Genomic DNA, 57,671 nt, shown 5'->3' on the forward strand with positions numbered 1-57,671 from the left:
GCAAAACGGATTTCGCGGATGCGCCCCGGCACGATTGTCAGCACCAGAATTCCGCTGTTGAGGTCCTGCGCTTCGGCAAGCACGCGGGTGGTGACAAATCCCGCCTGGATGATCGCATTCTGCATGCGCTTCATCGTCATGTTGATGCCCGCGCCACCCAGACAGCGCCCCACGGCGGGGTCGTCCTCGGGGTTGGCGGCCTTCAGCGCCCATTGAAACTTTTCGGATGCATCGCCAATCAGGCGGATGTCTTTGATGGCGAAGCAGGGCGCTTCTTTAGCCGGAAGACGGGAGCCGCCTTCGTCGAGCGCAGGTGCCTGAAGACGCACATCGGGCCGCGATTCCAATTGATCACGCAGCGCGCGTTCACGCTCCTGCTGACGCAGTAATTCCTCTTCAGGCCCGGCAGCCTGAGCGGTGGCGGTCGTAAAGAGTGTCCACACTGCCAGCGCCGTCAGCGCGAGGTGTCTTGCATTCATCGACGACAAGCGGGCCAGCCCCACGACATATCGGGAGGGGCCTGGCTTGTGCAGTGGGCAGCGTGAGTCCGCGAGCATTTCACATCCTTGTGATCAGAATCAGAGGCGCAACAAGTGCACAGCCTGGAACGGCGGTGGCACTGAACGGAAATAGAATAAGGTCGATGTATCTACACTTAGAAAAAGAAATTTCCCACGTGGCTTTGGATAGCTCAGATAGAGGCATGCGCCATAAGTTTCATGGCGGGTAAGCGGTTTGATACAAAAATCAGGAAATGTGACGCCTTCCACATGGCCTGCGGATGTTGAGCCAAACGGGTCAGAGAAGTGTGCCCGGCGTAGACGTCCACACGAACTCATCCACAACCCCAGCACCTGCTGAGCCGGATGGCCCGCCAGGAAGGTGTGTCAGAGCGAACATGCGCGGCAGGTGCCCTGCCATCGCGGGCCACCGCGCTCCCACACCGGTTTTGCGTGAGGCCTCAGCGCCGCGCAATGTCAGAAAAGTAAAACTTGTCCAGCGTATGCCGCGACTCGGTGTACTCGAACTGCCGCCCATCCTGCAAAAACGTCTGGTTGCTCACCACGATCACATGGCTCTGACCTTCGAGGTCCAGGTGGGTCTGATCGTCCTTGCTGCGCGGCAGGGCTTCGATGGTGCGTTGCGCGTAGCTGATCTGCAGCTGCAGAGTCTGCTCGATGAACGCGTAGATGGACTGTTCGGCGATGTCACGGTCCAGACCGGGGATCAGTTCGGCAACGAAGTGGTTGATGTCGAGGATCACCCGTTTGCCGCCGATGCGCCGTACCCGTTTGATCCGCGTGATCAGAGTGCCGGGTTCGGCCTCGATGTGTTGCAGCAGTGAACCTTCCAACGGGACTTGGCTGAACTCGACGACTTCGGTACGCACGTCATCGCCCAGGTCAGCGTGGGTTTCGTGGAAGCTGACGATGCCGCCCAGTTGAAACTCGATCGGGTTGGGCGACAGCACGAACGTGCCCTTGCCGTGAATTTTTTGCGCGAAACCGCGCTCCTGAAGCTGCTCGATTGCACGACGCACGGTGCCACGGCTGGCCTGGTAGGCGTCCATCAGTTCGGTTTCGGAGGGAAGGCGCGTGCCGCGTTGCAGGCGTTCGGTGGTGATGTTGGCAAGCAGATCCGTATAGATCTGGTTGTATTTGCTCATGGGGATGGCTCTATGCCCGACTTGATGAGGGTGAACTGCGCGTTCAAGGCAGGAACCTTAGTGGCAGAGGTGGGCTTTGTCCATTGGGCACCTGTGGAATAGAGGAAAAGTCTGACTCCACATTCAGAAAATTAAACTATTTGTAACTCGTACAGACGAGTTGTTGCTTTAACTCGTACAGACGAGTACTTTTGCCCTCGGCGTGCTGCCAATGACTGCCCCCAAATAAAAAAATCAAAGTGGAAACCAAGCATGAGCCACGACTATTCGAATATTGCCCGCGAGATTCTCGAGAACCTTGGGGGCAGCGACAACCTTGAGCAGGCTGCCCACTGCGTGACCCGCCTGCGCCTGGCGCTCAAGGACCCGAGCCTGGTCAACAGCGGTGCGTTGAACCAGGTCGATCTGGTCAAGGGGTCGTTCTTCACCGGCGGCCTGTTCCAGGTGGTGATCGGCCCCGGTGAAGTGGAGCGGGTTTACGCCGCCCTGCGCGAGCAGACCGGTCTTGCCGCCTCCACCATCGCCGACGTGAAAAAGAAAAGCGCTGACAAGATCAACCCTGTGCAGCGCCTGGTGCGGGTGTTCTCCGATGTGTTCATGCCGATCCTGCCGGCGCTGATCATTGCCGGCTTGCTCATGGGTGTGAACAACCTGATGGGCGCAAAGGGCATGTTCATCGCGGACAAGACCTTGCTGGAGGCCTACCCGAACCTGGACGGGGTGTGGAGCCTGATCAACCTGATGGCCAACACTTCGTTTGTGTTCCTGCCCGCGCTGGTGGGCTGGTCGGCGGCCAAGCGGTTTGGCGGCAGTGAAATCCTCGGCATCGTGCTCGGCCTGATGCTGGTGCACCCGGACCTGCTCAATGCCTGGAACTACGGTAAGGCGGTCAGCGGGCTTGATGGCCAGAGCATGCCGTACTTCGATATTTTCGGCTGGTTCAAAATCGAGAAGGTGGGCTATCAGGGGCAAATACTGCCGATCCTGATGGCCGCCTATGTCATGAGCGTCATCGAGAAATGGCTGAAGGCGCGTGTACCCAATGCCATTCAATTGCTGGTGATTCCAATCACCACCATTGTCGTCACGGGCGTGCTGGCGCTGGCGATTATCGGCCCTGTGACCCGTCACCTGGGCATCCTGATCACCCAAGGCCTGGTCACGCTGTTCGACCTGGCGCCAATGTTGGGCGGGGCGATATTCGGTCTGCTGTTTGCACCGCTGGTGATCACCGGCATGCACCACATGTTCCTTGCCGTGGACCTGCAATTGATCGCCATTCAGGGGGGCACCTTTATCTGGCCAATGATCGTCATGTCTAACCTGGCCCAGGGCAGTGCGGCGCTTGGGGTGTTCTACATGACGCGCAATGCACGAGACAAAAGCATGGCGTCCACCTCCGCAATCTCCGCTTACTTCGGCATCACTGAACCGGCGATGTTCGGCATCAACCTGCGCTTCAAGTTTCCGTTCTATTCAGCGTTGCTCGGCTCGGCCATGGCCAGTGTTTTCCTGGCGATGAACCAGGTCCAGGCCTCTGCCATTGGGGTGGGCGGCTTGCCTGGCTTTATCTCGATTATTCCGCAGTTCATCCCGGTTTTTTTGATTGGGATGTCGATCGCGATTGTCGTGCCGTTTGTTTTGACCTGTGTGTTGAGCATGAAGATTGTTCAGCCTGGATACAGGGTCGCCTGACCTACCGCTATCGCAGGCAAGCCAGCTCCCACAGTTGATCGCATTTCAAATTGAAGGAACCCACCATGCAAAACTGGCAGCACTCGGTGATCTACCAGATCTACCCAAAAAGCTTCCACAGCCACGCGGGTAACGCCACCGGTGACCTGCTGGGCATCGTGGACAAGCTCGATTACCTGAAATGGCTGGGCGTGGATTGCCTGTGGATCACCCCATTCCTGCGCTCGCCGCAGCGCGACAACGGCTATGACATCAGCGACTACTACGCCATCGACCCGAGCTACGGGACCATGGCCGACTGCGACCTGCTGATCAGCGAAGCGGCCAAGCGCGGCATCACGCTGATGCTCGACATTGTGGTCAACCACACCTCCATCGAGCACGAGTGGTTCCAGCAGGCGCGCAGCAGCCTCGATAACCCGTACCGCGACTTCTATATCTGGCGCGACCAGCCAAACAACTGGGAGTCCAAGTTCGGCGGCTCCGCCTGGGAATACGAAGCGCAAACCGGCCAGTACTTCCTGCACCTGTTCGACCACACCCAGGCCGACCTGAATTGGGACAACCCCCAGGTGCGCGCCGAAGTGTTCAAGTTGATGCGCTTCTGGCGCGACAAGGGCGTGGGCGGTTTCCGCCTGGACGTGATCAACCTGATCTCCAAGCCCGCCGATTTCCCCGAAGACAACACTGATGGCCGGCGCTTCTACACCGACGGCCCGAACGTGCACCACTACCTGCAGGAAATGCACCGCGAAGTCTTCGAAGGGCATGACCTGATCAATGTCGGCGAGATGTCGTCCACCAGCCTGGAACACTGCATTCGCTACTCCAATCCTGAGTCGAAAGAGCTGTCGATGACCTTCAACTTTCATCACTTGAAGGTCGACTACCCGAACCTGCAAAAGTGGGTGAAGGCCGACTTTGATTTCCTGCAGCTCAAGCAGATTTTCTCTGACTGGCAACTGGGCATGCAGGCCGGTGGTGGCTGGAATGCGCTGTTCTGGTGTAACCACGACCAACCGCGGGTGGTCTCGCGTTTTGGTGACGACGGCGAGCACCGCGTGGTCTCGGCCAAGATGCTCGCCACGGCGCTGCACTTCCTTCAGGGCACGCCGTATGTGTACCAGGGCGAAGAGTTGGGCATGACCAATCCTGGCTTCAACACGATCGAGCAGTACCGCGATGTCGAGACCCTGAACATCTTCCGGCTCAAGCGCGATGCCGGTGAGTCCGAGGCCTCGAGCATGGCGGCGATCATGCAGAAGTCGCGCGACAACGGCCGCACGCCGATGCAGTGGAGCACTGAAGTCAACGCCGGTTTCAGCAGCGGTGAACCCTGGATCGGTATTCCAGCCAACGCGGCGCAGATCAACGTCGAAAGCCAACGGGATGACCCGGATTCGGTGCTGCATCACTACCGTGCGCTGATTGCGTTGCGTCGGCATGAGCCGCTGATTCAGGCGGGGGTTTATCGCCCACTGCTGCAAGACCACCTTCAGGTCTGGGCCTACCTGCGCGAAGGCCATGGCGAGCGCTTGCTGGTGGTGAACAACTTCTATGGCAAACCCTGCGAAATCCGGCTGCCGCAAGGCGTGATCAACGCGTCGAGCGCGCAGCGCCTGCTGATCAGCAACTACCCCGATTGCCCGTTGCGTACGGCCACGGTGGTGTTGCGCCCTTATGAATCTTTCGTGCTGCACCTGACCGACTGAACCACCGCGAGTCACCCGTAGGAGCCCACTTGCCGGCGATAGCGCCCTGAACGCGCCATTGCCAGCGAGCAGGCCCCTGCACGCCGCGCGAAAGACAAAAAGTAAGAAAAAAATAAAAATAAAAGGAGTGCTTCATGAAAACAACAATAAAGCTGGGCCTCATTGCGTCATGCCTCACCGCACCTTTTGCCGCGCAGGCCCTGGAATTTGCCGGTTACTTGCGCAGCGGCGCGGGCACTTCAACGGGCAGTGGCAAGCAGCAGTGCTTCCAGTTGCCAGGGGCGCAATCCAAATACCGTCTGGGTAACGAATGCGAGCAGTACGCCGAGCTTGAGCTGCGCCAGGACCTTCTGACACTCGACGACGGCTCGGTGCTCAGCGTTGATGCCATGGCATCGCTGTACAACAAGTACGACCGTGCCCTGAAGTTCCAGGGCGAAGACAACGGCTCGGCGCGCATGCCGCAGATGTATGCGCAGTGGTCCAATTTGCCCAGCCTCAATGGCGGCTCGGTGTGGGCGGGCCGGCGTTACTACAAACGTAACGACATCCATATCTCCGACTTCTACTACTGGAACCAGAGCGCCACGGGCGGCGGCGTCGAGGACGTGCTGATCGGCGACCTCAAATACAGCTACGCCATTTCCCGCAAGGACAACCTGTACCAGAAGGAATACGCCACCCGTCACGACTTCAACGTCGCGGGGTTCAAGACCAACCCCGGCGGTGAGCTGGAGTTTGGCTTGAGCTACATCGAAAAAGCCGGCGGGCGCGACGCCAACAGCGGTTGGGCGATCACGGCGCAGCATGTGCAAAAACCTTTCCTGGGCGGCAAGAACAAATTCGCCTTGCAGTACGGCGAAGGCCCCGGCACGGGCTTGGGCTACACCGGCAACACGGCGTTGGATAACAGCAGTAAAAGCTACCGCGCCGTGGAGTTTTTCGACTGGCAGGTGACCCCGCGTTTCGGCGGGCAGGTCGAGGCGGTGTATCAAAAAGATATTCGCCCTGGCAGCCAGGACCAAACCTGGATGTCCATCGGCGTGCGCCCGGCGTATGCCATCAGCGAGCAGTTCAAACTGGTCACCGAACTTGGGCATGATCAGGTCGACGCCACCGGTGGCACGCGCAAGCTGAGCAAATTCACCTTCGCCCCGACTTGGTCGCCCAATGGTCCGGATTTCTGGGCGCGGCCGGAAGTGCGTTTGTACTACACCTATGCAACCTGGAACGAAGCGGCCAAGCGCGCGGCGAATGAATTGGCGGCAGGCTCGGCGTTGTCCGACACCGGCGCCTACGGCACAGCGCGGCATGGCTCGAATGTGGGTGTGCAGGTCGAATATTGGTGGAAATAACGCGGATTTAAGTGAATGAGTTTTATGTGGGAGCTGGCTTGCCTGCGATAGCAACACCTCGGTTCTGCTGAGAAACCGAGTCGCCAGCATCGCAGGCAAGCCAGCTCCCACATTGGATCTTCGTTCGCCCTATGATTTTTACAGAACAAAACAGCAGGTGAAGTCATGACCACAACGCAACCCCTGGAACTGCTGGCGCCGCTATCGGGTGTGCTGCTGGCGCTGGATCAGGTGCCCGACCCGGTGTTCGCCAGTCGCATGATCGGCGACGGCCTGTGCATCGATCCCACCTCGCAGACCCTTTGCGCGCCGCTGGCCGGGGTGATCAGCAGTCTTCAGGACAGTGGCCATGCGGTCAGCGTTACCGACGACAACGGCGTTCAGGTGCTGATGCATATCGGCCTGGACACGGTGAACCTGGCAGGCCAGGGCTTCAAGCGGCTGGTGCAGGAAGGTCAGCGAGTGGAAGCTGGGCAACCGCTGATTGAATTTGATGCCGATTACGTAGCGCTCACTGCGCGCAGTTTGTTGACCTTGATGCTGGTGGTCAGCGGCGAGCCGTTTACGCTGTTGGCGCCCGACGGCAATTGCGTGGATGTGGGCCAGCCGCTGCTGCGAGTATCCCCCGGCGAGGCAACTGCAGCAGTCGCGCAGGAGGAGGGTGAGGCCCTGTTCTCCAAGCCGCTGAGCTTGCCCAACGCCAACGGCCTGCACGCCCGCCCTGCGGCGGTGCTTGCCCAGGCGGCCAAGGGTTTTGAGGCGAGCATTTACTTGCACAAGCAAACCCAAAGCGCCAACGCAAAATCCCTGGTGGCGATCATGGCGCTGCAAACCGCACAGGGCGATACCTTGCAGGTCAGTGCGGCGGGTAACGATGCTGACGCGGCGATCAAGGCATTGGTCGCGCTGTTGGCCGAGGGCTGCGGCGAAACGGTTGCGGCACCGGCGCAGGTGATTGAGGCAGTCGCGCCCGTGTCGTCGGCCGCGTTGCTGCGTGGCGTGTGTGCGTCACCGGGTTCGGCATTTGGCCAGGTTGTTCAGGTAGCAGAACCGGAGCTGAACATCATTGAAAACGGCACTGACGAAACCGCCGAGCGCGACGCGTTGACGCGTGGCCTGCTGGCGGCAACCGAGGCGTTGCAAACCCTGCAAACCAAGGCGGCCGGCAGCGCTCAGGCCGAGATTTTCAGGGCCCATCAGGAGTTGCTCGAAGACCCGACCCTACTGGAGCAAGCCCATGGCCTGCTGGCCGAAGGCAAAAGCGCCGCCTTTGCCTGGAACAGCGCCACCGTTGCCACCGCCAAGCTGTTCCAGGGCCTGGGCAATGCGTTGCTCGCCGAGCGCGCGGCGGATTTGGCCGATGTCGGCCAGCGCGTGTTAAAGCTGATTCTCGGTATCCAGGACCGCGCATGGGACTTGCCCGAGCAGGCCATCCTGATCGCCGAGCAACTGACGCCGTCACAAACCGCCAGCCTGGATACGCGCAAGGTGCTGGGGTTTGTCACTGTCGGCGGCGGCGCGACCAGTCATGTGGCGATCCTCGCCCGTGCGCTCGGCCTGCCGGCGATTTGCGGTGTGCCAGGGCAGGTGTTGGCACTGGCTAATGGCAAACAAGTCCTGCTCGACGCCGACAAAGGCGAGCTGCACCTGGAGCCAGACCTGGCTGAAATCGAAACACTGCAGGCGGCCCGTGATCAGCAAGTGCAGCGCCGCCAGCGTGAGGTGGCGCAGGCGGCCTTGCCGGCCACGACCCGCGACGGTCATCACGTTGAGGTCACGGCCAACGTCGCTTCATTGCAGGAAGTGGAGCAATCCCTGGCCTTGGGCGGTGAAGGCGTCGGCCTGCTGCGTTCGGAATTTCTCTACCTGGACCGCAACCGCGCACCCAGCCCCGAGGAGCAAGCGGGCACCTACAGCGCCATCGCCCGCGCCCTGGGCACTGAGCGCAATTTGGTCGTGCGCACCCTGGACGTGGGGGGCGACAAGCCGTTGGCCTATGTACCGATGGAAAGCGAGACCAACCCGTTTTTGGGCTTGCGCGGTATCCGCCTGTGCCTGGAACGCCCGGAGCTCCTGCGCGAACAGTTTCGCGCGATCCTTGCCAGCGCCGGTTTGGCGCGGCTGCACATCATGTTACCGATGGTCAGCCTGCTCTCGGAGCTGCACCTGGCGCGCAGGATTCTTGAAGAGGAAGCGCTGGCGCTGGGGCTCGAAGCGTTGCCGAAGCTGGGCATCATGATCGAGGTGCCGTCTGCGGCGCTGATGGCCGATGTCTTTGCCCCGCATGTGGACTTTTTCTCCATCGGCACCAATGACCTCACCCAATACACCTTGGCCATGGACCGTGATCACCCACGGCTGGCCAGCCAGGCTGACAGCTTTCACCCTGCGGTGTTGCGCCTGATCGCCACCACCGTCAAGGCCGCGCATGCCCATGGCAAGTGGGTGGGCGTGTGTGGCGCGTTGGCGTCCGAAGCGTTGGCGGTACCCATGTTGATCGGGCTTGGCGTGGATGAGTTGTCGGTCAGCGTGCCGCTGATCCCGACCATCAAGGCCACCGTGCGCGAGCTGGACCTGGCTGACTGCCAGATCATTGCCCGCCAGGTGCTGGGCCTGGAAGAAGCCGCGCACGTACGCGAGGCCCTGCGCCAGTACCACGCGGCTACCGTTCAAACCTCACCTGTCGTGGAGCACTGAGCATGTTCGAGAAATTGCAGCGGGCGTTCTGGAAAGCCCTGACTCCGGATTTGATTGCCGAGACGGTCGCGGCGCCGACGCCGAGTCTGTTGTCCGCCAGCGTGCTGAGTGCATTGGGTGGCGCGGATAACCTCAAGTCGCAGCAACGCGTGGCGCTGACGCGGGTGCGTGTACAACTGCAGGATGCGGCGCGGTTGGATGAGCCGGCGTTAAAGGCGGCGGGTGTGCCGGGGGTGATGGTGTTGGGCGGCGGCGTCGTGCATTTGCTTATGGGGCTCTGAAGCCAGGCGCAGCTCAAAAATGTGGGAGCGGGCTTGCTCGCGAAGAGGGAGTGCCAGTCACTGAACGTGTCGACTGACACACCGCTGTCGCGAGCAAGCCCGCTCCCCCACGGGTTTTGGGGTGTTTGGGCGAGTGGCTTACAGCTGCGGGTTATCTTCCGGCGGCTTGGTCTTGTCCACGCCCGGCACATGCAAATTGCCGTCGACCACCTGGTTGCCTTCCAGCTGCGGCTGGGTCACCCAGGTGAGGATGTCGTAGTAACGCCGGATGTTCGCCACAAAATGCACCGGCTCACCGCCGCGCGCATAGCCATAGCGGGTTTTGCTGTACCACTGCTTCTGCGCCAGGCGCGGCAGCATCTTCTTCACGTCCAGCCACTTGTTGGGGTTCAGGCCGTCCTTCTTCGCCAATGTGCGCGCGTCTTCGAGATGGCCGGTGCCGACGTTGTAGGCGGCGAGGGCGAACCAGGTGCGATCCGGCTCGGCGATGCTGTCGTCCAGCTCATCCTTGATTTTCGCCAGGTATTTGGCGCCGCCCATGATGCTTTGCTTGGCATCCAGGCGGTTGGACACGCCCATGGCCTGGGCGGTGTTCTGGGTCAGCATCATCAGGCCGCGCACGCCGGTCTTGGAGGTGACGGCCGGTTGCCACAGTGATTCCTGATAGCCGATGGCCGCCAATAGGCGCCAGTCGACTTTCTCTTCCTTGGCGTAAGTTCGAAAGTGCTTCTCGTATTTGGGCAGGCGTTGCTGCAAGTGCTGGGCAAAGGTGTAGGCGCCGACGTAACCGAGAACATCGACGTGCCCGTAATAGCGGTCTTTAAGACGCTGCAGGGTGCCGTTCTTTTCCACCTTGTCCAGGTAGCTGTTGATCTCGTTGAGCAGGCTGTTGTCATCGCCTGCCGCCACGGCCCAGCTTTGGTGGCTGGCATTGCCGAGGTCGAAGGCCACGCGCACGTTGGGGAAGTACACCTGGTTCATCGCGACTTCGTTGGAGTCGACCAGGGTCAGGTCGATTTGCCCCTCGTCGACCATGCGCAGCAGGTCGACGACTTCAACGGCGTCGGACTCTTCGTATTCAATCGCGGGATTTTGCTTTTTCAGCTCGGCCAATTGCTCGGCGTGGGTGCTGCCCTTGAGCACCATGATCTTCTTGCCCACCAGGTCGGCTGCGGTGGTGGGGCGCGACTGGCCGTTGCGGTAGATGATCTGCGGCGTCACTTCCAGGTAAGGGTGCGAGAAGCGCACCTGTTGCTCGCGCTGTTCGCTGCTGACCAGACCGGCGGCGGCCAGAACCGGGCCGTTGGGTTTGCCCAACTGGCCGAACAGGTCATCGAGGTTGTCGGCGGTCTCGATTTCCAGCTTCACGCCCAGGTCGTCGGCAAACCGCTTGACCAGTTCGTATTCGAAACCGGTTTCACCGTTGCGGTCCTGGAAATACGTGGCCGGGCTGTTTCGGGTGATCACCCGCAATACGCCATCCTCCTTGATTCGCTCGAGCGTGCTGGGTTTATCAACACAGGCGCTGAGCATCAGGAAGAGTCCGGTTGCGATCAGCCATTTGGCGCATCGCGGGCGCAAAGCAGTAGGGGAGAACATCTGCGCAGTATACGCAAACGACCCTCAGCGCCATATCTCGACAGCAGCGGACTTGTCTGCTAGCGCCCGCAGAACCAGGCTGCAGCCCGCAGAAACGCGGGTTGGCGAGGGTTTGTGACGGTTAAAATAACTGCGCGCCCAGCCCCGGAAAATGCCCCGATACTGTGCAAACCGTGCCAACTGACGTTCGGCAGCGGCCAGCCGTGCCGTTTCGGGTGCCGTTGGCGATGGTTTACGCTAGAATGCACGGCCTCAAAGCACACCCCCTTCCCGAGGCTGTCCCGAAGATGTTGATCCTGCGCGGCGCTCCTGCCCTTTCTGCCTTTCGCCACAGCAAACTCCTTGAGCAACTGAGCCAGAAGGTTCCAGCGGTTACAGGCTTGTATGCTGAATTTGCTCACTTCGCCGACGTCACCGGCGTGTTGACCGCCGACGAACAGCAAGTGCTGGCGCGCCTTCTGAAGTACGGCCCAAGCGTTCCCGTTCAAGAGCCTGACGGCCGCTTGTTCCTGGTTCTGCCGCGGTTCGGCACCATCTCGCCCTGGTCGAGCAAGGCCAGTGATATCGCCCGCAACTGTGGCCTGGAAAAAATCCAGCGTCTGGAGCGCGGTATCGCTTTCTATGTTGCCGGCCAGTTCAGCGATGCCGAAGCCGAGCTGATCGCCAGCAGCCTGCACGACCGCATGACCCAGATCATCGTCAGCCAGCTGGAACAGGCTGCCGGCCTGTTCAGCCACGCCGAACCCAAGCCGCTGACTGCGATTGACGTGCTCGGCGGTGGCCGCGCCGCCCTCGAGAAGGCCAACACCGAACTGGGCCTGGCCCTGGCCGAAGACGAGATCGACTACCTGGTCAACGCCTTCAACGGCTTGAAGCGCAACCCGCACGACATCGAGCTGATGATGTTTGCGCAGGCCAACTCCGAGCATTGCCGTCACAAGATCTTCAACGCCAGTTGGGACATCGACGGCCAAAGCCAGGAAAAAAGCCTGTTCGGCATGATCAAGAACACCTACGTGATGCACAGCGAAGGCGTTCTGTCGGCTTATAAGGACAACGCCTCGGTGATCGTCGGCTCGGTGGCCGGCCGTTTCTTCCCGGACCCTGAGACCCGCCAGTACGGCGCGGTGCAGGAGCCGGTGCACATCCTGATGAAGGTTGAGACCCACAACCACCCGACCGCAATTGCCCCGTTCCCGGGCGCAGCTACGGGTTCGGGCGGCGAAATCCGCGACGAAGGCGCCACCGGCCGTGGCGCCAAGCCAAAGGCGGGCCTGACCGGTTTCACCGTGTCCAACCTGCAGATCCCAGGTTTCGAACAGCCGTGGGAAGTGCCGTACGGCAAGCCTGAGCGCATCGTGACCGCGCTGGACATCATGATCGAAGGCCCGCTGGGCGGCGCCGCGTTCAACAACGAATTCGGGCGTCCGGCCCTGACCGGTTACTTCCGTACCTTTGAACAGTCCATCACCACCCCGCGTGGCGATGAAGTGCGCGGCTACCACAAGCCAATCATGTTGGCCGGCGGCATGGGCAACATCCGTGAAGAACACGTCAAGAAAGGCGAGATTCTGGTCGGCTCCAAGCTGATCGTACTCGGCGGCCCGGCCATGTTGATCGGCCTGGGCGGCGGCGCTGCTTCCTCCATGGCCACCGGCACCAGCTCGGCCGACCTGGATTTTGCTTCCGTACAGCGCGAAAACCCAGAGATGGAACGCCGCTGCCAGGAAGTCATCGACCGTTGCTGGCAGCTGGGTGACAAGAACCCGATCAGCTTCATCCACGACGTCGGCGCCGGCGGTTTGTCCAACGCCTTCCCGGAACTGGTCAACGATGGCGAGCGTGGCGGTCGGTTCGAACTGCGCAACATTCCAAACGACGAGCCGGGCATGGCCCCGCACGAAATCTGGAGTAACGAATCCCAGGAACGCTACGTACTGGCCGTCGGCCCTGAAGACTTCGCGCGCTTCCAGGCCATCTGCGAACGTGAGCGTTGCCCGTTTGCCGTGGTCGGCGAAGCCACTGCCGAGCCGCAACTGACGGTCACCGACAGCCACTTCGGCAACAGCCCGGTCGACATGCCGCTGGAAGTGCTGCTGGGCAAAGCCCCGCGCATGCACCGTTCGGCGGTGCGTGAAGCCGAGCTGGGCGACGACTTCGACCCAAGCACTCTCGAACTGGCCGACAGCATCGAACGCGTGCTGCACCACCCGGCCGTGGCGAGCAAAAGCTTCCTGATCACCATCGGCGACCGCACCATCACCGGCCTCGTGGCCCGTGACCAAATGGTTGGCCCATGGCAAGTGCCGGTGGCCGACGTTGCCGTCACCGCCACCAGCTTCGACGTCTACACCGGTGAAGCCATGGCCATGGGCGAGCGCACGCCGTTGGCCCTGCTGGACGGCCCGGCGTCGGGCCGCATGGCCATTGGTGAAACCCTCACCAACATCGCCGCCTCCCGCATCGGCAAGCTGTCCGACATCAAACTGTCGGCCAACTGGATGTCCGCTGCCGGTCACCCAGGTGAAGACGCGCGCCTGTACGACACCGTCAAGGCTGTCGGCATGGAGCTGTGCCCTGAGCTGGGCATCACCATTCCGGTGGGCAAGGACTCGATGTCCATGGCCACCCGTTGGAACGAAGACGGCACCGACAAGAGCGTGACCTCGCCGCTGTCGTTGATCGTTACCGGTTTTGCACCGGTGACCGACATCCGCCAGACCCTGACCCCGCAACTGCGCATGGACAAGGGCACCACCGATCTGATCCTGATCGACCTGGGCCGTGGCCAGAACCGCATGGGCGCCTCGATCCTCGCGCAAACCCACGGCAAGCTCGGCAAGCACGCGCCGGACGTGGATGACGCCGAAGACCTGAAAGCCTTCTTCGCCGTGATCCAGGGCTTGAACGCCGACGGCCACCTGCTGGCTTACCACGACCGTTCCGACGGCGGCTTGCTGACCAGCGTTGTAGAAATGGCGTTTGCCGGTCACTGCGGCCTGAACATCGTGCTCGACAGCGTTGCCGAGGATGCGTCCGAAATCAACGGCATCCTGTTCAACGAAGAGTTGGGCGCCGTGATCCAGGTTCGCCAGGACGCCACGCCAGACGTGCTTGCACAATTCAGCGCCGCCGGCCTGGACGACTGCGTGGCAGTGATCGGTCAGCCGATCAACAACGGTGAGGTCAACATCTCCTTCAATGGCGACACTGTGTTTGCCGGCCAGCGCCGTCTGCTGCAACGCCAGTGGGCCGAGACCAGCTACCAGATCCAACGCCTGCGTGACAACGCCGACTGCGCCGAGCAGGAATTCGACGTGATCCTGGAAGAAGACAACCCGGGCCTGAGCACCAAGCTCAGCTTCGACGTCAACCAGGACATCGCCGCGCCTTACATCAAAAAAGGCATTCGCCCACAAGTTGCGGTACTGCGTGAGCAGGGCGTCAACGGCCAGGTGGAAATGGCGGCTGCGTTCGACCGCGCCGGCTTCAATGCGATCGACGTGCACATGAGCGACATCCTCGCCGGTCGCGTTGACCTCAACGCGTTCAAAGGCCTCGTCGCCTGTGGCGGTTTCTCCTACGGCGACGTGCTGGGTGCCGGTGAAGGCTGGGCCAAGTCGGCCCTGTTCAACAGCCGTGCGCGTGATGCGTTCCAAGGCTTCTTCGAGCGTAACGACAGCTTCACCCTGGGTGTGTGCAACGGTTGCCAGATGATGTCCAACCTCAGCGAACTGATCCCGGGCAGCGAGTTCTGGCCGCACTTTGTGCGTAACCGTTCCGAGCAGTTCGAAGCCCGTGTGGCCATGGTGCAGGTGCAGGAATCCAACTCGATCTTCCTGCAAGGCATGGCCGGTTCGCGCATGCCAATCGCCATCGCCCACGGCGAAGGCCATGCCGAGTTCGAAAGCGAAGAAGCGTTGCTCGAAGCCGACCTGTCCGGCTGCGTGGCGATGCGGTTTGTCGACAACCACGGCAAGGTCACCGAAAGCTACCCGGCCAACCCGAACGGCTCGCCGCGCGGGATCACCGGCCTGACCAGCCGCGACGGTCGCGTGACCATCATGATGCCGCACCCGGAGCGTGTATTCCGCGCCGTGCAGAACTCGTGGCGCCCGGAAGAGTGGAACGAGGACGGCGCCTGGATGCGCATGTTCCGCAACGCCCGCGTGTGGGTGAACTAAGGCGGTGTACAAGCTCGCTTTCTTTGTGCCCGCAAGCCATGTGGAAACGGTGAAAACCGCCGTCTTCGCTGCTGGCGGCGGGCGCATCGGCAACTACGACAGCTGCGCCTGGCAAGTGCTGGGCCAGGGCCAATTCCGCGCATTGGACGGCAGTCAGCCGTTTATCGGGCAAGTGGGCCAGGTTGAAGTGGTTGAAGAATGGAAGGTTGAGCTGGTGGTGGCGGATGAATTGATTGTGGCTGTAGTGGCTGCGCTCAAACTGAGTCACCCGTATGAGACACCGGCGTATGAGGTGTGGCAGTTGGCGGATTTTTGATGCGCTGGCTGTGAAAACAAGAAACCCGCTGGGCCAGTTTGGTCAGCGGGTTTTTTGTTGGCTGTGATGGCCTCTTCGCGAGCAAGCCCGCTCCCACATTTGACCGCATTGCCACGTCGGGCACCGATCAAACTGTGGGAGCGGGCTTGCTCGCGAAGGCGTCGGGACAGGCACCTCAGACCTTTCCCACATGCCTTTCAGGTTGTCCCTCGGAACTGGCCTCACTAATCTTCTCGGGTCGCTGCCAATGTGGCGACCGGGACTGCAAGCCCGCCGAAACCTCACCAGTTACTCATAAGCGCCTTTATAATTGCGGCGTTTTTTCATGGTCGTCATTTATGGCGGCTGTGTGCGGGAGACCTTCGGGTCTACCGAGGTGCTGGTGGGACTCGGTCTTGCAGGCCCGCGCACAGCTGCCACCCATCAACTGCAAGTGATGTTGGTAGTTCCTAAACTCTCACTAGGAAATACACCATGATCAAAGACAGTCCAAATCCTCCATCTGATTCTCAGCCCACCGATCAAATCTTCACCGTACTCCCCAACCTGAACAGCGAAACCCTCCTGGCCAATGCCTCCCAAGACCTGGCATCCGTGCAAGCACTGGCGGGCAATCTGGCGTTTGACATCGACGGCCCGCAGCGTGATGCGGTGCTGGGAATTCATCGGATGCTGGAGGGTATCCAGTTGATGGTGGATCGGGTGTTGGATTTAGCTGAGGTGCCTGAACCGAAGTAATCGGGCGCTTGTCGGGCTCAATCGCGGGCAAGCCCGCTCCCACATTTTGAGCTGTGAATACAGTCAAATGTGGGAGCCGGGCTTGCCCGCGATGAGGCCAGAACAGCTGCTACAGCGCTAAACCCTGGCGCCGACCTCACGGCCACTGACCAACCGCTCCAGCGCCTCACTCAACCCTGAGGCCTTGTCACCAATCAACAAGTGCCAAACACCGCTATCCAACTGGCTCACGCCCTGGCAACCGAGCGCCGTCAGATCAGTCTCGGACAACACCGAATCATCCCCCAATTCCACCCGCAACCGGGTCATCGCCACGGCGTCCAGCTGGCGTACATTTTCGCGGCCACCCAAGGCCTTCAGCCATTTCTCGGCCTCCTGCACATTCACCGCAACCGGCTTATCCACAGGTGCAGCCGCCACGGGCGCATTGGCAACAAACGATGGCATGGCCAAGCGAATCTCGTCAGCGATGCTGTCGGCCATCGGCCCGACCACCACCTGCAAGCTCCCGCCATTGCCTGGGCGAACCACGGCCATGGCGCCAAGTGCTTTCAAATCGGCGTCCACTGCTTTGTTGCGATCCACCATGTCCAACCGCAGGCGGGTGGTGCAGGCGCCGACACTCAGCAAATTCGCTGCACCGCCCAGCGCACGGATGTAGGCGCCGGCCCGTTGGTTATCACTCATCGCTTCGGCCTGCACCACCTGGATATCTTCACGTCCCGGCGTCTTCAGGTTGAAGCGGCGAATGCAGTAGTTGAACACGCTGTAGTAGATCACCGCGTACGCCAGGCCGACCGGGAACACCAGCCAGCCGTTGGTGGACTTGCCCCAGCCCAGCACCATGTCGATAAACCCACCGGAGAAGGTAAAGCCGAGGTGGATATTCAGCATGTTGGTCACGGCCATCGACAGGCCGGTGAGTACCGCGTGAATCAGGTACAAAAACGGCGCGAGGAACATGAACGCGAACTCAATCGGCTCCGTCACGCCGGTCAAGAACGAGGTCAGCGCCATCGACAGGAAAATCCCGCCCATCACCTTGCGGCGTTCCGGCAGGGCGTTGCGGTACATCGCCAGGCACGCGGCGGGCAGGCCGAACAGCATCACCGGGAACATGCCGGTCATGAACTGGCCACCTTTGGGGTCGCCGGCAAAGTAGCGGGTCAGGTCGCCCGTGACGACGGCGCCGGTGGTCGGGTCGGTAAAGGTGCCGAACACGAACCACGCCATGTTGTTGAGGATATGGTGCAGGCCGGTGACGATCAGCAGGCGGTTGAACACGCCGAACACGAAGGCGCCAAAGCTGCCGCTTTCCATCAGGAGTACGCCGAAACTGTTGATGCCGTGCTGGATCGGTGGCCAGATCAGGCCAAAGATCACGCCCAGGGCCACTGCCGAAAAGCCGGTGACAATCGGCACAAAACGTCGCCCGCCAAAGAAGGCCAGGTATTCGGGCAACTTGATGTCCTTGAAGCGGTTGTACAGCCCGCCCGCCATCAAGCCGCTGGCGATACCGGCGAGCATGCCCATGTTGATGGTGGTGTCCATCACCTTGAGCGTGGAAACCATCACCAGGTAACCAATCGCACCGGCCAGGCCCGCCGTGCCGTTATTGTCGCGGGCAAACCCCACAGCGATTCCGATGGCGAAGATCAGTGCGAGGTTGGCGAAGATCGCCTGCCCGGCGTCGTGCATCACGGCGATGTTGAGCAGGTCGGTGTCGCCCAGGCGCAGCAAGAGGCCGGCGATCGGCAGGATCGCGATCGGCAGCATCAGCGCGCGGCCCAGGCGTTGTAAGCCTTCGATAAAATGTTGGTACATGGCGTGTCTCCCTTTTTCTTGTTGTTGTCAGCTCAGCGGCCAGTGGTGTTGGCAGGCTTGGCGAACCGCCTTGGCGCTGCTCAGGTCGAGCAGGCCAAGGCTCAGTTGCCGGCAGTGAGCCGCGTCCAGGTGACGGACGCGGTCCTTGATTTCTCCGATCTGTGGCGGGCTCACCGACAGCTCGCTGACGCCCAGGCCGACCAGCACTGGCGTGGCCAGCGGATCGGACGCGAGGGCACCGCAAACGCCGACCCAACGCCCATGCTTGGCGGCGCCCGCGCAGGTTTGCGCGATCAGGCGCAGCAGCGCCGGGTGCAAGGCATCGACCCGCGCGGCAAGGCCGGCGTGGTCGCGGTCCATGGCCAGGGTGTACTGGGACAGGTCATTGGTGCCGATGGAGAGGAAGTCGGCGTGCTGGGCCAACTGCTCGGCCATCAACGCGGCGGCGGGTACTTCGATCATCACGCCCAGCTCCGGGCGCTGAGTCAGCCCCAACTCGGCACACAACTCGTCCAGGCGCTGGCGGATCTGCAGCAGTTCATCCACTTCGCTGACCATCGGCAGCAGAATGCGGCACCGTGCCAAGGGGCTGACTTGCAGCAGCGCGCGCAGTTGCTGGTCGAGCAGTTCGGGCCGCACCTGGGCCATGCGGATACCGCGCAGGCCCAACACCGGGTTGGCCTCCACGGGCAGCGGCAGGTAGTCGAGCTGCTTGTCGCCGCCCACGTCGATGGTGCGGATGATCACCGACTTGTCGCCCATGGCATCCAGCACGGCTTGGTAGGCTTGGCGCTGCTCTTGTTCATCCGGCGCGGTGCGGCGATCGACGAAGAGGAATTCGGTGCGCAGCAGGCCGACGCCATCGGCGCCGTTTTCAAACGCCACTTGGGCCTCGGCGCTGGAGGCGACGTTGGCGGCCACTTCAATACACACGCCATCGCGGGTGTGCGCCGGTTCTTGTGCTTGTGTCTGTTGCTGCTGGCGGCGCAGTTTTTGCGCGTCGCGAATCTGGTGCACTTCAGCGTGACGCGCCTCGCTGGGCGTCAGTTCCAGGCGCCCATTGACCGCGTCGAGTACCACGCGTTGGCCTTGGGGCACATCAAGCACTGCTGCGCCCAGCGCCACCACGCAGGGCAAGCCTTTGCCGCGAGCCAAAATGGCCACGTGGGACGTAGCACCGCCTTCGGCCATGCAGATGCCGGCCGCGTGTTGCGCACTCAGTTGCAGCAGGTCGGACGGCGTCAGCTCGTGGGCGCTGACAATCGCCCCGGCAGGCAATTCGAAATGCCAGGTTTCGCCCAGTAGTGAACGCAGCACGCGTTGCTGCAAGTCGCGCAGGTCGTTGGCGCGCTCGGCGAACAGCGGTTTGCCCAACGCCAGCAACACCGCGCATTGCGCCTGGATTGCATCGCGCCAGGCGTGGGTGGCGGCGCTGCCCTGTTCGATGGCCGCGGTGGCCGCGTCCAGCAGGGCCGGGTCTTCCAGCAGGGCGAGGTGGGCGGCGAAGATCTCTTCTTCTTCGACGTTTTTGCGTTGGCGGGCGTGGTCCAGGGTCGTGCGGATCTCGCCACGCACTTGCTCAAGGGCCGTGTCCAAACGTTGCAGTTGTTCATCGGCCGAGTGATTGCCGGTGTCGGCCGGCAGTTCTATACCGGTGAGACGCAACAGCGGCCCGCAGACCAGGCCGGGTGCCGCGCACACGCCTTGCAGCACACCGGCTTCGGTGTTCGCCTTGCGTGGGGCGACCGCCACGGGCGCGTGGTGTTCTTCGCTGACCGCCACCGACAGCGCCGCCACCAACGCCTGCAACGCCGCCTCGCAATCCTTGCCGCGGCAAGTGACGCGCACTTCGTCGCCTTCACCGATCCCCAGCCCCATCAAGCCAATCAGGCTGTCGCACGGCGCTGACTTGCCCGCGAAGTGCAAGTGCGCGTGGCTGCTGAAACCCTGTGCGGTTTTGCGGATCAATGCGGCAGGGCGCGCATGCAAACCGCCCCGGTGTGTAATGCGCACGCAGGCGCGGACTTCGGTGACCGAGTTATCCACAACCGCCTGCTGGGTGGTCGCTGAGCGCGTGACGATGTGTAGCAACGGCTCACCGACCTGGGTGATTTTTCCTGCCACCGGCCGCAGCTCAAAACGCTCGCCATTGGTCAGGATAATCAGGCTGACCAGGCTTTTGCACTGGCGCGCAATGCGGTCCAGATCAAACTGCACCAGCGCCTGGCCCTTGTTCACCCGTGCGCCTTCCTTGACCAGCAGCGCAAACCCTTCGCCATTGAGTTCCACCGTGTCGATGCCCACGTGCATCAGCACCTCGGCGCCGTTTTCGGCACGAATCGTCAGGGCATGCCCGGTGCGCGCGACATGGATGATCACCCCGTCACAGGGTGCGTGCAGGCAATCGTTCAGCGGGTCGATGGCGATACCGTCACCCATGGCACCACTGGCGAACACTTCGTCGGGCACCTCGCCCAGGGCGAGCACCGGGCCACTGAGTGGGGCGCTGAGGGTCAATTCATTATTGTTGTTGGACATGGGCACGGTACTCATCAGGAAAACACGACAATCGACTCAGTGAGTGCGGGTAACTTTGCTCAGGTGACGCGGCTGGTCGGGGTCCATGCCCCGGGCTTGCGCCAGGCCGGCGGCCATTACGTAGAAGCTTTGAATCGCCAGGATCGGGTCCAGGCTTGGGTGTTCGGCGCGGCTCAGGGTCAGGTCGCGCTCGGCGATATCGTCTGGCGCAGCCAGCAGCACGCGCGCGCCGCGCTGACGCATGTCGGCGGCCAGGCTCAGCAGCCCGGCTTGCTCGGCGCCACGTGGGGCGAATACCAGCAGTGGGTAGTTTTCGTCGATCAAGGCCATCGGCCCGTGGCGGACTTCGGCGCTGCTGAAGGCTTCGGCCTGGATCGCCGAGGTTTCCTTGAGCTTGAGCGCGGCTTCCTGGGCGATGGCAAAACCGGCGCCACGGCCGATCACCATCAATTGCTGGCAGCCACGCAGGGCCTCGATGGCGCTGCTCCAATCCTGTTTGGCCGCTGCACGCAGTTCATCGGGCAGCGCGCGGCAGGCTTGCAGCAAGGCGGCTTCCTGGTTCCAGTGGCCAATCAACTGTGCGCTGGCGCTGAGGGTGGCGATGAAGCTTTTGGTCGCGGCCACGCTGTGTTCCGGCCCGGCGCACAGCGGCAGGTGGAATTCGCAGGCGGCTTCCAGTGGCGATTCTTCAGCGTTGACCAGCGAAATGCTCAGGGCACCGCGTTTGCGCAGCAGGCGCAGGCTGTTGACCAGGTCCGGGCTTTGCCCCGACTGCGAGAAACCGAATGCCACCTGACCGCTGACTTTCAATGGCGCCTGCAACAGGGTCACCACTGACATCGGCAGCGACGCCACCGGAATGCCCACATGCTGCATGGCCAGGTAGGCGAAGTAGCTCGCGGCGTGGTCCGAGCTGCCACGGGCAATGGTCATCGCCACTTGCGGCGGCTGGCGGCGCAGGCGACCGGCGATTTCCTCCAGCAGCGGGTCCAGGCGTTGCAGTTGCGCGGCCACGGCATCACAGGAGGCCAGGGCCTCTTCAAGCATTTTTGAAGTCAATGGTTTCTCCTTCGACCATTACGTCGGTGAGGTGCAGGGAGCGGTCCAGGCGTACGCAGTCGGCGAAGCTGCCGGGTTGCAGGCGGCCGCGTTCTTCCAGGCCCAGGTAATCCGCAGGAAATTGCGACAGGCGTTGTGAGGCTTCGCTGATGGGCAGGCCGATTTTCACCAGGTTGCGCAGCGCCTGGTCCATGGTCAGCGTGCTGCCGGCCAGGGTGCCGTCGGCCAGGCGCACGCCGCCCAGGCATTTGGTCACGGTGTGGCTGCCCAGCTTGTATTCGCCGTCGGGCATGCCGGCGGCGGCGGTGGAATCGGTGACGCAGTACAGGCACGGGATCGAGCGCAGGGCCACGCGCATGGCGCCGGGGTGTACGTGCAGCAGGTCGGGGATCAACTCGGCGTACTTGGCGTGGGCCAGGGCGGCGCCGACGATGCCCGGCTCGCGGTGGTGCAGCGGGCTCATGGCGTTGTACAAATGCGTGAAGCTGGTAGCGCCGGCGGCGAGGGCGGCGACGCCTTCTTCATAACTGCCCAATGTGTGGCCGATCTGCATGCGCACGCCGCGTTGGCTGAGGGCGCGGATCAGGCCGTCATGCCCGGCGATTTCCGGGGCGATGGTGATCACCCTGATCGGCGCCAGGCGCAGGTAGGCTTCCACTTCGGCCATCAGCGCGGTGTGGGCGAAGTTGGGTTGCGCGCCGAGTTTGCCCGGATTGATATAGGGGCCTTCCAGGTGCACCCCGAGTACGCGGGCGCTGCCGGTCGGGCGCTGCTCGCAGAAGCTGCCAAGCTCGCCGAGCACGCGGGAGATCTCGTTCACCGGCGCCGTCATGGTGGTGGCCAGCAGCGACGTCGTGCCAAAACGCACGTGGGTGCGGGTGATGGTCGCGAAGGCGTCTGCGCCTTCCATGATGTCTTTGCCGCCACCGCCGTGCACATGCAGGTCGATGAAACCCGGCAGCAAGTAGGGCAGGTCGTTGTCAGCCGGGTCGCACGGGGTGCCTTGGACGGCGACCACTTTGCCGTGTTCGTGCACCAGGCGGCCGCGAATCCAGCCGCTGGGCGTGAGGATGTTGTCTTCGGACATGGGCAGTTCTCTAAATGCGCAGTTCAGCGGAATAGTCATGGCGGCGCAGCTCTGCGACGAAGTCGTAGTAGTCGTTGCGGCAGTAGGTGTCGGTGATTTCAATCGGCGTGTTGTCGGCGGTGTAGCCGACCCGCGTCATCAGCAGCATGGCGGTGCCGGGGGCAATGCCCACCAGCTTGGCGAACTCATCCGAGGCGTTGATCGCCTGGATATGCTGCAAGGCGCGCACGATGGGCTTGCCGATGCTTTCCAGGTACTCGTACAGCGAATTGCCGATGGCCTGCGGATGCGGCAGCACCGAGGCGGGCATGGCGGTCATTTCAATTGCCATCACCGTGTCGTCGGCCTTACGCAGGCGTTTGAGGCGCGCGACTTTGTCGGTCGGCGACAGGCCCAGGCGGATCAGTTCTTCGTGGGTCGGCGGGGTGATGTCGCGTTCCAGCCACTGCGAAGTGGGTACAAAACCTTTCAGGCGCAGCATTTCGCTGAAGCCCGACAGGCGTGACAGCGGTTGTTCCAGACGCGGCGTGATAAAGGTGCCGGAGCCCTGGCTGCGACGGATCAGGCCTTGGGCAAACAACACTTCCAAGGCCTTGCGCGCGGTCACCCGCGAGATGCTCAGTTGCTCGCTGAGGGCGCGTTCCGACGGCAAGGCCTGCTCGGATTTCCACTGGCCGGCATGGATCGCCGCTTCAAGGTTACGGGCCAGTTGCAGGTACAGCGGCGTGGATTGTTTCTCGTCGGGGCGCAGCGTCTGGATGGGATTCATCTGTGAAGTTTCCGATGCGGTTATTGGAGTGTTGTCGCCCGGTAATGGCCGGAAATTAATACCACTTAAATACCATGTCAATGCAGTCAAAACGGTGCAGAACCCGGTTTCAGGGCGCTTTAAGGGTGCGTGGTATCAAGTGGTATTAGAGAGGTCTTTATCGCGCGCAGAACTGTGCAGCCCGGCGCGGTGAACTGGTATTCACCGGCAGGCGCTGCCAGGGGCAGGAATTATTTTCAGATTATTTTACGAACGGTACGAAATTACGGCCGAATCTCGATCATGGTGCCGTCTTTGACCAGGTTCCAGACTTCGCGCATGTCGACATTGCGCATGCCGATACAGCCATCGGTCCAGTCGAGGGTGTGGAACCATTGCTCCGGGTATTCTTCGGTGTCGGGCGTGCCGTGGATCATGATCATGCTGCCCGGTCTCACGCCTTCGCGGCGCGCGCGGGCAGAGTCGCTGATGTTCGGGTAGGAGATGTGCAGGGCCAGGTTGTAGCGGTCGCTGGTCTTGCGCCAGTCGATCCAGTAAAAACCTTCCGGCGTGCGGCGGTCACCCTCGAACTGCTTGGTGCCCTTGGGGTTTTTGCCCAGCGAGATACGGTAGGTTTTGAGTGGTTTGCCGTCGTTGATCAGTTGCAACTGGTGCGCGGACTTGAGCACCAGGATTTTCTCGACAGGCTTGCCGCCGAGGATTTCCACCGTGGAGGCCGAGGACAGGGTAGCGAACGACAGGCAGATGAAAGCGAGCAACCAACGCATTGAAACGGTTTCCCTTGTTAGACGGTGCTGCCTGAAGGTGTTATTTGGCCGGCCGCGTCATCGGCGGCACCGACTCGCTGCGTACCGGGAACCGTTGTTGCCGGCGGTCAGCGAAGAAGCATTCTAAGGTACGCCCGACCGTGCGGAAAGCCAGCTCTGACCAAGGGATATCGGCTTCATCGAACAGTTTCACCTCAAGGCTTTCGGGGCCTGCGGCAAAGTCCAGGTCGACCAGTTCGGCGCGATAGAAAATATGCACCTGGCTGATGTGCGGCACGTCGATCAGGGTGTAGATGCTCATGTTGCGCACGCGGGCGCAGGCTTCTTCCAGGGTTTCGCGCATGGCGGCCTGTTCCACGGTCTCGCCGTTTTCCATAAAGCCTGCGGGCAAGGTCCAGTAACCCAGGCGCGGCTCGATGGCGCGGCGGCACAGCAGCACTTGATCGCCCCACACTGGCACGGTGCCGGCGACGATATTGGGGTTCTGGTAGTGAATGGTCGAGCAGTGATCACACACATAGCGCAGGCGTGTGTCGCCTTCGGGAATGCGCTGGGTAACCGGTTTACCGCACTGGCTGCAGAAGTTCATGCTGGGGTTCCTGGAGAGTGGGCCTATCTTGGCTTGGCGGGCAGGGCCCTGCAAGTTGTCGTTTCGCGACATGTGCCGGGTTTTGGGGTTGGGCACCCGCCCGCTTTGGTGCATGATGCAAGGTAGCCAACAGACCGAGATGACTCATGCTGGACGAGCTACTTCGCCGGGTAAGCAATCACACCCCTCACACACTGGAAACTGACGGGCGTTTCCCCGAGGCTGCCGTGTTGGTGCCGATTACCCGCAGTGACGAACCTGAGCTGATCCTGACCCTGCGCGCCAGCGGCCTGTCGACCCACGGCGGCGAAGTGGCGTTTCCGGGCGGGCGGCGTGACCCCGAAGACCCGGACCTGATCTTTACCGCGCTGCGCGAAGCCGAAGAAGAAATCGGCCTGCCGCCCGGCCTGGTGGAAGTCATCGGCCCGTTGAGCCCACTGATTTCCCTGCACGGTATCCGCGTAACGCCGTATGTCGGGGTTATCCCCGATTACGTTGAATACCTGGCCAATGATGCCGAGATCGCCGCCGTATTCAGCGTGCCTCTGGAGTTCTTCCGCCAGGACCCGCGCGAACATACCCACCGTATCGATTACCAGGGCCGCAGTTGGTATGTGCCCAGCTATCGGTTTGGCGAATACAAAATCTGGGGGCTGACGGCAATCATGATTGTCGAGCTGATCAACCTGCTCTATGACGACGCGCAGATCAGCCTGCACCAGCCACCCAAGAGTTTCATCAATACCTGAGCCATCGCTTGAATGGCACCGCCGTGAGGACACACCATGAAATACCGCCTGGGCGACGCCCGCGTCGAGACTCATCCGCAAAGCTGGGTGGCGCCCAATGCCACGCTGGTCGGCAAGGTCAAGCTGGAGGAGGGCGCCAATGTGTGGTTCAACGCGGTGTTGCGTGGCGACAACGAACTGATCCTGATCGGCAAGAACAGCAACGTGCAGGACGGCAGCGTGATGCACACCGACATGGGCTACCCGCTGACCCTGGGCACCGGCGTGACCATCGGCCATAACGCCATGCTGCATGGCTGCACCGTCGGCGATTACAGCCTGATTGGCATCAACGCGGTGATCCTCAACGGCGCCAAAATCGGCAAGCACTGCATCATTGGCGCCAATTCGCTGATCGGCGAAGGCAAGGAAATTCCCGATGGCTCGCTGGTAATGGGCTCGCCGGGCAAAGTGGTGCGCGAGTTGACAGAAGCGCAGAAGCGCATGCTCGAAGCCAGCGCCGCGCACTATGTGCATAACGCGCAGCGCTATGCGCGGGACTTGGTTGAGCAGGAAGAATGAGCCCGATTGAACGCCCTGTTGCCTCACCCTGCGTGAGCATTTGCGCGCTGGATGACGATGATATTTGCACAGGCTGCCAGCGCAACGTGGATGAGATTACGCGCTGGAGCCGCATGGACAATGCCGAACGCCGGGTGGTGTTGGGGTTGTGCCACGAGCGGGCGAAGGCGAGTGGGTTGGTGTGGATGATGCCGGGGAAATCCGGCGCCTGAGCCATCGCTATCGCAGGCAAGCCAGCTCCCACAATTACTATGTGAATACTTTCAAAAATGTGGGAGCTGGCTTGCCTGCGATGAGGCCCTGCCAGACGACATCCCTGTAATTGTGTACCCTGTGCGGCATTACCCACATGTCCCTCTCCATGCTCTTCCTGATCGCCTACATCAGCAGCGTCGTGCTGATCAACTTCGCCTTTTCCACCGCTCCGCACCTGGACGTCATCTGGTCCGCCTGGGGTGGCCTGGTGTTTATCCTGCGTGACATGGTGCAAACCCGCTTCGGCCATGGCGCGATACTCGCCATGCTGGCGGCGCTGGTGCTGTCGTATATCACTTCCGACCCGTCCATCGCCCTGGCCAGCGCCACGGCATTTGCGGTGTCCGAATGCATTGACTGGCTGGTGTTCAGCATCACCAAGCGTCCACTGCACGATCGCCTGTGGATAAGTTCGGCGCTGAGTATTCCCCTCGATACCTTTATCTTCTTCGGCCTGATCGGCGCGCTGACGCCAGCGGTGGCGGGCACGGCGTTGGTGTCGAAATTCGCCGGGGTCACGGTGGTGTGGCTGATCATGGCCTGGCGCCTGCGCAAACGCGCCGTCGCCAACTGAGGCCAATTCTTGCAGTTCATGTAAAATGCCGGCCTTTCTCCCCATGATCCGCTCCCCTGAGGACCTGAGATGACCCGAATCGGAACTCCATTGTCGCCAACCGCGACCCGCGTTTTGCTGTGTGGCTGCGGTGAGCTGGGCAAGGAAGTGGTAATCGAACTGCAACGCCTGGGCGTTGAAGTGATTGCCGTGGATCGTTACGCCAACGCGCCTGCCATGCAGGTTGCGCACCGTAGCCACGTGATCAACATGCTCGACGGCGCCGCCCTGCGTGCCGTGATCGAAGCCGAGAAGCCGCACTTTATCGTGCCGGAAATCGAAGCCATCGCCACCGCCACGCTGGTAGAGCTTGAAGCCGAAGGCTTCACCGTGATTCCGACCGCGCGTGCCACCTCGCTGACCATGAACCGCGAAGGCATCCGTCGCCTGGCCGCCGAAGAGCTGGACCTGCCGACGTCGCCGTACCACTTTGCCGACACGTTCGAGGACTACAGCAAGGCCGTCCAGGACCTGGGCTTCCCGTGTGTGGTCAAGCCGGTGATGAGTTCTTCGGGCAAGGGCCAGAGCCTGCTGCGCAGCGCCGATGACGTGCGCAAAGCCTGGGATTACGCTCAGGAAGGCGGGCGTGCCGGTAAAGGCCGCGTGATCATCGAAGGCTTTATCGACTTCGATTACGAAATCACCCTGCTGACTGTGCGCCACATTGGCGGCACCACCTTCTGCGCGCCGGTCGGCCACCGTCAGGAGAAAGGCGACTACCAGGAATCCTGGCAGCCGCAAGCGATGAGCCCGATTGCCCTGGCAGAATCCGAGCGCGTCGCCAAAGCCGTGACCGAGGCGCTGGGTGGCCGTGGTCTGTTTGGCGTGGAATTGTTCATCAAGGGCGATCAAGTGTGGTTCAGCGAAGTGTCGCCGCGCCCGCATGACACCGGCTTGGTGACCTTGATTTCTCAGGACCTGTCGCAGTTCGCGCTGCACGCGCGCGCGATCCTGGGCCTGCCGATTCCGTTGATCCGCCAGTTCGGGCCTTCGGCCTCGGCGGTGATTCTGGTGGAAGGGCAGTCGACCCAGACCGCGTTCGCCAACCTCGGCGCGGCCTTGAGCGAGCCGGACACGGCGTTGCGTCTGTTTGGCAAGCCAGAAGTCAATGGTCAGCGCCGGATGGGTGTGGCGTTGGCGCGGGATGAGTCGATTGAGGCGGCGCGGGCCAAGGCGACTCGTGCTTCGAAGGCTGTTGTAGTAGAGCTGTAAAACCGCGTCGCGCCCATCGCAGGCAAGCCAGCGCCCACATTTGATTGGGTTCACATATTTTGAATTGTGAATGCCTTCAAATGTGGGAGCGGGCTTGCTCGCGAAAGCGGTCTATCAGACGACCTTGTTCAAATCATTATCCCGCGTCTCTTTCAGGCACAGCACAGCAATCAAGCTGAGCAACGCCGCCGCTGACACATACCCGCCGACATAACTCAGCCCGCCCATCGCCACCAGCTTGGTCGCGAAAAATGGTGCGGCCGACGCCCCGACAATCCCGCCCAGGTTATACGCCGCCGACGCGCCGGTGTAACGCACGCGGGTCGGGAACAGTTCCGGCAGCATCGCGCCCATTGGGGCGAAGGTCACGCCCATCAGAAACAATTCCAGTGCCAGGAACAGAGCGACGGCCCAAGTCGAGCCGTGTGTGAGCAGCGGCTCCATGGTGAAACCCGACAGAATCGCAAGAATGGCGCCGACGATCAGCACCGGCTTGCGCCCGTAACGGTCGCTGGCCAAGGCCGCCAGCGGCGTAGCCAGGCCCATGAACAACACCGCAAAGCACAGCAGGCCCAGGAACGTCTCGCGGCTGTAGCCCAGTGTTGAAACGCCGTAACTCAGCGAGAACGCGGTGGTGATGTAGAACAACGCATAGCACACCACCATCGATGCCGCGCCCAGCAGGACCGGCAGCCAATGCTGGCTGAACAACTCCACCAACGGCACTTTCACCGGCGCTTCTTTGGCGACGGCGTTGGCGAACACCGGGGTTTCATGCAGTTTGAGGCGTGCATACAGGCCAACCATCACCAGCGCTGCGCTGAGAATGAACGGGATGCGCCAGCCCCAACTGCGGAACTGCTCGTCGTTCAGGCTCATGGCCAGGATCAGGAACAAACCGTTGGCCGCCAGAAAGCCAATCGAAGGGCCCAATTGCGGGAACATGCCAAACCAGGCGCGCTTGCCCTTGGGGGCGTTCTCGGTGGCCAGCAATGCTGCGCCGCCCCATTCGCCGCCAAGCCCCAGGCCCTGGCCGAAACGCAGCACACACAACAGGATCGGGGCCCACGCGCCAATGCTGTCGTAACCCGGCAGCAAACCGATCAGCGTGGTGCACACGCCCATCAGCAGCAACGAGGCGACTAAGGTTGATTTGCGCCCGATACGGTCACCGAAGTGGCCGAACAGCGCCGAACCCAGCGGGCGAGCGATGAAGGCGATGCCAAAGGTCAGGAACGACGCCAGCATCTGCGCGGTGCCGGAGGTCTGTGGGAAGAACACCGGGCCGATCACCAGCGCAGCGGCCGTGGCGTAGATGTAGAAATCGTAGAACTCGATGGCGGTGCCGACGATGCTCGCGGTGGCGACCCGTGCGGTCGAGTTGAGCGGGGCGGCGGTTGCAGCCTCGTTATAGGTGGTGCTCATTGAGGTATCCCTGACGGTCATTGCGCGTTTGGACGCGGATTATTATTGGTCAAACACCCATGGATCAGGGGTGTAAGCGGGGCGGCTCGGGATGGGAGCAAACACCGGTCAGACACGGTAACGCAGTGCCTGGACGCGCTGAGTGCGGGTAGCACGCGGTCGGGCGGGGCTCTGGTAAGCCGCACCGATTATAGGAAGGGGTTTGCGGATCCAACAAGAGGCTCAGTCACGATCTATCAAACGCTGCAAATCAACTGTGGGAGCGGGCTTGCTCGCGAAAGCGGTGGGTCAGTTAAAGATGGGCTGACTGATCCACCGCTTTCGCGAGCAAGCCCGCTCCCACATTGGGGTGCGCAGTGCCGAAAAGCTAGGCGGCGACAGGCACGCGGCTGGTGTGCCAGATCAGTACCTTGCTGACGCGGTTGTCCTCGGTCTCGAGGATTTCCAGGCGATAGCGGCCGATCTTCAGGCACACCGCGCAATCCGGAATGGTCTCCAGCGCTTCGGTCACAAGGCCGTTTAGGGTCTTGGGGCCGTCGCTGGGCAGGTGCCAGCCCAGGCTTTTATTCAGCTCGCGGATCGAAGCGGCGCCGTCGATGATGTAGCGGCCATCGGGCTGCGCTTCGATATGCGGGTTGTCCGTTGCCTGATCACTTTCGAATTCGCCGACGATTTCTTCGAGGATATCTTCCAGGGTGACGATGCCCAGCACTTCGCCGTATTCGTCCACCACCATGCCGAGGCGCCGCTGCTGCTTGTGGAAGTTCAACAGTTGCAGTTGCAGGGGCGTGCTTTCGGGGACGAAATAGGGCTCGTGGCAGGCGGCGAGCAAGGCTTCTTTGGTCAGGCTGGCGTCGGGCAGCAGGTGTTGGATCTGCCGGGTATTGAGCACCGCTTCGACCTGGTTGATGTCACTGTGGAACACCGGCAAACGGGTGCGCTGCGAGGTGCGCAGTTGCTCGATGATTTCCTCGATCGAGTCATCCAGGTTGATACCGTCCACTTCGCTGCGCGGCACCAGGATGTCGTTGACCGTGATGTTGTCCAACGCGTGAATGCCGGGCATGCCGGGCGTACGATTGTCGTCGGCCTCGGGCTCGGGTTCATCGTCGTGATCGGGCAATGGTTCGTCGCTCTTTTTCACCACGCCGGATTTGCGAGCGAACGGGCGCAGCAATAACAGGCTGATGCCATTGAGCAGCCAGGCCAGGGGGTAGAGGATTTTCAGCGGCACACCCAGCAGCGTATTGCCAAAGCCCAGTACGGCTTGCGGGTGGCGAACCGCCAGGGCGCGCGGCAGGTAGTCGGCGAGCACCAGCAGGATCGCGCAAGAGATCAGCCAGCCGAGCCACGGGCCGTTCTGCGCCCAGGCGTAGATTGCCAGAAGCGTGCAGAGAATCACCACGGCCGCACGACACAGGCTGTTGCACAGAATCAGGCTGTTACGCGGGAAATTCAGGCGGGCGGCAGCCTTGTCACCCTGGCGTGTACCGGGGCGCAGCGCCAGCACGTGTTGTTGTGCGGCTTCGATGGCGGTAAACAGCGCCGCCCATAACACCAGCAAGGCGATTACCGCGAGCATCGGCCCAAGGGGCAAGTTGTCCATGATCGCTGCCCGTCAGATATGCAGGATGTATTCGCGAACCAGCTTGCTGCCGAAATAGGCCAGCATCAGCAGGCAGAAACCGGCCAGGGTCCAGCGGATCGCCTTGTGCCCACGCCAGCCGAGGCGGTTACGCCCCCACAGCAGCACGCTGAACACCACCCAGGCCAGGCACGCCAGCAGGGTTTTGTGCACCAGGTGTTGGGCGAACAGGTTTTCGACGAACAGCCAGCCGGAAATCAGCGACAGCGACAACAGCGTCCAGCCGGCCCACAGGAAGCCGAACAGCAGGCTTTCCATGGTCTGCAGCGGCGGGAAGTTCTTGATCAGCCCGGACGGGTGCTTGTTTTTAAGCTGGTGGTCCTGCAGCAGCAGGAGCAACGCCTGGAACACCGCAATCGTGAACATGCCGTAAGCCAGGATCGACAGCAGGATGTGGGCGAGAATGCCCGGCTCCTCGTCGATCACTTGCACGGTGCCGGTCGGGGTGAATTGCGCCAGCAGCACCGTCAGCATTCCCAGCGGGAATAGCAGCACCAGCAGGTTTTCCACAGGGATGCGGTAACAGGCCAGCAGCGTCAGGGCGATGACGGCAGCGGCGATCAGACTGGCGGCACTGAAAAAGTCCAGGCCCAGGCCGACCGGCGTCATCAAGTGAGTGAACAGGCTCGCGGCGTGGGCGAGCAGGGCGACGACGCCCAGGCCTACCAGCAGACGTTTATCCGCTTTTGTGCCTTGGGCCAGACGAGTGCCCTGATAGAGAGTCGCAGCGGCGTACAAAATGGCGGCGGCGAGGCTGGGTAGCAAACTGGGTGACAAGGGGACCATAAATCCTGATAGACAAGCCCGAAAGGCGCTGAGTTTGGCACACACCAACGCTGCACGAAAGACTCCTGGGCCAGACAGCGGGTGTGCACAGGCGCAGTCTTCGCTATAATCCGCGACCTGCCCACGCCGCAGGCTCGCCGAGCGCTGTTTTTAACAGCGATTTACCACAGCCTGGGCCGCCATTACCTCGGTCTACAAAGCATTTCGATGAATAGGGCCTGAAAGGATCGCGCATGTTTGAAAACTTGACTGACCGTCTCTCGCAGACGCTGCGCCACGTAACCGGCAAGGCCAAGCTGACCGAGGACAATATTAAAGACACCCTGCGTGAAGTACGCATGGCGTTGCTGGAAGCCGACGTGGCCTTGCCGGTGGTGAAGGACTTCGTCAACTCGGTCAAGGAGCGCGCGGTCGGCACCGAAGTGTCCCGCAGCCTGACCCCGGGCCAGGCCTTTGTGAAGATCGTGCAGGCCGAACTCGAAAGCCTGATGGGCGCGGCCAACGAAGACTTGAACCTCAGCGCCGTGCCACCGGCCGTCGTGCTGATGGCCGGTCTGCAAGGTGCTGGTAAGACCACCACCGCCGGCAAGCTGGCGCGCTTCCTTAAAGAGCGCAAGAAGAAGTCGGTAATGGTGGTGTCGGCCGACGTGTACCGTCCGGCGGCCATCAAGCAGCTGGAAATGCTCGCAGGCGAAGTGGGCGTGACCTTCTTCCCGTCCGACCTGAGCCAGAAGCCGGTCGACATTGCCAACGCGGCTATTAAAGAAGCCAAGCTCAAATTCATCGACGTGGTCATCGTCGATACCGCCGGTCGCCTGCACATCGATGAAGAGATGATGGGCGAGATCAAGGCGCTGCATGCCGCGATCAATCCGGTCGAGACGCTGTTCGTGGTCGACGCCATGACCGGCCAGGATGCGGCCAACACCGCCAAGGCCTTTGGTGATGCGCTGCCGTTGACCGGCGTGATCCTGACCAAGGTCGACGGTGATGCCCGTGGCGGTGCTGCGCTGTCGGTACGTGCAATCACCGGCAAGCCGATCAAGTTCATCGGTATGGGCGAGAAGAGCGACGCGCTCGAGCCGTTCCACCCTGAGCGTATCGCTTCGCGTATCCTCGGCATGGGCGACGTGCTCAGCCTGATCGAGCAGGCCGAAGCCACGCTCGACAAGGACAAGGCCGATAAGCTGGCCAAGAAGCTGAAGAAGGGCAAGGGCTTCGACCTCGAAGACTTCCGTGACCAGCTGCAACAAATGAAGAACATGGGCGGCCTCGGCGGCCTGATGGACAAACTGCCGAACATCGGCGGTGTGAACCTGGCGCAAATGGGCAATGCCCAGGGCGCGGCAGAGAAGCAGTTCAAGCAGATGGAAGCCATCATCAACTCCATGACCCCGGCCGAGCGCCGCGACCCTGAGCTGATCAGCGGTTCGCGCAAGCGTCGGATCGCCATGGGCTCCGGCACCCAGGTGCAGGACATCGGTCGCTTGATCAAGCAGCACAAGCAGATGCAGAAGATGATGAAGAAGTTCTCCGCAAAAGGCGGAATGGCCAAGATGATGCGCGGCATGGGCGGTATGTTGCCCGGCGGCGGCATGCCAAAAATGTAAAGAATTCGAGCGGAAGTTCACTTCTGCTCCGACCCACAGGGATGTGGGATCTCCAGCAAACCCGCGGTTAGCGGGAGCTGACTCGCCGTTTTAACCGACGGCTCTATAGCAGATCTGAGTGGCACGCTGATAGGCGCCAGAAAAAGACATTTGCAAAAGTCCGGATATTCCTTAGAATATGCGGCCTTTCGGGCACCTATGCCCGCTGTGCATTTAGATTTGCAGCACCGACTACAGGAACGATGTTCACATGCTAACAATCCGTCTTGCCCTTGGCGGCTCCAAAAAGCGCCCGTTTTACCACTTGACCGTAACCGACAGCCGCAACCCGCGCGACGGTTCGCACAAGGAACAGGTTGGTTTCTTCAACCCTGTTGCTCGTGGTCAAGAAGTTCGTCTGTCCGTGAACCAAGAGCGCGTAGCCTACTGGCTGAGCGTGGGTGCACAGCCATCCGAGCGCGTTGCAAAACTGTTGAAGGACTCGGCTAAGGCCGCAGCCTGAGCAATATGAACGCGACGCCAGCTGTTGCTGATGATTTGATCGTTATCGGCAAGATTTACTCTGTTCATGGCGTTCGCGGCGAAGTGAAGGTGTATTCCTTTACGGATCCGACTGAAAACCTGTTGCAGTACAAAACCTGGACGCTCAAGCGCGAAGGTAGTGTGAAACAGGTCGAGCTGGTCAGTGGACGCGGGAGCGATAAGTTCCTGGTCGCAAAGCTCAAGGGTCTTGATGATCGTGAAGAAGCTCGTCTTCTGGCCGGTTATGAGATCTGCGTGCCGCGCAACCTGTTCCCTGAATTGACCGACGGCGAGTACTACTGGTACCAGCTGGAAGGTCTGAAGGTTATTGATCAACTCGGGCAATTGCTCGGGAAAATCGACCATCTTCTGGAAACCGGCGCCAATGATGTAATGGTGGTCAAGCCTTGCGCTGGCAGCCTGGATGATCGCGAACGCCTGTTGCCGTATACCGAGCAATGCGTGTTGGCCGTCGACCTGGCAGCGGGCGAGATGAAGGTGGAATGGGACGCGGACTTCTAAGCGTGGCTAATTTGCGCATTGAAGTGATCAGTTTGTTTCCCGAGATGTTCTCCGCCATCAGCGAGTACGGCATCACCAGTCGGGCGGTGAAACAGGGGCTGTTGCAGCTTACCTGTTGGAACCCGCGAGACTACACGACAGATCGACATCACACTGTGGATGATCGCCCATTTGGCGGTGGTCCGGGCATGGTGATGAAGATCAAGCCCCTGGAAGACGCGTTGGTTGAGGCCAAGGCAGCTGCCGGGGAGAAGGCGAAGGTAATTTACCTGTCCCCTCAAGGCCGTCAGCTGAAACAGGCTGCGGTACGCGAACTGGCGAATGAGGAAGCATTGATTCTGATTGCCGGTCGCTATGAAGGCATTGACGAGCGGTTTATTGAAGCTCATGTCGATGAAGAGTGGTCGATTGGGGACTATGTCCTGTCTGGCGGCGAGCTGCCGGCGATGGTCCTGATAGATGCGGTTACACGACTGCTGCCTGGAGCTTTAGGGCATGCGGACTCCGCGGAGGAAGATTCCTTCACGGATGGTTTGCTGGATTGCCCGCACTACACCCGACCGGAGGTGTATGCGGATCAGCGTGTTCCCGACGTATTGCTAAGTGGCAATCACGCACACATCCGGCGTTGGCGTTTACAGCAGTCCCTTGGTCGGACCTATGAACGACGCGCCGATCTTCTGGAAAGCCGCTCGCTTTCTGGAGAAGAGAAGAAGCTGCTCGAGGAATACATCCTCGCGCGGGACGATAGTTAACAACGTATCGATGGTAGGTCCATTGACTTACCTTAGGAGCACAGCATGACTAACAAAATCATCCTTGCACTCGAAGCAGAGCAGATGACCAAAGAGATCCCTACCTTTGCCCCGGGCGACACTATTGTCGTTCAGGTGAAAGTGAAGGAAGGCGACCGTTCGCGTCTGCAAGCGTTCGAAGGCGTGGTAATCGCCAAGCGTAACCGTGGTGTGAACAGTGCTTTCACTGTTCGTAAAATCTCCAACGGTGTTGGCGTAGAGCGTACTTTCCAGACCTACAGCCCGCAAATCGACAGCATGGCCGTTAAGCGTCGCGGTGACGTACGTAAAGCCAAGCTGTACTACCTGCGTGACCTGTCCGGTAAAGCAGCTCGCATCAAGGAAAAACTGGCTTAAGTCCAGCTTCCCGATGCAGAAAAAAGCAGCCTACGGGCTGCTTTTTTGTGCCTGAAATTTGTCCCTTGCCGGTACTTGCCCATGACCACCCGCCTCGAAGAAATCCAGCGCCGCACCGACCTGTCCGTGACCCACGTGACCAAGGCTGTGTTCCCGCCGACTACCAACCACCACAACACCCTGTTCGGCGGCACCGCCTTGGCCTGGATGGACGAAGTGTCGTTCATTACGGCCACGCGTTTTTGCCGCTTGCCGCTGGTGACGGTCTCCACTGATCGCATTGATTTCAATCACGCGATTCCGGCCGGTTCTATCGTTGAACTGATCGGCCGTGTCATCAAGGTGGGCAACACCAGCCTCAAGGTCGAAGTCGAAGTGTTCGTCGAGAGCATGAGCGCCGATGGTCGCGAAAAGGCGATCCAAGGTGTGTTCAGCTTTGTCGCGATCGATGCCGACAAGCGTCCGGTGCCGGTGCTGCCAGGGTTTGTTGACTGATCCTGAACCGAGTCGCGGCCATCGCAGGCAAGCCAGCTTCCACATTCGATCGGTGTTGATGATGCTATCAGGCAAAACACAAAACCCATGTGGGAGCTGGCTTGCCTGCGATAGGATCTACCAGACACTCCAGTCATCAGCCTGAGCCCCTATGCCCGCCATTGACCACCCTCTGATCGACCGCTTTCTCGACGCCTTGTGGCTGGAAAAAGGCCTGTCGGACAACACCCGCCAGGCCTATCGCAGTGACCTCGCCTTGTTCAATGGTTGGCTGCAGGAAAAAAACCTCGAACTGATCAATGCCGGTCGCGAGCTGATCCTCGATCACCTGGCCTGGCGTCTTGAGCAGAACTACAAGCCGCGTTCCACTGCGCGATTTCTCTCCGGCGTGCGTGGCTTTTATCGCTACCTGCTGCGGGAAAAGCTCATCGCCACCGACCCGACGCTGCAAATCGACATGCCACAACTGGGCCGGCCATTGCCCAAATCCCTGTCGGAAGCCGACGTGGATGCCTTGCTCGCCGCGCCTGACCTCAGCGAAGCCATCGGCCAGCGCGACCGCGCCATGCTCGAAGTGCTCTACGCCTGCGGCCTGCGCGTGACCGAACTGATCAGCCTGACCCTTGAGCAAGTCAACCTGCGGCAGGGCGTGCTGCGGGTGATGGGCAAGGGCAGCAAGGAGCGCTTGGTGCCGATGGGCGAGGAAGCAATCGTGTGGGTCGAGCGCTACATGCGTGATGCCCGCATCGAGTTGCTCGGTGGGCGGCCCAGCGATGTGCTATTTCCCAGCCTGCGCGGCGAGCAGATGACCCGCCAGACCTTCTGGCACCGTATCAAGCACCAGGCCAAGGTGGCCGGGATCGGCAAGGCGCTGTCGCCGCACACGTTGCGCCATGCGTTCGCCACCCACTTGCTCAACCACGGTGCGGACCTGCGTGTGGTGCAAATGCTGCTGGGGCACAGTGACTTATCCACAACCCAGATCTATACGCATGTCGCGCGGGCACGCTTGCAGGATATGCACGCCAAGCACCACCCGCGCGGATGAAATTCCACCCGAAACGGCCCAATTTGCCCGCCGCAGTCTGCCCTCCGGCCCAACTGTGGTAGGCTTTGCCGGTTAGCAAAGGGGACGGTCAGACTTTTGTTTGCCTTGTGTGTATGACCCCGTATTTTCAGATCGGTGTTCCACACCCGTCCCTGCATCTGCCTTCAGGAGTTCCCATGCGCTTGACCCAGATTATTGCCGCCGCAGCGATTGCGTTGGTTTCCACTTTTGTTGTCGCCGACGACGCCGCCGAGCAAACGATTCGCAAGAGCCTGGCCAACCTGCAGCTCGACACGCCGATCGAAAGCATCAGCGCCAGCCCGATGGCCGGCCTGTATGAAGTCAAGCTCAAAGGCAGCCGCGTGCTGTACGCCAGTGCCGATGGCCAGTACATCGTTCAGGGCTACCTGTTCCAGTTGAAAGATGGCAAGCCGGTCAACCTGACCGAGAAGGCCGAGCGCCTGGGCGTGTCCAAGCTGATCAACGGCATCCCGGTGGCTGAAACCGTGGTGTACCCGGCCATCGGCGAGACCAAGACCCACATCACCGTGTTCACCGACACCACCTGCCCGTACTGCCACAAGCTGCACGCCGAAGTGCCTGCGCTGAACAAGCTCGGTGTGGAAGTGCGCTACGTAGCGTTCCCGCGCCAGGGCCTGGGCTCGCCGGGTGACGAGCAGTTGCAGGCGGTATGGTGCTCGACCGACAAGAAAGCCGCGATGGACAAAATGGTCGATGGCAAGGAAATCAAGGCGGCCAAATGCGCCAACCCGGTTTCCAAGCAGTTTGCCTTGGGTCAGTCGATTGGCGTGAACGGTACACCGGCCATCGTTTTGGCTGACGGCCAAGTCATTCCGGGCTACCAGCCGGCGCCACAAGTTGCCAAACTGGCATTGGGTGCGAGTAAGCAGTAATCGTCGAGCCTTTGGCGATCATGCTCCGCCGAACAGTCGGCGGGGCATTAATTGAGAGCCGCAGTTGTGCGGCTGTTTTCCACGGCCGACCTTGAGTCGGCCGTTTCATGGGGAGTTCTTCAGTGAAACCGGTCAAAGTAGGCATCTGTGGGTTAGGGACCGTCGGTGGCGGCACCTTCAACGTACTTCAGCGTAATGCTGAAGAAATTTCCCGCCGTGCAGGGCGTGGGATTGAAGTGGCACAAATTGCCACGCGTACGCCAAAGCCTCAGTTCCAAACGACCGGTATTGCGATTACCAACGATGTCTTCGCCGTGGCGACCAACCCTGAAATCGATATCGTCATCGAGCTGGTTGGTGGCTACACCGTGGCCCGTGATCTGGTGCTGCTGGCCATTGAGAACGGTAAACACGTGGTCACCGCCAACAAGGCGCTGATTGCCGTGCATGGCAACGAGATCTTCGCCAAGGCGCGCGAGAAGGGCGTGATCGTGGCGTTCGAAGCGGCCGTGGCCGGTGGCATTCCGGTGATCAAGGCGATCCGTGAAGGCCTGTCCGCCAACCGCATCAACTGGGTGGCCGGGATCATCAACGGCACCGGTAACTTCATCCTCACCGAAATGCGCGAGAAGGGCCGTACCTTCGAAGACGTGCTGGCCGAAGCCCAGGCCCTGGGTTACGCCGAAGCCGACCCGACTTTCGACGTTGAAGGCATCGACGCCGCGCACAAGCTGACCATCCTGGCGTCCATCGCCTTTGGCGTCCCGCTGCAGTTCGACAAGGCCTACACCGAAGGCATCACCAAGCTGACCACCGCCGACGTGAATTACGCCGAAGCCTTGGGCTACCGCATCAAGCACTTGGGCGTAGCGCGCAGCACCCCGGCCGGTATCGAACTGCGTGTACACCCGACGCTGATCCCGGCCGATCGGCTGATCGCCAACGTCAACGGCGTGATGAACGCGGTAATGGTTAACGGTGACGCGGCAGGTTCGACCCTGTTCTACGGCGCCGGCGCTGGCATGGAACCGACCGCTTCGTCGGTGATTGCCGACCTGGTTGACGTGGTTCGCGCCATGACCAGCGACCCGGAGAACCGCGTGCCGCACCTGGCGTTCCAGCCGGACTCGTTGTCGGCCCACCCGATCCTGCCGATCGAAGCCTGCGAAAGCGCCTACTACCTGCGTATCCAGGCCCAGGATCATCCGGGCGTGTTGGCCCAGGTGGCGAGCATCCTGTCGGAGCGCGGCATCAACATCGAGTCGATCATGCAGAAGGAAGTCGAGGAGCAAAACGGCCAGGTGCCGATGATCCTGCTGACCCACCGCGTGCTCGAGCAGCACATGAACGATGCCATCCGGGCTCTCGAAGCTCTTCAGGGCGTGGTTGGGCCGGTCGTTCGTATTCGCGTCGAACATCTAAATTAATTCAGCTGCAAGCGCCAAGCTGCAAGCTGCAAGTAAAAGCAGATCCGCTGTTACTTGCAGCTTGTCACTTGAAGCTTGAAGCCCAAACCGAAGGTTTGCCCCTATGCGTTACATCAGCACCCGCGGCCAGGCACCGGCCCTGAATTTCGAAGACGTTTTGCTGGCAGGCCTTGCCACGGACGGCGGCCTGTATGTGCCGGAAAACCTGCCACGCTTTACCCAGGAAGAAATCGCTTCGTGGGCCGGCCTGCCGTACCACGAGCTGGCCTTCCGCGTGATGCGCCCGTTCGTGACCGGCAGCATTCCGGATGCAGACTTCAAGAAGATCCTGGAAGAAACCTACGGCGTGTTTTCCCACAGCGCCATCGCGCCATTGCGTCAGCTCAATGGCAACGAATGGGTACTTGAGCTGTTCCACGGCCCGACCCTGGCGTTCAAGGACTTCGCCCTGCAGCTGCTCGGTCGCTTGCTCGATTACGTGTTGGAAAAACGCGGCGAGCGCGTGGTAATCATTGGCGCGACCTCCGGTGATACCGGTTCGGCGGCCATCGAAGGCTGCAAGCACTGTGAAAACGTCGACATCTTCATCCTGCACCCGCACAAGCGCGTGTCGGAAGTGCAGCGTCGCCAGATGACCACCATTTTTGGTGAGAACATCCACAACATCGCCATCGAAGGCAACTTCGATGACTGCCAGGAAATGGTCAAGGCCAGCTTCGCCGACCAGAGCTTCCTCAAGGGCACGCGCCTGGTCGCCGTGAACTCGATCAACTGGGCGCGGATCATGGCCCAGATCGTTTACTACTTCCACGCAGCCCTGCAGCTGGGCGGCCCGGCGCGTTCGGTATCGTTCTCGGTGCCGACCGGCAACTTCGGCGACATTTTCGCCGGTTACCTGGCGCGCAACATGGGCCTGCCGATCAACCAGTTGATCGTCGCCACCAACCGCAACGACATCCTGCACCGCTTCATGAGCGGCAACCAGTACGTCAAGGAAACCCTGCACGCGACGCTGTCGCCGTCGATGGACATCATGGTGTCGTCGAACTTCGAACGCCTGCTCTTCGACATGCACGGTCGCAATGGCGCCGCCCTGGCCGAGCTGATGAGCAGCTTCAAGAGCGGTGGCGGTTTCAGCGTCGACCAAGAGCGCTGGACCGAAACGCGCAAGCTGTTCGACTCCCTGGCGGTGGACGATGCACAGACCTGCGAAACCATCGCTGAAGTCTATGCCCAGACCGGCGAACTGCTGGACCCGCACACCGCTATCGGTGTGAAGGCAGCGCGCGAATGCCGCCGCAGCCTGGATATTCCGATGGTCATTCTGGGTACGGCTCACCCGGTCAAATTCCCGGAAGCGGTGGAGAAGGCGGGCGTAGGCAAGGCGCTGGAATTGCCGGAGCACTTGGCTGACCTGTTCGAGCGCGAAGAGCGTTGCACGGTGCTGGCCAATGACTTGAAGACTGTGCAGGCGTTTGTCAGCCAGCACGGGAACCGTGGCAAGCCGTTGTAAGGCGAACCGCGTAGGCAAAAACGCCGCTTTCCCTTCCTCGGGTCAGCGGCGTTTTTTGTTTAAGGCAGGCCTGCTTGCTACGAGCGCTTACGCGAGCAGCTGCTGCGCAGGGGCTACGACGGTGCCCAATACCGTAAACATGGCCATGACGACACCCATTGGGTACCAGGCATTCTCTCGGATGATCTTGTGAGCTTGCGCACTGCATGTGCGTTGTTCGGCATCGATGCGTAAGCAGGAGTGTGCGCGCGTTTTTTGCCTGTCATGTTTCAAGTGCATGCTGGTTCACGTCACTCCCTGACGGCCCCATAAAGACGATAAAGCGAACTTTCCTACGTCATAACCAGTCACTTAGGATAGATGCAGCTCCCGTTGAAACGATTGTTCCCGAACTATTGAGTGGTGATCGAGATGGAAAGTATCAGCCTATTGCTCGAAGAAGCACTGAGCCCTTATCAGGTGACATTGACCACCGCTGGTGTGCAGGACGAATGCCTGGTGACCGTGAAGAACCCGGCCGGCGCCATCGTTGTCGAGCGTGAAGTCGACCGCGCGCAATTGACTGATAAACGCGTGCTGGTGGATGTGGTGGATTGCTTGCTGCGCGATCTGAAAATCGCCGAAGGGCGTCTGGAGCCGTCCGTCATCGCGGCCTTGCGCAGCGCTGCCCAGACCCGCAATGGCGCCCTTGCATGAAGAATTGTTTAACTAGGGAAACTTCCTACAGCATGGCCGGTCAGATTTTGTAACAGCAAGAGCAAACATTGTGCTCCGGTGTTTGTGGCTTGTTGTACTGGTCTTTGTAGGCCACGTTTAACCCCGAAGTGTCTCCCCACTCTTCGGGGTTTCTTTTTGCCTGCGATTTGTCCTGTGATCACTCAGGGTTCGGTGAATCCTGGAAAAAACCAGGGTTGTCGCGCAAGTATTGTTCTCGCGTGACCGGGTCCAGCCACGATGTGTAGGACTGCTGTAACTGCTCCTGCGGGATGTCGCGTAATACCTGGTCGATACGTGCCATGGCCAGGCGGCCTTGAGGCGTATCCGAGCAACCGATGTGCGTACGCTGATAAGGCGCTGAGCCCTTGATGGGATAAAACACCAGGTCTCGTGCGGCGATGCCTTGTTGCGTGGCGTGATAGCGGATTTCCGGCCAGTAGCCCAGCACCGCTTCCAGCCGCCCAAGGCGTTGCATTTGCAGCAGGCTGCCAAGGGCGTCATTGCCGTAATGTAGCGCCAGAATGTGGGGATCGACGCCTTTTAGCTGTTCGTCGATGACGGGGCCGTAACTGCGTTCGGCGGTGGCGCCGATGCGTGCTTTGTGGGCGTCGAGGAAGGCTTGCAGGTCAAAGTGTTCGTCGACGATAAAGGGCGTCATTGTCGCTTGCTGGTTTCGCCTTATGGCTACGCCGTTGCTCGCCACCGCAAATGCCTGGGCAGAAAACACGATGTACTTCGCCCGTTCCGGCGTCCACAGCAGCGACGGGTCGCAGGTCAGGGAGGCGGCGCGCAGCATCTGGATGCCGCGGGCGCGATTGACGTGCATCACGGTGTGCCGGTATTGCGGCAGACGCTCGCTGAGCACGGGCAGCAATTGATCCAATGCCCCTTGGCCTTTCTGTGGGCCCTCGAAGATGGTCAGCGGCGGCAGGTCGCGCAGCAACCAGATCATCGTGTCCTCGGCACGCACGGCGAGCGGCCATACGCCGAACATCGCGCCGATGAAGCACAAGGGAATGGTCCAGCGTCTACACGGGCCAGCCATCAGATCGCGCCGCCCTCGCGCAAGCGGGTGATGGCCGCCGTGTCGTAGCCCAATTGGTTAAGTACCTCGCCGTTGTGCTCGCCCAGCTGCGGCCCGACCCATTCACAACTGCCGGGCGTGTCCGACAGCTTGGGCACGATCCCCGGCATCTTGAAGTCCTTGCCGCCCGGCAACTGAGCCTTGAGGAACATTTCCCGCGCGAGAAATTGTGGGTCGCCGAGCATGTCTTCGGCGCTGTAGATGCGGCTGGCGGGCACTTGGGCCTGGTTGAGTTGCTCGACCACCTGGTCCAGTGGCAGCGAATTGACCCAGCGGTCGATCACGCCATACAGCTCGTCACGGCGGCTGTCGCGTCCATCATTGCTCGCCAATGTCGGATCGTTGGCCAGGTCCTCACGCCCAATGGCCGACATGAAGCGCTTGAAGATCGCGTCGCCATTGGCTCCAATCTGCACATGCTTGCCATCGGCGCTGGTATGGATCGAAGACGGCGTGATGCCGGGCATGATGTTGCCGGTGCGTTCACGGATAAACCCGAACACATCAAACTCCGGAATCATGCTCTCCATCATCGCGAAGATAGCCTCATACAGCGCCACGTCCACCACCTGGCCAAGCCCGCCGTTGACTTCGCGATGACGCAACGCCATCAGCGCACCAATCACCGCCCACAAGGCGGCTATCGAATCGCCGATGGAAATTCCGGTGCGTACCGGCGGGCGATCTTCGAAACCGGTGATATAGCGCAAACCGCCCATGGATTCGCCCACCGCGCCGAACCCTGGCTGGTCCTTCATTGGGCCGGTCTGGCCAAAACCTGAAAGACGCACCATCACCAGCTTCGGGTTCAAGGCATGCAGGGTTTCCCAGCTCAAGCCGAGTTTTTCCAGTACACCGGGGCGAAAGTTTTCGATCAGGATGTCGGCGTCTGCCAGCAACTGTTTGAGAATCGCCAGGCCATCCGGGTGCTTGAGATTGAGCGTCAGCGACTTCTTGTTACGCGCCTGCACAAACCACCACAGCGACGTGCCCTCATACAGCTTGCGCCATTTACGCAGCGGGTCGCCGCCATCAGGAGACTCGACCTTGATCACCTCGGCCCCGAATTCGGCACAGATACGTGACGCAAACGGTCCGGCGATCAGGGTGCCCAGTTCGATGACTTTCAGGCCGGCAAGCGGTTTGGCATTAAACGACATGAGGATCCTTAGCAAGCGCGGGACGGTGGTGTGATGCCTTTTAACATAGGCGAGCGGCCCAGGGATAAGGATGATGCAGCGCAGTATTCGTTGATTGACCTCACCATCGGTTAGACTGGCCGCCTTTCCCTGTCTCTAGAAGCCCGTTCATGGCCCAGCCGTCCACGACCTACAAATTCGAACTCAACCTCACCGACCTCGATCGCTCGGTGTATGAGAGCGTCAAACAGACCATCGCCCGCCATCCATCGGAAACCGAAGAGCGCATGACCGTGCGCCTGCTGGCCTACGCCCTCTGGTACAACGAGCAACTGGCGTTCGGTCGTGGCCTTTCAGATGTCGACGAACCAGCCTTGTGGGAAAAAAGCCTGGATGATCGGGTGCTGCACTGGATCGAAGTCGGCCAGCCTGACGCCGACCGCCTGACCTGGTGTTCGCGACGTACCGAGCGCACCAGTTTGCTCGCCTATGGCAGCTTGCGCGTGTGGGAAGGCAAAGTGGTGCCGGTAGCCAACAACCTGAAGAACGTGCACATCGCTGCCGTGCCGCAGGAAGTCCTCGAGACCCTGGCCAAGGACATGCCGCGCGTGATCAAGTGGGACGTGATGATCAGTGAAGGCACGATTTTTGTGACCGACGACCGTGGCCAACATGAAGTGCAATTGCAATGGCTGGTCGGCGAACGCGGCTGAAATTCTGGGAGCCGGGTTGTGTGGGCGCTGGCTTGCCTGCGATGCAGACACTTCGGTCTTTCAGCGATACCGAGGTGATGCATTCGCGAGCAAGCCCGCTCCCACGGGAGCCGGCTCCTACAGTTGATCCATGTTGCATTCAGCATTGTTGTTTAACCGTTGTACTAGAAGAGAAGTTTCCGTTACCCCATGCGTATCGATCCTCGCCCGTTGCCCGCTGTCCTGCCGTTTCTCGGTGAATTGCCACCGCTGTTGACCCGTCTTTACGCCGCACGCGGGGTGCAGTCCGAAGCTGAGCTGGACAAGAGCCTGGCGCGGTTGATTCCCTACCAGCAGCTCAAGGGCATCGACGCGGCGGTGGACCTGCTGGTGACGGCCTTGGAGCAGCGCCAGCGCATCCTCATCGTGGGTGACTTCGACGCCGATGGCGCCACTGCCAGCACGGTGGGCACTCTGGGCCTGCGTTTGCTCGGTGCGGCCCATGTCGACTACCTGGTGCCCAACCGCTTCGAATACGGCTATGGCCTGACGCCGGAAATCGTTGCGGTGGCGCTGCAGCGCGAGCCGCAGTTGCTGATCACCGTGGACAACGGCATTTCCAGTGTCGAAGGCGTGGCGGCGGCCAAGGCGGCAGGGTTGAAGGTGTTGGTCACCGACCACCACTTGCCGGGTGATGAGTTGCCGGCGGCAGATGCCATCGTTAATCCGAACCAGCCCGGTTGCGAATTTCCCAGCAAGGCGCTGGCTGGCGTGGGCGTGATCTTTTATGTGCTGATGGCCTTGCGCGCGCGACTGCGCAGCCTGGGGTGGTACGCCAACAAGCCACAGCCGAACATCGGCGAGTTGCTCGACCTGGTGGCCTTGGGCAGTGTCGCCGACGTGGTGCCTCTGGACGCCAACAACCGCATCCTGGTACACCAGGGCCTGGAGCGTATTCGCGCCGGTCGCGCGCGGCCGGGCATCAAGGCGATTCTTGAAGTCGCCAAGCGCGACCACGCGCGCATCACCTCCACCGACCTCGGTTTTATCCTCGGGCCGCGCTTGAATGCCGCCGGGCGCCTGGACGATATGAGCCTGGGCATCGAATGCCTGCTCACCACCGACTTCGCCGCCGCGCGGGAAATGGCAGCGCAGCTGGACGGTATGAACCAGGACCGCAAATCCATCGAGCAGGGCATGCAGCGCGAAGCGCTCGCCCAGCTCAAGGACTTGCCGGTGGAATCGATGCCCTATGGTTTGTGCCTGTTCGACCCGGAATGGCACCAGGGCGTGATCGGCATTCTGGCGTCGCGAATGAAAGAGCGGTATTTCCGCCCGACCATCGCTTTCGCCGATGCCGGTGACGGCCTGCTCAAGGGCTCAGGGCGCTCTGTGCAGGGTTTTCACATCCGTGACGCGTTGGCGGTCGTCGCAAGCCAGCATCCCAGCCTGATCACCAAATACGGCGGCCACGCAATGGCGGCCGGTCTGACCTTGCCAGAGGCGAATTTCCCGCTGTTTGCCGAGGCCTTCGACGCTGAAGTCCGTCGGCAACTGCGAGAAGAAGACCTGACGGGCCGGTTGCTGTCGGATGGCACGCTGGCGGTGGAAGAGTTTCACCTGGAACTGGCGCGCGCATTACGGCATGCCGGGCCGTGGGGGCAGCACTTTCCCGAGCCGTTGTTCCACGGTGTGTTTCAGTTGGTCGAGCAGCGCGTGGTCGGTGAGCGGCACCTCAAAGTGGTGCTCAAGAGCGAATGCGGGTCGGTGAAGCTCGATGGCATTGCGTTTGGTGTGGACCGTGAGGTCTGGCCTAATCCGACGGTGCGTTGGGTCGAGTTGGCCTACAAGCTGGACGTGAACGAGTTTCGTGGGAATGAGACTGTGCAGTTGATGATTGCGCACATCGAACCGCGCTGAATTCAAACAACTGCAAAAACACATGTGGGAGGGGGCTTGCTCCCGATAGCGGTACTTCAGTCAGCGTATCTGTAGCTGACCCACCGCCATCGGGGGCAAGCCCCCTCCCACATTTCAAGCCATGCAATACCCGAAATTACTCGGCTTTGTCCTTGGCCTGATGCTTGACGATGATATCCACCAGGCGCTGTGCCAGCGCTGGGTAGTTCTCGTCAAAGTGATGCCCGCCTGGCAGCTTCACGGCTTCGCCAACAGCGGTCTTGTCGGTGCAGCCACTCTCGTCGACTTCTTCGGCGCCGTAGATGCACACCACTTTGTCAGCCGGCAACTTGGCCATTTCCGGGCCGGTGGCGGCTTCTTTACCGGCGTTGCCCAACCAACCTTCCACTTCGATCTCAAAGCTGCCGGTGCGTGCAAATGCCAGCAGGATGATTGCGTCGACGCGCTGCTGTTCGTTTTCAGGCATGCGGTTGTAGATCGCCGGCAGTACGTCGGCGCCGAATGAATAACCGGTCAGCACGAAGCGTTTGGTGCCCCATTTCTGCCGGTAGTGCTGCATCAATTCGGTGAGGTCCTTGGCGCTTTGTTCAGGCGTTTTGTGCTGCCAGTAGTAGCGCAGGGTGTCGATGCCCACGACCGGGTAACCGATCTTGGCCATTTCACCGGCGACGTCACGGTCCAGGTCACGCCAGCCGCCATCACCGGAGAGGAACAGGGTGACGGTGTCCTTGGCTTGGCCGGCCGGTACTTCAACTACCGGAATCGCCAGGCCGCCGTTGTCCGAACCCACCAGCTGCTTGCGCAGTTCGTTGTTCAGCACTTGCGGGTAGTGGATGTCGTAGTCGCTGATGCTGGTAGTCGCGCGCGGGGTATCGCGTACGAAACTGGCACTTTCGTCGTCAGGGTTATCGTTCCACGCCACCAGCCAATTGCCATGGGCAGAGGTCTTCGGCAGTGGGTCCTTGCAACCTTCCTGCACCAGGGCGAAGCCGACGGAGATGGCGTTGGCCTTGTCGTCGTTCTGTGTGGCCAGCCAGCGCCAGGCGAGTGCTGCGCCAGGGCCGATGCCGCTGACCAGCGTTGCCGGGCCTTTGAGCTGTGCCAGGGCGCTTTGCAGCGCTTGTTCCTGCAGCTTGCAGTCGTCCTTTGGCAGGATCACTTGAACGATTTGCGCAGAGCCGCCCTGGCTCAGAGCAATCAGTTGGCTATCGGTCAGGGTCTCATCGGCCATTACGGCCACGGCCACACGGGCTTTTGCCGAGCCGTTAGGCGTCACACGGGTCATCACCGAACCGTCGGCCTGGGGCAATTGTTCCAGGGTCGGTTGCGGGGCAGGGCGGTTCCAGTACCAGAAGCCACCCGCCGCGATCAGCGCGAGCAGCACTACAAAGGCCAATACATACCGCCAGGAGCGTCGAATCATCAGCGTTTCACCAATCCAGTCAAGCCGCCCGCAATCAGGGCGGCGGTATCGGCCAGTGCCACCAGCGGATCAAGTCCTGCGGGCACGGCCATATAACGGGGTTCCCAGTCAGGCTGGAACTTGTCTTTAAAGCGGCGCAAACCTTGGAAGTTATACAGTTGCTCGCCACGTCGGAACACCATCGAGCCCAGGCGTTGGGTCAGCGGTGCGCCACGGCGTGGTTGCAGGCCCGACAACGGCACCATGCCGAGGCTGAAGCGGGCGTAGTCGTGGTTCTTATAATGTTGAATCAGGCCAACCATCATGAATTCCATGGTCAGCTTCGGCGCATCCGGGTGCGCACGCATCAGGTCGAGACTGGCCAGGTCATGGTTGTAAGTCTCGAGCAGGTTGGCGAAGGCCACCGGGCGCCCTTCGAAGCGAATGATCGCGATACGAAAGTGCTTGAGGTAGTCGTCGCTGAAACGGCCCAGGGAGAAGCCCTTTTCACGTACGTTCTTGCCGGTCAGCCAGGCATCGGAGATGACCTTGAGTTCTTCCATCGGCGCCTGGCCCGGTTCGAAGATCTCCAGGGACAGGCCGTCCCGGGTGCCACGGTTCCAGGTGTAGCGCAGGTCCTTCATCTCTTTGCCCTTGGCTTCCAAGTCAAAGCGTTTCAGGTCGACCCGGGCTTCTTCGCCCAGCTTGATCGCGGTCAGGCCGATGTCCATGTAGTACGGCAGGTTCTCGGCGCGGACCTGATAAAACACCGGGCGCGCGTGATGGATGTCGCACAGGTCACGGAACTGCCAGATCATCTCGGCGCGCGGCTGGGTCGGGCCGATCGGGTCATACAAGGCCACCAGGCTGCGCCCGCGGCGGGCATACATCAGGAAGGCTTCATCGTTGGGGTGGAACAGCAGCGCCTTGTCGCCGGTCAGCGCCAGGCCACCGTCGGGCTGTGAGGAGGCCATCAGGATCTTGGTGGCGCGTTCCAGTTCGTCCGGGGTTGGCAGATGAATCACCGGGCGCGCGGTGCGCAGCAGCCAGGTCAGCGAGACGATCACCAACAGCACCGCTGCACCCAGCAGCGAGCGCAGGCCGCGTGGGGCGTTGGCGTCCAGGGTGAACTGCCACCACAGCTGGTGGCTGTACGGCACGTCTTGATAGGCAAACAGCAGCAACCAGATCGAGGCGCCCAACACACAGACGCTGGCCACCAAATACAGCGGCGAGAACGGCAGTTCGGTCAGGCGGCTGGCGCGGTAGAACGAGCGCCGGAAGATCGCCAGCAGCACGGCGGTCATGATCATCAGGCTGGCTTCTTCCCAATCGAAGCCTTTAAGCAGTGAGAGCAGGGCGCCGGTGAGCAGCAACACCATGGTCAGCATCCAGGCGGCCGACAAACGCCGACGCAAGCCCTGGGCGAGCAACAGGCACAGCACGCCGATCAAGCTGGCACCGAAGTGCGAGGCGTCAATCAGGCGGTGGGGAATCAGGAAGCCGATGTTTTCCAGGCGTGAGTCGATTTCCGGCGTTGCGCCGGAAAACAGCAGGACCACGCCTGACAAAAAAACCAGTACGGCCAACACCGGCGCGGCCAGGCCGGAGGCGACCCGCAGGCTTTGCTGGGTCTGGAACAGGCGCTGGGCTTCGTTGACCAGCAGGAACACGCAGGCGATCAGCAGCGGCAGCACCACATAAATCATGCGGTAGAGCAGCAGGGCAGCAGCCAATGGCGCGGCGCCAAGCTTATCGGCGAATGCCGCGAGCAGAATCGCCTCGAACACGCCAACACCGCCTGGCACGTGGCTGAGTACACCGGCGGCCAGGGCCAGCAGGTACACCAGCAGGAAGGGGCCGAACGGCGGCGCTTCCGGCAGCAGCATATAAAGGACGGTGGCGGCAGCGGCAACGTCCAGCGCGGTGATGATCAGTTGCAGGAACGTCAGGCGCCGGCCCGGCAGGCGCAGGGTACGACGCCCCGCCTTGACCAGCAGGTTGTCCGGATAAGGTTGCTCCGGCAGGCGACGGCGGTAAATGCCGATGCACAGCGCGGCGGACAGCAGCAGCACTGCACCGGCAATACCGCCGAGCACGCCTTGCGACAGGTGCAGGTAGGTCGATGCCGCCGGCAGGTTACTCAGTGTGGCCAGTGCTGCCAGTGGCGGCAGCGCCGTACCAAGGGCCAGGCTGGCGAACACGGTCATGTGCGCCACTTCCGAAGCCCCGATACCGTGGCGTGCGTATAAACGGTAGCGCACGGACCCGCCGGAGAGCATCGACAAGCCAATGGCGTTGCCGATGGCAAAGGCGGTGAAGCCGCCCAGCGCCAGGGTCTTGGCCGGCAGTTTTACGCCGGCATAGCGTGCGCCGGAGAATTCATAACCCAGCAGAATGATGAAACCGGCGACGGCCGCCGCGAACGCACCCAGCAGGGCGGGTCTGGGCACTTCCAGAATCGAGTCGTGGAGCGCATACAGGTCCAGTTCCAGCAGTAAGTGTCGGCAGGCGATCAGGGCGATTGCGAACAGCAACAGAGTAACGGCCAGCCCGATCGGCTGACGGTATTTGCTCAACAGATCCAGCCAACGCAAGCGGGTGGGTGTGATCGGTTGTGTCGCTGTGACGGTGTCTTGTGGTTCAGACGAGTTGGCGCGCATCAATCACCTCGTGGATTGTGCGCGACAGGATGGAGGTATCCAGCCAAGTTACCAATCCCTATGGACAAAATAATTACAAATATTAACGCGTATCGCCGGGTGCGGCGACTGCGGCCATTGGTCGTAGAGGGTAATGCTTGAGCATTCAGCATAGCTTGCAATGAGATGGACTCTACAAACCGTGTACGGTTTCATGAAAGATGCCATGCCATTGTTTCAGAAGAACTTTTTCGCCAGATACAAAAAAGGCCACTCTTTCGAGTAGCCTTTTTTGATGTTTGGTTGCGGGAGCCGGATTTGAACCGACGACCTTCGGGTTATGAGCCCGACGAGCTACCAGACTGCTCCATCCCGCGTCTGTGGGCGGCATTCTACAGCCCAACGCCGAGGTGTCAACCGTTAATGGGCCGATGGGTCAAATTAGTGTGAATTAGCCCGTTGCACGCCGACCACGTGCGGTAAGTGCGCGCAGGACAACGATTTTTCTGTCTTACAATTTGCGTACACATGCAAAACAGGCGCGCACAAAAAAGGCCACTCTTTCGAGTAGCCTTTTTTGATGTTTGGTTGCGGGAGCCGGATTTGAACCGACGACCTTCGGGTTATGAGCCCGACGAGCTACCAGACTGCTCCATCCCGCGTCTGTGTGTCGGCATTCTACAGAGGAACGCGAGTGTGTCAACCCGTGAATAGAAGAAAAGCGCTTGTGGTTCAATCGGTTAGCTCTCCAAGGCAACCCTTGGAAGGGCGTGGGGCCAGTGTGGCCGAGGGTTTCAGCTCTATCGGCAGGCGAATTTCGATTGAGAAAATAAATTCATCAGTGAAATTTCCTACCGCTGAAGCGGAAGATTCAAACTACTGGTGCTATATACAGGGGTGAGTGCGATACTGGCCACCCGTTGGATTACACCCTCTGTTTATATGACGCAGCGCAAAATCATCCACGTCGACTGTGATTGCTTCTACGCCGCCATCGAGATGCGCGACGATCCGAGCCTGGCACAAAAGCCCCTCGCGGTTGGCGGCTCGGCGGACAGAAGGGGGGTGATCGCCACCTGTAATTATGAGGCGCGGGCTTATGGGGTGCGTTCGGCCATGTCTTCCCGCCACGCCTTGAAACTGTGCCCGGACCTGACCATCGTCAAGCCGCGCATGGATGCCTACAAGGACGCGTCGAAGGAAATCCAGACGATCTTTCGCGATTACACCGACCTGATCGAGCCACTGTCGCTGGACGAAGCCTACCTGGACGTCTCTGACAGCCCGCACTTTGGCGGCAGTGCCACGCGCATCGCTCAAGACATTCGCCGCCGAGTCTCCAACCAGCTGCACATCACCGTGTCCGCCGGCGTTGCGCCGAACAAATTTCTGGCCAAGATCGCCAGCGACTGGAAAAAACCCAACGGCCTGTTTGTGATCACCCCGGATCAGATCGAAGACTTCGTCTCCCAGTTGCCGGTGAACAAGTTGCACGGCGTTGGCAAGGTGACCGCCGATAAGCTGGCGCGCCTGGGGATTGCAGACTGTCTGCAATTGCGTGAGTGGAACAAGCTGGCGCTGGTGCGTGAATTCGGCAGTTTTGGCGAGCGTCTGTGGAGTCTGGCTCGTGGGATTGATGACCGCGTGGTGCAGAACGACAGCCGTCGGCAATCCATCAGTGTGGAAAATACCTACGACGTGGACTTGCCGGATCTCTCAAGTTGCTTGGCGAAACTGCCCGAGCTGATGGAAACCCTGGCCGGACGCATGGCGCGCATCGACAGCAGCTATCGCGCGGGCAAGCCGTTCGTCAAAGTGAAGTTTCACGACTTTACTCAAACCACCTTGGAGCAGGCAGGGGCGGGGCGTGATCTGGAGAGTTATCAACAGCTGTTGACCCAGGCGTTCAATCGCGGCGGCAAACCGGTGCGGTTATTGGGGATCGGGGTGCGGTTGCTGGATCTGAGCAGCGGGAACGAACAGCTGCAGTTCCCCTGGTAGAAGCCGGAAGCCAAATGCGGGAGCGGACTTGCTCGCGAAGGCGCCGTGTCAGTGGATACATTCATCACTGATACGCCGCTTTCGCGAGCAAGCCCGCGCGCACATTTAGCTCTTTACCTGTCTTGAGGTCCTAGCGTGCCCCAGGGTCCGCCACCAACCGTCCCGCATCCTTGGTCAGCGCCTGCACAAACTCCTGCTGCAACTCGGGATCGTTGCGGGTCAGTTCGATCAGGCTTTGTTCCAGCTCACTGGCTTCTTCCTCAAGGCCCAACTCCGACAGGCGCTTGACCCGGTGCACCCACTGGTTGACTTCGTCGTCTTCGAGGTCGTCGTAGATCAGGCCATGGGCTTCCAGCAACTTGCCGCGCAGGGTATTGCTGATCGCCAGGGTGGAGTCCGAGTGCACGTCGTCCTGGCCATCTTCCACGCTGATCTTCAAGGTGGTGACGCGGTTCAGGTCCTGCTCGGCAAACGGGCTGTCCAACAGGTTCAGGCGCAGTACGCCGTCGCGGTCGGTGGTCAGCTCGTGGGTCTGCTTGCCGGCGGTGACCTGTACCGGACGCTCGCTCCAGGGCAGGCTCGAATACTCCGTGCGCTTGTCACGCTGGACTTCATCGATACCGGCCAGGTTCTGTTGCGCACGGCCGTGGGATTGCACGTTCATGAACGGGTTGATGCCGTCCACGCCGTAGCTCAGCCAGTCGCGCGTCATGCTGGTCGGCAGGTTGCCGAGGGCGAAGATGTTCGCCACGTTGGCCCCCGCGCCGGCCACCAGGGCGACCGCGCCCAAGGGCATCTCGTAGAGTTTGCGCCAGGGCTGGTAGGGGGTGTAGCGATCGTAACGGCGGGTGACTTCGAATTCGGTGACCTCAAAGGTCTTTTGCTCGTGAATGCGAACCCGGCGTTGCGGCAGTTCCAGCACTTTGGGTTCACCTACATCGATCTGCAGGCTGTGGTCGAGCAATTTGCGCTCGACCCGCTCCTCGTGCTCACTGCGTTGCGACATCTGGTTGGCGCAGCCGCTGACCAGCAGGGCGCCGCACAAGGCGGCGCCCCCCAGGGCTCTGGTGTTTCGCTTGAACATGACTTCTCTTGATCTGGTTTTCAGCGACGAATACGCGCCTGAAGGAAAGACAGCACGTCAGCCACCGGCAACGGTTGGGCTTCGGCTTCGGTCCGGCTCTTGTATTCCAGGTTGCCATCGGCCAGGCCGCGGTCACTGACCACGATTCGGTGCGGGATGCCAATCAGTTCCATGTCAGCAAACTTGATGCCGGGGCTGGTTTTCTTGTCGCGGTCATCCAGCAACACTTCAAAACCGGCGGCCGTCAGTTCGGCATACAGTTTGTCGGTGGCTTCGCGTACTTGCTCGGTTTCGTAGCGCAGCGGCACCAGAGCGACCTGAAACGGCGCCAGGGCGTCACTCCAGATGATGCCTTTCTCGTCGTTGTTCTGTTCGATGGCCGCTGCCACCACACGGGAAACACCAATGCCGTAGCAGCCCATGTCGAGGGTGATCGGCTTGCCGTTCTCGCCCAGCACTTCGCACTTCATCGCCTTGCTGTACTTGTTGCCCAGCTGGAAGATGTGCCCGACTTCGATGCCGCGTTTGATTTCCAGGGTGCCCTTGCCATCCGGGCTTGGGTCGCCGGCGACAACGTTACGCAGGTCGGCCACGGTTGGAACTGGTAGGTCACGCTCCCAGTTCACGCCGAAGTAGTGCTTGTCGTCGATGTTCGCGCCAATGCCGAAGTCGCTCATCAGCTCGACCGAACGGTCGATGATGATCGGCAGCGGCAGGTTCAGCGGGCCGAGCGAACCGGCACCGGCGCCAATTGCGTCGCGCAGTTCTGCGTCTGTGGCCATGACCAGCGGGCTGGCCACGCCAGGTTGCTGGGCAGCCTTGATTTCGTTGAGTTCGTGGTCGCCACGGATGACCAGGGCGATCAGCTTGCCTTCTTCTTCGGCGCGCACGATCAGGGTCTTGATGGTCTTTTCAATCGGCAGATTGAATTTTTCCACCAGCGCCGCGATGGTCTTGGTCTCTGGGGTGTCCACCAGGCGCAGCTCTTCGCTTGGCGCCGGGCGGGACGTTTCCCGTGGCACGGCTTCGGCTTTCTCGATGTTCGCCGCGTAGTCGGAACCGTTGCTGAAGACGATATCGTCTTCACCGGACTCGGCCAGCACGTGGAACTCGTGGGAGCCGGCGCCGCCGATGGAGCCGTTGTCCGCTTCAACCGGGCGGAATTTCAGGCCCAGGCGCGTGAACACGTTGCAGTAAGCCTGGTGCATGCGGTCGTAGGTGACCTGCAAGGAGGCCTGGTCAGCGTGGAAGGAGTAGGCGTCCTTCATGATGAATTCGCGGCCGCGCATCAAACCGAAGCGTGGGCGGATTTCGTCACGGAATTTGGTCTGGATCTGATACAGGTTCAGCGGCAGCTGCTTGTAGCTGCTCAGCTCATTGCGCATCAGGTCGGTGATCACTTCTTCATGGGTCGGGCCGGCGCAGAAGTCGCGGCCATGACGGTCCTTGAAGCGCAGCAACTCAGGGCCATACTCTTCCCAGCGCCCGGATTCCTGCCACAACTCAGCCGGTTGCGTGCTCGGCATCAACACTTCAAGAGAGCCGGCGGCGTTCATTTCTTCGCGAACGATGGCTTCGACCTTGCGCATCACCTTCAAGCCCATGGGCAGCCAGGTGTACAGGCCGGAGGCCAGTTTGCGGATCATGCCGGCGCGCAGCATCAGCTGATGGCTGATCACAACCGCGTCGGAAGGCGTTTCTTTCTGTGTGGCGAGCAAATATTGACTGGTACGCATGGTAGGCCGTTGTCGGTTGCTTGGACTTGAAATGACTTGGGATTGTACGGGCGCAAACTGCTGGAGTACAGGTATCAGAATGCAGAGGCGGTGTGGGAGCGGGCTTGCTCCCACATTGACAGAGGTGTGTCAGTCTTCGGTGGGCGGGCTCAACCGAATCCGTCGATTTTCCTGAAACCAGTGCAGGGCAATCAGGAACAGCGTCGGTACGCCCAGCAGACAGGTGATCAGGAAGAAGTTGTGATAGCCGAACTTCTCCACCATCACCCCTGAATAGCCGCCAATCAGGCGCGGCAGCAACAGCATGATCGAGCTGAGCAACGCATATTGGGTAGCGGAGAACTTGAGGTTGGTCAGGCTCGACAGGTAGGCGACAAACGCCGAGGTGGCAAGGCCGGAGCTGAAGTTGTCCAGCGAAATGGTGAAGATCAGCATCTGCAGGTCGGGGCCCATGTCCGCCAGCATCACGAACAACAGGTTGGTGCCGGCCGAGGCCACGCCGCCGATAAACAGGATCGGCAGGATCCCGAAGCGCACGATCAGCAAGCCGCCCATGCCGGCGCCAAGCAGGGTCATGATCAGGCCGAAAATCTTGCTCACTCCGGCAATCTGGTCCTTGGTGAAGCCCTGGTCGATGTAGAACACGTTGGCCATCACGCCCATCACCGTGTCCGACATGCGATAGGTGGCGATCAGCCCGAGCAGCAGCAAGGCCTGCCAGCGGTAGCGCAGGATAAAATCGTTGACCGGCGTCAGTACCGGCGCCAGGCCGCGTCGGCCCATGGCCGACAGGCACAGCGTGGTCAGGATGATATAGAGGATGGCGCGCAGGAAGGCGCGGTCCTCCATCAACAGTTCCCACAGGCTGACGCCGTGGAACAGGACGCTGGCGAAATCGGTGTTGTAGAGCTGGGTGAACATCGCCGGGACGGACACCAGCAACACGATCAGTACAAACACCGAGACCAGCTGATGCACGAAGCTGTAGCGGCCGGCCTGCAACTGCGTGCGCAGTGGCACATTGGGTTCGCGCATGAACAGGGTGGTCAGCAGCGCCGGAATCATCAGCAGGCCGAACAGCACGTAAGTGCCGGTCCACGCCGAGTGCTTATAGTTGAAACCGGTCGAGCCGAAGCCTTCGGCAAAGAACAGTGCGCCGGCGGTGGCCAGCAGGGCGGCGATGCGATAACCGGACATGTAGCTGGCGGCGAGGGCGGCCTGGCGGCTGTCGTCGGCGATTTCCAGGCGATAGGCGTCTACCGCGATGTCTTGGGTGGCCGAGGCGAAGGCGACGATCACAGCAATCGCAATCAGCCACGACAAGTGCTTTTGCGGGTCGCAAAAGCCCATGCCGATCAACCCGAGGATCACCAGCGTCTGGGCCAGCACCAGCCAGGAGCGACGTCGTCCGAGTTTACCGAGCAGCGGCAAACGCCATTGGTCGAGCAGCGGTGACCAGACCCATTTGAAGGCATAGGCCAAGCCGATCAGGCTCGCATAACCGATGGTCTCGCGGGCCACACCGGCCTCGCGCAACCACACTGAAAGCGTCGAGAACACCAACATGTAAGGCAAGCCGGCGGCGAAACCGAGCAACAACAGCACTAACGTCGAGGGGCTGGCATAGGCGGCGAGCGCGGCGCGCCAGGTTTTACGGGGCATGGGCTGGAGTCTGCCTCAGATTTGCGGAAACAAAGCGCGCACTCTAACCGCTGTGCTCTACCGGGCGCCAGCCATGACGCTGAATATCAACGCGATTGTTCAGGATACTGACACCTTCGCTGCGTAAACGCGCACGTTGCTCGTCACCTGAGGCACTGCCCACTGGCAGACTTATCCGACCACCGGCGCCCAGCACCCGGTGCCAGGGCAGCCGGCTGTCCTCGGGCAACTGGCTCAGCGTGCGGCCGACCCAGCGGGCCGCCCGGCC

The 57,671-nt window shown here is 61.0% G+C and carries 48 protein-coding genes and 2 tRNA genes (2 of these 50 only partly in view); 27 read left to right on the forward strand and 23 right to left on the reverse strand.

The window, feature by feature from the left end:
* Positions 1-479 carry the beginning of a ShlB/FhaC/HecB family hemolysin secretion/activation protein gene (locus AACU78_RS24735; protein WP_106578498.1) on the reverse strand. 1,225 nt of this gene lie to the left of the window's left edge, so 479 of the gene's 1,704 nt are visible here — the first part of the coding sequence; the start codon lies at positions 477-479; its stop codon lies off the left edge, out of view.
* Between the two features lie 482 nt (positions 480-961).
* Entirely contained in the window at positions 962-1,666 is a 705-nt protein-coding gene (gene treR, locus AACU78_RS24740; protein ID WP_106578287.1) for a trehalose operon repressor, read from the reverse strand.
* Positions 1,667-1,918: 252 nt separating this feature from the next.
* Here treR and treP point away from each other — a divergent pair, with 252 nt between their 5' ends.
* From treP to AACU78_RS24765, 5 genes are all read left to right on the forward strand, one after another.
* On the forward strand, positions 1,919-3,361 hold the full coding sequence (treP, locus tag AACU78_RS24745; protein WP_106578288.1) for a PTS system trehalose-specific EIIBC component: 1,443 nt from the start codon (positions 1,919-1,921) through the stop codon (positions 3,359-3,361).
* Positions 3,362-3,426: 65 nt separating this feature from the next.
* On the forward strand, positions 3,427-5,073 hold the full coding sequence (gene treC / locus AACU78_RS24750; RefSeq protein WP_106578289.1) for an alpha,alpha-phosphotrehalase: 1,647 nt from the start codon (positions 3,427-3,429) through the stop codon (positions 5,071-5,073).
* Positions 5,074-5,207: 134 nt separating this feature from the next.
* On the forward strand, positions 5,208-6,428 hold the full coding sequence (locus AACU78_RS24755) for a maltoporin (protein WP_106578290.1): 1,221 nt from the start codon (positions 5,208-5,210) through the stop codon (positions 6,426-6,428).
* 165 nt (positions 6,429-6,593) lie between these two features.
* The gene (ptsP, locus tag AACU78_RS24760) at positions 6,594-9,125 is read left to right on the forward strand and encodes a phosphoenolpyruvate--protein phosphotransferase (RefSeq protein ID WP_106578291.1); all 2,532 of its coding nucleotides are present in this window, start codon (positions 6,594-6,596) and stop codon (positions 9,123-9,125) included.
* Between the two features lie 2 nt (positions 9,126-9,127).
* Complete coding sequence (locus AACU78_RS24765) at positions 9,128-9,406, forward strand: PTS transporter subunit EIIB (RefSeq protein WP_106578292.1); 279 nt, start codon at positions 9,128-9,130, stop codon at positions 9,404-9,406.
* Positions 9,407-9,544: 138 nt separating this feature from the next.
* Here the strand turns inward: AACU78_RS24765 and mltF are convergent, their stop codons facing one another.
* A complete protein-coding gene (gene mltF / locus AACU78_RS24770; RefSeq protein ID WP_106578293.1) occupies positions 9,545-11,005 on the reverse strand; it encodes a membrane-bound lytic murein transglycosylase MltF in 1,461 nt (486 codons plus the stop codon).
* Positions 11,006-11,292: 287 nt separating this feature from the next.
* Between mltF and purL the strand changes: the two genes are divergently transcribed.
* From purL to AACU78_RS24785, 3 genes are all read left to right on the forward strand, one after another.
* Positions 11,293-15,189 (forward strand): phosphoribosylformylglycinamidine synthase, encoded by a 3,897-nt coding sequence (gene purL, locus AACU78_RS24775; protein WP_106578294.1) that lies wholly within the window; start codon positions 11,293-11,295, stop codon positions 15,187-15,189.
* Positions 15,190-15,193: 4 nt separating this feature from the next.
* A complete protein-coding gene (locus AACU78_RS24780) occupies positions 15,194-15,505 on the forward strand; it encodes an NGG1p interacting factor NIF3 (RefSeq protein ID WP_106578295.1) in 312 nt (103 codons plus the stop codon).
* Positions 15,506-15,979: 474 nt separating this feature from the next.
* The gene (locus tag AACU78_RS24785) at positions 15,980-16,243 is read left to right on the forward strand and encodes a DUF6124 family protein (protein WP_106578296.1); all 264 of its coding nucleotides are present in this window, start codon (positions 15,980-15,982) and stop codon (positions 16,241-16,243) included.
* A gap of 117 nt (positions 16,244-16,360) precedes the next feature.
* Here AACU78_RS24785 and nagE read toward each other — a convergent pair whose 3' ends face one another.
* From nagE to AACU78_RS24820, 7 genes are all read right to left on the reverse strand, one after another.
* Entirely contained in the window at positions 16,361-18,067 is a 1,707-nt protein-coding gene (nagE, locus tag AACU78_RS24790) for an N-acetylglucosamine-specific PTS transporter subunit IIBC (protein ID WP_106578297.1), read from the reverse strand.
* 27 nt (positions 18,068-18,094) lie between these two features.
* On the reverse strand, positions 18,095-20,605 hold the full coding sequence (ptsP, locus tag AACU78_RS24795) for a phosphoenolpyruvate--protein phosphotransferase (protein ID WP_106578298.1): 2,511 nt from the start codon (positions 20,603-20,605) through the stop codon (positions 18,095-18,097).
* Positions 20,606-20,641: 36 nt separating this feature from the next.
* Entirely contained in the window at positions 20,642-21,664 is a 1,023-nt protein-coding gene (locus tag AACU78_RS24800) for an SIS domain-containing protein (RefSeq protein ID WP_106578299.1), read from the reverse strand.
* Entirely contained in the window at positions 21,645-22,751 is a 1,107-nt protein-coding gene (gene nagA, locus AACU78_RS24805; protein WP_106578300.1) for an N-acetylglucosamine-6-phosphate deacetylase, read from the reverse strand. The genes AACU78_RS24800 and nagA overlap by 20 nt, the downstream gene beginning before the upstream one ends.
* Before the next feature lie 10 nt (positions 22,752-22,761).
* Positions 22,762-23,520 carry a GntR family transcriptional regulator gene (locus tag AACU78_RS24810; protein ID WP_106578301.1) on the reverse strand — a complete coding sequence of 253 codons (759 nt, stop codon included), beginning with the start codon at positions 23,518-23,520 and terminating at the stop codon, positions 22,762-22,764.
* Between the two features lie 263 nt (positions 23,521-23,783).
* Entirely contained in the window at positions 23,784-24,287 is a 504-nt protein-coding gene (locus AACU78_RS24815) for a L,D-transpeptidase family protein (RefSeq protein ID WP_106578302.1), read from the reverse strand.
* A 40-nt stretch (positions 24,288-24,327) separates the two neighbouring features.
* On the reverse strand, positions 24,328-24,876 hold the full coding sequence (locus tag AACU78_RS24820) for an NUDIX hydrolase (protein WP_106578303.1): 549 nt from the start codon (positions 24,874-24,876) through the stop codon (positions 24,328-24,330).
* 146 nt (positions 24,877-25,022) lie between these two features.
* On the opposite strand from AACU78_RS24820, the gene AACU78_RS24825 reads away from it, so the two are divergent.
* The 5 genes from AACU78_RS24825 to purT all read left to right on the forward strand — a co-directional run bounded on the left by AACU78_RS24825 (position 25,023) and on the right by purT (position 28,266).
* On the forward strand, positions 25,023-25,625 hold the full coding sequence (locus AACU78_RS24825) for a CoA pyrophosphatase (protein ID WP_060754282.1): 603 nt from the start codon (positions 25,023-25,025) through the stop codon (positions 25,623-25,625).
* Between the two features lie 36 nt (positions 25,626-25,661).
* Positions 25,662-26,186: a gamma carbonic anhydrase family protein gene (locus AACU78_RS24830; protein ID WP_106578304.1), complete on the forward strand. Its 525-nt coding sequence runs from the start codon at positions 25,662-25,664 to the stop codon at positions 26,184-26,186.
* Positions 26,183-26,398 (forward strand): DUF1289 domain-containing protein, encoded by a 216-nt coding sequence (locus AACU78_RS24835; RefSeq protein WP_106578305.1) that lies wholly within the window; start codon positions 26,183-26,185, stop codon positions 26,396-26,398. The genes AACU78_RS24830 and AACU78_RS24835 overlap by 4 nt, the downstream gene beginning before the upstream one ends.
* A gap of 149 nt (positions 26,399-26,547) precedes the next feature.
* Entirely contained in the window at positions 26,548-27,015 is a 468-nt protein-coding gene (locus AACU78_RS24840; RefSeq protein ID WP_106578306.1) for a VUT family protein, read from the forward strand.
* 69 nt (positions 27,016-27,084) lie between these two features.
* Positions 27,085-28,266 (forward strand): formate-dependent phosphoribosylglycinamide formyltransferase, encoded by a 1,182-nt coding sequence (gene purT / locus AACU78_RS24845; RefSeq protein ID WP_094951941.1) that lies wholly within the window; start codon positions 27,085-27,087, stop codon positions 28,264-28,266.
* 114 nt (positions 28,267-28,380) lie between these two features.
* Here the strand turns inward: purT and AACU78_RS24850 are convergent, their stop codons facing one another.
* The 3 genes from AACU78_RS24850 to AACU78_RS24860 all read right to left on the reverse strand — a co-directional run bounded on the left by AACU78_RS24850 (position 28,381) and on the right by AACU78_RS24860 (position 32,122).
* Positions 28,381-29,691, reverse strand: coding sequence for an MFS transporter (locus AACU78_RS24850; RefSeq protein ID WP_106578307.1), 1,311 nt, complete (start codon positions 29,689-29,691; stop codon positions 28,381-28,383).
* A gap of 367 nt (positions 29,692-30,058) precedes the next feature.
* Positions 30,059-31,297 (reverse strand): transporter associated domain-containing protein, encoded by a 1,239-nt coding sequence (locus AACU78_RS24855; RefSeq protein WP_106578309.1) that lies wholly within the window; start codon positions 31,295-31,297, stop codon positions 30,059-30,061.
* Positions 31,298-31,309: 12 nt separating this feature from the next.
* The gene (locus AACU78_RS24860) at positions 31,310-32,122 is read right to left on the reverse strand and encodes a cytochrome C assembly family protein (RefSeq protein WP_106578310.1); all 813 of its coding nucleotides are present in this window, start codon (positions 32,120-32,122) and stop codon (positions 31,310-31,312) included.
* A 233-nt stretch (positions 32,123-32,355) separates the two neighbouring features.
* On the opposite strand from AACU78_RS24860, the gene ffh reads away from it, so the two are divergent.
* The 11 genes from ffh to AACU78_RS24915 all read left to right on the forward strand — a co-directional run bounded on the left by ffh (position 32,356) and on the right by AACU78_RS24915 (position 42,020).
* The gene (gene ffh, locus AACU78_RS24865) at positions 32,356-33,732 is read left to right on the forward strand and encodes a signal recognition particle protein (RefSeq protein WP_010207982.1); all 1,377 of its coding nucleotides are present in this window, start codon (positions 32,356-32,358) and stop codon (positions 33,730-33,732) included.
* 250 nt (positions 33,733-33,982) lie between these two features.
* On the forward strand, positions 33,983-34,234 hold the full coding sequence (rpsP, locus tag AACU78_RS24870; protein WP_003175899.1) for a 30S ribosomal protein S16: 252 nt from the start codon (positions 33,983-33,985) through the stop codon (positions 34,232-34,234).
* 5 nt (positions 34,235-34,239) lie between these two features.
* A complete protein-coding gene (gene rimM / locus AACU78_RS24875) occupies positions 34,240-34,776 on the forward strand; it encodes a ribosome maturation factor RimM (protein ID WP_003175898.1) in 537 nt (178 codons plus the stop codon).
* The gene (gene trmD / locus AACU78_RS24880) at positions 34,758-35,531 is read left to right on the forward strand and encodes a tRNA (guanosine(37)-N1)-methyltransferase TrmD (protein WP_177343966.1); all 774 of its coding nucleotides are present in this window, start codon (positions 34,758-34,760) and stop codon (positions 35,529-35,531) included. The genes rimM and trmD overlap by 19 nt, the downstream gene beginning before the upstream one ends.
* Before the next feature lie 45 nt (positions 35,532-35,576).
* Positions 35,577-35,927 (forward strand): 50S ribosomal protein L19, encoded by a 351-nt coding sequence (rplS, locus tag AACU78_RS24885; protein ID WP_003175895.1) that lies wholly within the window; start codon positions 35,577-35,579, stop codon positions 35,925-35,927.
* 81 nt (positions 35,928-36,008) lie between these two features.
* Complete coding sequence (locus AACU78_RS24890; RefSeq protein WP_003193963.1) at positions 36,009-36,422, forward strand: acyl-CoA thioesterase; 414 nt, start codon at positions 36,009-36,011, stop codon at positions 36,420-36,422.
* Between the two features lie 151 nt (positions 36,423-36,573).
* On the forward strand, positions 36,574-37,470 hold the full coding sequence (gene xerD, locus AACU78_RS24895; RefSeq protein WP_106578311.1) for a site-specific tyrosine recombinase XerD: 897 nt from the start codon (positions 36,574-36,576) through the stop codon (positions 37,468-37,470).
* 176 nt (positions 37,471-37,646) lie between these two features.
* A complete protein-coding gene (locus AACU78_RS24900; RefSeq protein ID WP_106578312.1) occupies positions 37,647-38,384 on the forward strand; it encodes a thioredoxin fold domain-containing protein in 738 nt (245 codons plus the stop codon).
* Between the two features lie 122 nt (positions 38,385-38,506).
* Positions 38,507-39,811 carry a homoserine dehydrogenase gene (locus AACU78_RS24905; RefSeq protein WP_106578313.1) on the forward strand — a complete coding sequence of 435 codons (1,305 nt, stop codon included), beginning with the start codon at positions 38,507-38,509 and terminating at the stop codon, positions 39,809-39,811.
* Between the two features lie 103 nt (positions 39,812-39,914).
* Positions 39,915-41,324: a threonine synthase gene (gene thrC / locus AACU78_RS24910; RefSeq protein ID WP_106578314.1), complete on the forward strand. Its 1,410-nt coding sequence runs from the start codon at positions 39,915-39,917 to the stop codon at positions 41,322-41,324.
* A 411-nt stretch (positions 41,325-41,735) separates the two neighbouring features.
* Entirely contained in the window at positions 41,736-42,020 is a 285-nt protein-coding gene (locus tag AACU78_RS24915) for a DUF3509 domain-containing protein (protein ID WP_106578316.1), read from the forward strand.
* Positions 42,021-42,198: 178 nt separating this feature from the next.
* Here the strand turns inward: AACU78_RS24915 and AACU78_RS24920 are convergent, their stop codons facing one another.
* Together AACU78_RS24920 and AACU78_RS24925 are read right to left on the reverse strand one after the other, a co-directional pair.
* Positions 42,199-43,086, reverse strand: a complete 888-nt coding sequence (locus AACU78_RS24920) for a TIGR02285 family protein (RefSeq protein WP_106578317.1) — start codon at positions 43,084-43,086, stop codon at positions 42,199-42,201.
* Positions 43,086-44,285: a CaiB/BaiF CoA transferase family protein gene (locus AACU78_RS24925; RefSeq protein WP_106578318.1), complete on the reverse strand. Its 1,200-nt coding sequence runs from the start codon at positions 44,283-44,285 to the stop codon at positions 43,086-43,088. Before AACU78_RS24925 ends, AACU78_RS24920 begins: the two co-directional genes overlap by 1 nt.
* A gap of 149 nt (positions 44,286-44,434) precedes the next feature.
* On the opposite strand from AACU78_RS24925, the gene AACU78_RS24930 reads away from it, so the two are divergent.
* A complete protein-coding gene (locus AACU78_RS24930; RefSeq protein WP_003193952.1) occupies positions 44,435-44,977 on the forward strand; it encodes a YaeQ family protein in 543 nt (180 codons plus the stop codon).
* Positions 44,978-45,166: 189 nt separating this feature from the next.
* A complete protein-coding gene (recJ, locus tag AACU78_RS24935) occupies positions 45,167-46,876 on the forward strand; it encodes a single-stranded-DNA-specific exonuclease RecJ (RefSeq protein WP_106578319.1) in 1,710 nt (569 codons plus the stop codon).
* A gap of 136 nt (positions 46,877-47,012) precedes the next feature.
* Here recJ and AACU78_RS24940 read toward each other — a convergent pair whose 3' ends face one another.
* From AACU78_RS24940 to AACU78_RS24955, 4 genes are all read right to left on the reverse strand, one after another.
* The gene (locus AACU78_RS24940) at positions 47,013-48,299 is read right to left on the reverse strand and encodes a virulence factor family protein (protein WP_106578320.1); all 1,287 of its coding nucleotides are present in this window, start codon (positions 48,297-48,299) and stop codon (positions 47,013-47,015) included.
* A complete protein-coding gene (gene mprF, locus AACU78_RS24945; RefSeq protein WP_106578321.1) occupies positions 48,299-50,941 on the reverse strand; it encodes a bifunctional lysylphosphatidylglycerol flippase/synthetase MprF in 2,643 nt (880 codons plus the stop codon). The genes AACU78_RS24940 and mprF overlap by 1 nt, the downstream gene beginning before the upstream one ends.
* Positions 50,942-51,220: 279 nt before the next feature.
* Positions 51,221-51,297: transfer RNA gene (locus AACU78_RS24950), tRNA-Met, on the reverse strand.
* A gap of 208 nt (positions 51,298-51,505) precedes the next feature.
* Positions 51,506-51,582 (reverse strand) — tRNA-Met (locus tag AACU78_RS24955).
* Between the two features lie 280 nt (positions 51,583-51,862).
* Here AACU78_RS24955 and dinB point away from each other — a divergent pair.
* Positions 51,863-52,921 (forward strand): DNA polymerase IV, encoded by a 1,059-nt coding sequence (gene dinB / locus AACU78_RS24960; RefSeq protein WP_106578322.1) that lies wholly within the window; start codon positions 51,863-51,865, stop codon positions 52,919-52,921.
* Between the two features lie 130 nt (positions 52,922-53,051).
* Here dinB and AACU78_RS24965 read toward each other — a convergent pair whose 3' ends face one another.
* The 4 genes from AACU78_RS24965 to AACU78_RS24980 form a co-directional block, all read right to left on the reverse strand.
* Positions 53,052-54,005, reverse strand: a complete 954-nt coding sequence (locus AACU78_RS24965; protein ID WP_106578323.1) for a hypothetical protein — start codon at positions 54,003-54,005, stop codon at positions 53,052-53,054.
* A 20-nt stretch (positions 54,006-54,025) separates the two neighbouring features.
* Positions 54,026-55,741, reverse strand: a complete 1,716-nt coding sequence (locus AACU78_RS24970; protein ID WP_106578324.1) for a proline--tRNA ligase — start codon at positions 55,739-55,741, stop codon at positions 54,026-54,028.
* Between the two features lie 129 nt (positions 55,742-55,870).
* Positions 55,871-57,403 carry an AmpG family muropeptide MFS transporter gene (locus tag AACU78_RS24975; RefSeq protein WP_106578325.1) on the reverse strand — a complete coding sequence of 511 codons (1,533 nt, stop codon included), beginning with the start codon at positions 57,401-57,403 and terminating at the stop codon, positions 55,871-55,873.
* 43 nt (positions 57,404-57,446) lie between these two features.
* Positions 57,447-57,671, reverse strand: partial view of an MGMT family protein gene (locus tag AACU78_RS24980; protein ID WP_106578326.1) — the 3' portion only. 138 nt of this gene lie beyond the right edge of the window; the window shows 225 of its 363 coding nt (coding positions 139-363); its start codon lies beyond the right edge, outside the window; its stop codon occupies positions 57,447-57,449.

Origin of the sequence: Pseudomonas sp. R9.37, assembly GCF_963878885.1 — a bacterium.
Taxonomy (GTDB): domain Bacteria; phylum Pseudomonadota; class Gammaproteobacteria; order Pseudomonadales; family Pseudomonadaceae; genus Aquipseudomonas.

What these genes read in the sequence shown, in the direction of transcription:
- AACU78_RS24965 (WP_106578323.1), bottom strand. Translation starts at nt 54,005, where the DNA reads ATGTTCAAGCGAAACACCAGAGCCCTGGGGGGCGCCGCCTTGTGCGGC.
- ffh (WP_010207982.1), top strand. Translation starts at nt 32,356, where the DNA reads ATGTTTGAAAACTTGACTGACCGTCTCTCGCAGACGCTGCGCCACGTA.
- rplS (WP_003175895.1), top strand. Translation starts at nt 35,577, where the DNA reads ATGACTAACAAAATCATCCTTGCACTCGAAGCAGAGCAGATGACCAAA.
- AACU78_RS24970 (WP_106578324.1), bottom strand. Translation starts at nt 55,741, where the DNA reads ATGCGTACCAGTCAATATTTGCTCGCCACACAGAAAGAAACGCCTTCC.
- ptsP (WP_106578291.1), top strand. Translation starts at nt 6,594, where the DNA reads ATGACCACAACGCAACCCCTGGAACTGCTGGCGCCGCTATCGGGTGTG.
- rpsP (WP_003175899.1), top strand. Translation starts at nt 33,983, where the DNA reads ATGCTAACAATCCGTCTTGCCCTTGGCGGCTCCAAAAAGCGCCCGTTT.
- AACU78_RS24830 (WP_106578304.1), top strand. Translation starts at nt 25,662, where the DNA reads ATGAAATACCGCCTGGGCGACGCCCGCGTCGAGACTCATCCGCAAAGC.
- treP (WP_106578288.1), top strand. Translation starts at nt 1,919, where the DNA reads ATGAGCCACGACTATTCGAATATTGCCCGCGAGATTCTCGAGAACCTT.
- AACU78_RS24855 (WP_106578309.1), bottom strand. Translation starts at nt 31,297, where the DNA reads ATGGACAACTTGCCCCTTGGGCCGATGCTCGCGGTAATCGCCTTGCTG.
- AACU78_RS24975 (WP_106578325.1), bottom strand. Translation starts at nt 57,403, where the DNA reads ATGCCCCGTAAAACCTGGCGCGCCGCGCTCGCCGCCTATGCCAGCCCC.
- AACU78_RS24825 (WP_060754282.1), top strand. Translation starts at nt 25,023, where the DNA reads ATGCTGGACGAGCTACTTCGCCGGGTAAGCAATCACACCCCTCACACA.
- AACU78_RS24925 (WP_106578318.1), bottom strand. Translation starts at nt 44,285, where the DNA reads ATGTCGTTTAATGCCAAACCGCTTGCCGGCCTGAAAGTCATCGAACTG.
- nagE (WP_106578297.1), bottom strand. Translation starts at nt 18,067, where the DNA reads ATGTACCAACATTTTATCGAAGGCTTACAACGCCTGGGCCGCGCGCTG.
- AACU78_RS24755 (WP_106578290.1), top strand. Translation starts at nt 5,208, where the DNA reads ATGAAAACAACAATAAAGCTGGGCCTCATTGCGTCATGCCTCACCGCA.
- mprF (WP_106578321.1), bottom strand. Translation starts at nt 50,941, where the DNA reads ATGCGCGCCAACTCGTCTGAACCACAAGACACCGTCACAGCGACACAA.
- AACU78_RS24815 (WP_106578302.1), bottom strand. Translation starts at nt 24,287, where the DNA reads ATGCGTTGGTTGCTCGCTTTCATCTGCCTGTCGTTCGCTACCCTGTCC.
- AACU78_RS24835 (WP_106578305.1), top strand. Translation starts at nt 26,183, where the DNA reads ATGAGCCCGATTGAACGCCCTGTTGCCTCACCCTGCGTGAGCATTTGC.
- AACU78_RS24900 (WP_106578312.1), top strand. Translation starts at nt 37,647, where the DNA reads ATGCGCTTGACCCAGATTATTGCCGCCGCAGCGATTGCGTTGGTTTCC.
- purL (WP_106578294.1), top strand. Translation starts at nt 11,293, where the DNA reads ATGTTGATCCTGCGCGGCGCTCCTGCCCTTTCTGCCTTTCGCCACAGC.
- AACU78_RS24820 (WP_106578303.1), bottom strand. Translation starts at nt 24,876, where the DNA reads ATGAACTTCTGCAGCCAGTGCGGTAAACCGGTTACCCAGCGCATTCCC.
- AACU78_RS24940 (WP_106578320.1), bottom strand. Translation starts at nt 48,299, where the DNA reads ATGATTCGACGCTCCTGGCGGTATGTATTGGCCTTTGTAGTGCTGCTC.
- AACU78_RS24765 (WP_106578292.1), top strand. Translation starts at nt 9,128, where the DNA reads ATGTTCGAGAAATTGCAGCGGGCGTTCTGGAAAGCCCTGACTCCGGAT.
- treC (WP_106578289.1), top strand. Translation starts at nt 3,427, where the DNA reads ATGCAAAACTGGCAGCACTCGGTGATCTACCAGATCTACCCAAAAAGC.
- AACU78_RS24920 (WP_106578317.1), bottom strand. Translation starts at nt 43,086, where the DNA reads ATGGCTGGCCCGTGTAGACGCTGGACCATTCCCTTGTGCTTCATCGGC.
- mltF (WP_106578293.1), bottom strand. Translation starts at nt 11,005, where the DNA reads ATGTTCTCCCCTACTGCTTTGCGCCCGCGATGCGCCAAATGGCTGATC.
- AACU78_RS24850 (WP_106578307.1), bottom strand. Translation starts at nt 29,691, where the DNA reads ATGAGCACCACCTATAACGAGGCTGCAACCGCCGCCCCGCTCAACTCG.
- recJ (WP_106578319.1), top strand. Translation starts at nt 45,167, where the DNA reads ATGCGTATCGATCCTCGCCCGTTGCCCGCTGTCCTGCCGTTTCTCGGT.
- treR (WP_106578287.1), bottom strand. Translation starts at nt 1,666, where the DNA reads ATGAGCAAATACAACCAGATCTATACGGATCTGCTTGCCAACATCACC.
- AACU78_RS24915 (WP_106578316.1), top strand. Translation starts at nt 41,736, where the DNA reads ATGGAAAGTATCAGCCTATTGCTCGAAGAAGCACTGAGCCCTTATCAG.
- thrC (WP_106578314.1), top strand. Translation starts at nt 39,915, where the DNA reads ATGCGTTACATCAGCACCCGCGGCCAGGCACCGGCCCTGAATTTCGAA.
- rimM (WP_003175898.1), top strand. Translation starts at nt 34,240, where the DNA reads ATGAACGCGACGCCAGCTGTTGCTGATGATTTGATCGTTATCGGCAAG.
- AACU78_RS24930 (WP_003193952.1), top strand. Translation starts at nt 44,435, where the DNA reads ATGGCCCAGCCGTCCACGACCTACAAATTCGAACTCAACCTCACCGAC.
- AACU78_RS24840 (WP_106578306.1), top strand. Translation starts at nt 26,548, where the DNA reads ATGCTCTTCCTGATCGCCTACATCAGCAGCGTCGTGCTGATCAACTTC.
- dinB (WP_106578322.1), top strand. Translation starts at nt 51,863, where the DNA reads ATGACGCAGCGCAAAATCATCCACGTCGACTGTGATTGCTTCTACGCC.
- AACU78_RS24785 (WP_106578296.1), top strand. Translation starts at nt 15,980, where the DNA reads ATGATCAAAGACAGTCCAAATCCTCCATCTGATTCTCAGCCCACCGAT.
- xerD (WP_106578311.1), top strand. Translation starts at nt 36,574, where the DNA reads ATGCCCGCCATTGACCACCCTCTGATCGACCGCTTTCTCGACGCCTTG.
- ptsP (WP_106578298.1), bottom strand. Translation starts at nt 20,605, where the DNA reads ATGTCCAACAACAATAATGAATTGACCCTCAGCGCCCCACTCAGTGGC.
- AACU78_RS24890 (WP_003193963.1), top strand. Translation starts at nt 36,009, where the DNA reads ATGACCACCCGCCTCGAAGAAATCCAGCGCCGCACCGACCTGTCCGTG.
- AACU78_RS24810 (WP_106578301.1), bottom strand. Translation starts at nt 23,520, where the DNA reads ATGAATCCCATCCAGACGCTGCGCCCCGACGAGAAACAATCCACGCCG.
- purT (WP_094951941.1), top strand. Translation starts at nt 27,085, where the DNA reads ATGACCCGAATCGGAACTCCATTGTCGCCAACCGCGACCCGCGTTTTG.
- trmD (WP_177343966.1), top strand. Translation starts at nt 34,758, where the DNA reads ATGGGACGCGGACTTCTAAGCGTGGCTAATTTGCGCATTGAAGTGATC.
- nagA (WP_106578300.1), bottom strand. Translation starts at nt 22,751, where the DNA reads ATGTCCGAAGACAACATCCTCACGCCCAGCGGCTGGATTCGCGGCCGC.
- AACU78_RS24860 (WP_106578310.1), bottom strand. Translation starts at nt 32,122, where the DNA reads ATGGTCCCCTTGTCACCCAGTTTGCTACCCAGCCTCGCCGCCGCCATT.